We start from the raw sequence: 49346 nt of genomic DNA on the forward strand, positions 1-49346 counted from the left end.
ACCCCAGAAACGATGATTGACCTGGTAGGACGTCAAGCACGGAAGTGCGACCAAAGATCGCTAGGTGACCATCCCGTTCTGGGGCGACCACGTGTCGGGCTGACCGCATCTATTCGGGGCGCTCGGCCGCCCACACCTCGAGTTCGGCGGAACGCGCCGCTGGGGTCATGAGCGTGGTGTTCCGGCCTGACGGGACCCGGCCGAAGACGGCCTCGGCTCGCGCGTGGCGCCTTCGCCGTGCCATGACCGCCACAGGCGGGCGTATGCCCCGTTGGCGCTGAGCAGCTCATCGTGGCTGCCCACCTCCAGCACCTTCCCGCCGTCCATCACGACGATGCGGTCGGCGTCGAGTGCGGTGCTGAGCCGGTGCGCGATGGCGATCACGGTGCGCCCGCGCATCACCAGAGCCAGCGCCCGCTCGGTTTGCCGTGCGGCACTGGGGTCCAGCGCGGCGGTGGCTTCGTCCAGAACGAGGGTGTGCGGGTCGGCCAGCACGAGTCGCGCAAGCGCTATCTGCTGAGCCTGCGGGGCGTCCAGCTTGATGCCGCCGTCACCCACCACCGTGTCCAATCCTTCGGGCAGCGTTTCCCACCAGAGGGCGTTGACGGCAATGAGGGCGGCGGTGATCTCCTTGTCGGACGCGGCCGGCGCGGCGAGGGAGAGGTTCTCGCGAATCGTTCCGACGAAGACGTGATGTTCCTGGGTGACCAGGGCGACCAGCCCGGTCCGCTCAGCAGGATCGAGCGTATGGACCGGCACATCGCCGAGGGTAACCAGACCGAGGCGAGGGGCGTCCAGGCCGGCGATCAGCCGACCGAGGGTCGACTTACCCGCCCCGGAAGGCCCCACGATAGCGACCCGCTCGCCCGGTTCGATCGTCAGGTCGATGCCGTGGAGCACATCGCAGTCGGCGTATCCGAAGCGTACGTCCCTGATCTCCAGGCGGTTGTCGCGCGGCGACACGGTCCCGTGCGGCTGTTCAGCCGACGCGCTCCGGACGCCGATGATGCGCGCGAATGACGCGGCGCCCAGCTGGATCTGATCGACCCACATGAGGATCTTGTCCACGGGATCGACGAGCTGCCACAGATAGAGGGAGACTGCGACGACCGCGCCGAGACTCACCGACCCGCGCGCGTGAAGTCCCCCACCCAGCAGGAGCGCGGCCGCCACCGGCAGGGTGTGGGCGACGTCGACACTGGGAAAGAAGACGGTACGAAGGCGGAGCGTGCGCACCCGGGCGGCGGCGGATGTGCCTATGGCGAGGTCACCGTTCTCGACCTGACGTTCTTGGAGACCGTACGTTTCGATCGTCCGGGCACCTTCGGCCGTCGCGACGACCACCTCCGCGAGTTGCGCGTTGGCCGCGCCCTCGTCGAGGTAGGCATTGCGGCCGCGTCGCACGTACCAGCGGGTGACGAGCCAAATGGCGGGTATCCCGACCAGGCCGCAGAGTCCCAGCAACGGATGCGTGAGGAAGACCACGACCAGTACGAAAACGATGTGAAGCGTCGCTATCAACAGGTCGGGTGCCGCGTTCCGGGCAGCTACTCCGACGGTCGAGATGTCGACCGAACTGCGGGTAGCAAGATCGCCCAGCCCTGACCGTTCCACCACGGTGACCGGCAGGTTGACAAGCCGGGTGAAGTACTCCGCCCGGACCTGTGCGGTGGTGCGCTCGCTGAAGCGGTGGGCGGCCAGCCGTGCGGCTCGTGTGAACAGAATCTGCACAACCACGAAACCGACCACGGTGAACGCCAGCCGGTCGATCGTGGTGAGGCTGGCATCCTCCTGGACCTTGTCGACGATCCGGCCGACAAGTGTCGGGCCGGCCAGTCCGGAGGCAGCGGCCAGGCAATTGAGCAGCAGCACACCAACGAGCGGCCACCTGTGCGTGCGCAGCAGCCGGCCGAACTCCTGCCGGACCTGGTGGCGGCTGGCGATCGGCAGTCGCTGCGTGCCTTCCTCGGCCTTGCTCACCGAACGTCCTCCGCGGCGATATCACGGACATCGTCGTCATCGCCGATTTGGCGAGCGACCAGGTGCCGATAGCCGGATTCACGGCGCATGAGGTCAAGGTGTGAGCCCCGCGCGACGACCTGGCCCGCGCACAGGTACATCACCGTATCGGTCTGGCCGAGCAGGACCGGCGAGGTGGTGACGACGACAGTCGTCAGGCCGGAGCGCGCCGCTCTGAGGCGCTCGGCGATGGTCGCATCGGTGTATGTGTCGACGGCCGAGGTCGGGTCCATCAGGGTCAGCACCTCGGGTGCGTACAGCAGCGCGCGTGCCAGCCGCAACCGCTGTCGCTGGCCGCCGGAAAGTGTGCGCGCCTGAGCGTTGAGTCGGGTGTCGAGACCGTCGGGAAGTCCTTGCAGCAGGTCGTCGGCGGCGGCGGCATGGAGGGCGGCGATGATCGCCTCGTCGCCGTGGGTGCCCGAACCACGGATGATGTCGCGCAGTGTGCCCGCGAACAGATATGACTCGCTCTCGGCGACGAGGATGCGGCGACGAACCTCGGCGAGCGGAATGCCGGCGATCAGCACGCCTCCCCAGGTGGCCCGTGTGTCGCCGAACCGGCCGATCCGATCCGCGATCGCGATCCCGGCCGAGTCGGCCGACACCAGCCCCACGGTGAGGCCGGCGGGCACCTCCACCGCACTGTCCGGATCGATCAACGACGCCGGGAAACGGGGGCTCGCCGAGAGCGGACCGACAACGGACGGCGCCGGTGGAAGGTTGAGCACATTGATCACTCGTTGCGCCGCGACCCGGCCTCGAACCAGGTCGTAGCCACCCTCGATCAGGAACGACACCGGGGTGACGAGCACAGCGGTGTAGCCGTACACGGCGATCATCTCACCCACGGTGATCTGTCCAAGTGCGGCCATGCGGGCGCCGAGCCAGATCACAACGGCGACGAACAGCGCCGGTAAGCCAGTGCCGAGCGATTCGATCCAGCTGGTGACACCGGCCACCCGATAGCCCAAGGTCCGAAGATTCTGCGACTGTTCGCGGTATCGGTCGGCGAAGATCTCCCGGCCGCCGAACCCGGCGAGCACCCGCAGCCCGGCCACCACGTCGCTGGCCCGGGTGGTCAGGCTGCCCTGTGCGGAGCGGTAGTTCACCTCGGCCGTTTCGAGCCGTTTGAACAGCGGCCGCACCGCGACCGTGAGCGCAGGGACACCGATCACGACGACGGTGGCGAGCACCGGGGAAACGCTCCAGAGCAACCCGGTGACCACGATGAGGGCGATGACGGCGCCCACGCCGGGGCCGGTCGTCGTCATGACCAACGAGATGTGCACAACGTCTGCGGCACTGGCGTGGACCACTTCACCACTGGCCACCCGCCGGCCCAGCGCCGCACCCAGCCTGCTCACGTGGCGGACCAGCAACGCATTCGTACGGGACGACGCGTCCATCCGGGCAAAGGTCATCAGGCGGTGCCGGAGAATGCCGAGGGTCGCGATGACGACGCCGGTGGCGATGAACCCACCCGTCCAGACCAGCAGCTTGACCAGTGATCGTTCCTCGATGCCCTCGTCGATCGCCTTCGAGATTACGAACGGCGGGATCGCCAGGCTCGCCATCCAGGCGCTGCCGACAAGGGCACCGATTGCCGTCCGGCCCTTCTGCATCCGGATGAGCCACCACAGATACCGCCCCGGGCTGCGCGAATCCGGCGTGCCGGGATCGGCGTGGGGAAGGCCGTGGGTCACGACCACCGTCGCGTGAGGATCTCGTCAACGAATGCCGGTGCGCGCCGCAGCATGCACGACTCCCTCTACTAGATATTCGTGTGGCGCGATGACCGGGCCGAAGCGATGCAGGACTTCAGATACCCGCGCGTGTACCTCCGCGACGTCGAAGAGCCGTCCGTCTCCCGACCCGATCTCGGCAGCGATGACGGGCTGCCCGTCCTGGCCTTCGCGTACTGAGACTCCGCTGCCGTCGCCGACGGCAAGGGTCCGCAGCATGTTCGCCACGGACGGCAGATGTACCCACGAGTGGTCGACGAAGACCCAGTCGTCGCCGCGCTCGTATCTTCGCAGGTCTACGACGTCACCGAGTGACGTCAGGGGCGTCGGGGCGTCGACGGATTGGCGCACGATCTGTTCGATGCCGTACAAAAAGGCGCGAACGTTGTCGTTCGACAAGATCGCGGTGCTGCACTGCATGTCGAAGATTACGTACTCATCCTTCGTCGCGATCGCCAGATGGAACCGCACGGGCGTCGGCGGCTCGTTGTCGCGGGAACGCAACGCACGCAACGCGCGGGGTTGCACGACCTCGAATCGAGTGGCCGGGCGGTCCACCGTCGGCGCATGCTCGCTGCGGCCGGCCGGGTCGGATCGGTCCAGGAGTTGCAGGTCGTTCACCAGCAGCCAGCGGTCGAAGGCCATTCCACGTTCGCGGCCGACCTTGTCCGCCAGCGAGACATACTTTGCCACGTCGTAGCGGCAGTTCGAGTATGCCATCATCGCCTCCAGCCTCACCCGATAGATGAGATCCTCGAATGTTCCGGACACGGCGTCGACCACGATGTCTGCGTCTGCCACCATCGGACCGATGTAGACGCGCTCCTCCGGCGTCGACCGATTGGCGAAGGCCAGGGACAGGTAGCAGCGCGGCGTTGAATTCAGCCAGGAGAGGAGCGCGCAAATCGCGGCATAATACACCATGGTCGTGGATACCCTGAGGCGCGCCGCGATCGACTCGGCAGCAGTCCTCGCCGCTGTCGAGTACAGCTTGCCGCGAGTCGCATCAGCGGTGCCAACGCCGGCGAAAGTGGCGAACATGCTCTGCGGCGATTTCCGAAGAACGTCTTCAACGTAGGCCAGGGAAGCCGCTTCGGTGCGCTGCCCGTCAGCAGATTGTTCACCGCGAGCGAGCGCTATGGGCCGCAGGGGCGTGGTATCCAGCGACTGGACGCCGGACGGACGGTCGCCGGAGCCGTCGTCATCGGACAGGAGCTCCTGCAGCTCGTCCTTGAGCATTTCCACTGCCCATGCGTCCGCCGCCGCGTGTGAGGCGCAGACCGCAATGTGGCTGACGGTATTCCGCAGGGTGATGATCGATGCCCGTAGGCCAAGATCCGTGCCGATGTCGAAATCGATCGCCGTCAGGCGGTTCATCTCCAGGTGTGCTTCCGTTTCCGACTCCTCGGCACTGCGGCACTCGATCACCTCGAACTCCAGGGTGCCGTCACCGGCGACCGACTGCTGGATATCGCCACTCGGCCCTCGCCGAAAACGGGTCCGCAACGACTCATGCCTGACGAGCAGGTCAAGGAACACCGCCGCGGCCTCGCGCGCCTCCAGGTCCCGGGTAACCGGAAAGACGAATGCGATATTTGAGTTGTAGTCCCCGGAGCGTCTGTTCAGAGTCTTGACGACTTGAAAATGCTGGGCCCAGGTCGCCTCCTCGACGTCGGCCGCCAGGCCCGAGAAACTCAATCGCACCGACGGGAGTCGTCGCATTCTTCTCCTCCGCTGAACATGGAGCCGACGGGGTCACCCCCACATGGCCGGCGGGCATCATCTTCCTCGTGCATGCGGGGACAGTCGTTGATCAGGTGTGCGGTTGCCGCTATGCGAAGTCGTTGCCGCGTGCCGGTCCGAGTGGCGGCCAGGGCCCGGTGTCGTCCGGTGGTCCAGTCCGGCATGAGTGATCGCCTAGCTTCACCCTCCCGGCCTGACTTCGATCATCATCCGGTGCCTGGGCTGCGCGCCGGTGTGACACCAGGCGTGCCGGGTCGCCACGGCCGGACTGCAACCGGCCCTTCCGGCTGATGACCTCTGTAGATGCGTACTGCGACGCTGTTGGCTCGTGCTTGATAATATCTGCTAATACGCCTCCAGCTAATACTTGATTAGCTCTACCGAGGTGCCTCGCGTTCGAGGATAGGGCAGCAATCAAAGTCTGGTCAACAGGTTGCGGTGCCGTCGGGGCCAAGCTACAGTCGATCCCACGTTCACTGAGGCTAATCTATTTGTGTAGCGTCGATGCGACGGATGGACCTGGCGTTCATTCGTTAGGCCAGGGGAGCTTCATGGAAGCATCGCAACGTTTGCTTCAGGGCCAAGCCGACTTGAACTACGTCCTCGTCTGCATGATTTGCCGTTGGCGTTGTTCGCCTGCATTTCTGCTTCAATGCCCAAGGTGTTCGGGGGCATTGGAGCCGACGCTGGCGAACGGCGCGGCGGTCGTCGAAATGGCCGCCGATCCTGCACACGCCTACCGGGATCTTCTTCCTATCAGTTCACCGGAGCTCATAGATGAAGGCCTCATGGTTCGCACCCCGTGCATACCTGCCGGGAAGCTTGGCAAGGCGATCGGCGTGCCAAGAATGTGGCTCAAGAACGAATCGGTCCAGCCCACCGGCACGACGAAGGACCGCATGGCCGCGCTGGTGGTCGCGGTTTTCCGTCAGCTCGGCATCAACGAGTTCGTCGCGTCCAGCACGGGTAACAGCTCCACCGCCCTGGCTCGAGCGGTCGCTCGGGACGAGCGTATGCGCGCGCATTTTTTCTGCGGCCGCGATTTCGTGCCGTTTCACCGGTTCGAACCCAGTGAACGCATTTCGCTGACCGTCGTGGACGGGTCGTATGCGACCGCCGGTGACGTCGCGCGGTCCTTCGCCAAGGAGCAGGGTCTCTGTTGGGAGGGCGGGTTCTTCAACTGGGCTCGCCGCGCCGGCTTGAAGACGGCCTACCTCGAGGCTTTTGATGAGATGACGGAGCCGCCGGACGTCATTGTGCAGGCCATCAGCAGTGGCATGGGCGTGGTCGCGGCGTTCACCGGGGTCAAGGAGTACATACAGCTCGGCCGGCTTGCCGCGATGCCTCGCTTTGTCATGGTCCAGCAGGACACATGTTCGCCAATGGCAACGGCCTGGCGTGACGGCCGGTATGAACTACACGATTCCGATATTGTTGACCGCCCCAGCGGGCTGGCTACCGCGATCCTGCTGGGTGACGGCTCGGAATTTTATCCATACATCGCGAGGATCGCCGCCGAAACGTCCGGAAACATCGTGGCGGTGGCGCAGGAAGATCTCGTCTCGACCCGGAAAATGATTATGGCGTTGGAAGGCATAGACGCGTGCTATTCGGCTGCCGCCGCGGTGGCGGGGGTGGCTGCCGAGGCCCGGGCCGGCCGCATTGATTCGCGCGATGTGGTGCTCGTCAACCTAACCGGGCGATACTGACCGGTTCGCCCCCTGATCGGGGGTTTTGGTCCGCTGGTTCACCTAAACCACGGAGTTGTTGCTGACCGATGAAGAACTTGTTGACGCCAGAGCAGCAGGACCAGCGAACACAGTTCAAGACCTTCGCGGACGATGTCGTCGCCCCACTCGCCGCAACCGTGGACTCGGCGCAATCGATGCCACGGGAGATCATCGCGAAGCTGGGCGCCGCGGGTTACCTCGCTTCGATGGTGCCCCGGGGACCGGGCAAGCCGGTTCTTGGCGCAATGGCGTACGGCTTCCTCAACGAGGAACTCGGCCGAACGTGCCAGTCCGTGCGCAACTTAGTGGCGTGCGCCGACATGGTTGCTCACTCGATCTACCGGTGGGGAAGCGCCGCTCATCGGGATGAGTGGCTCGGCCGTATCGCGTCGGGCGATGCGGTGGCCGCCTTCGGCCTGACCGAGCCACGCGTGGGCAGCGATGCCAAGAGTGTGCAGACCACCGCGAACCGCGTGGGCTCGGAGATCATTCTGCAGGGTCGAAAGAGATGGATCAGCTTCGGACAGAATGCCGATGTCTTCATCGTCTTTGCGAAGTACGAGGGCAGCCACACGGCGTTCTTGGTGGATCGGCACAGCGTAGGGCTCAGTGTGCAGCCGATCAGTGACCTCTTTGGGCTGCGCGGATCGATGCTCGGCGAAGTCGTGCTGGACGGGTGCCGAGTGCCGGTTGATGGTCTGTTGGGCCGGCCGGGGACGGGGCTTTCCTTCGTGGCGTCCTCGGCATTGGATGTCGGCCGGTACAGCACGGCCTGGGGCGCAGTGGGGTTGGCTCAGGCTTGTCTCGACGCGTCGTGCCGCTATGCCGACGAGCGCGTCCAGTTCGACGTTCCGATCAAGGGCCATCAACTGGTTCAGCGCATGTTGGCGAACATGGCCACCGATACCGTGGCGGCACGGATGCTGTGCTACCGGGCCGGCGTCTCCAGGGAGGCCGGCGACCCTGACGCGGTCAACCAGACGCTGATGGCGAAGTACTTCTCCTCGACGGTGGTCGGCCGCATCGCGAACGATGCCGTGCAAATCCATGGCGCGCAGGGAATCAGCTCGCAGGCACCGGTGCAGCGCCATTTGCGCGACGCCAAGGTCTTGGAAATCATCGAGGGGACGACCCAGATCCATCAGTCGATCCTTGGTCAGTACGCCGTTGTGGCGGGCAGGTCATGACGATGGTCAGCGCTTCCCCGTTCGCCGGGTCCGTAGAGTCCGTGGTCGACCTGCTGCGCTGGCGGTCTGAGGCCCAACCGGAAACCGTCGGATACACCTTCCTGCGCAGCGGCGCCGAAGACATCGCCACCTACGCTGAACTTGACCGGCGTGCCCGCAGCGTCGCGGCAGCACTCCAGGACGTATGCGGGCGTGGTGAGCGGGCGATGCTACTCCTGGCGCCAGGACTCGACTATGTCGCGGCGTTCTTCGGCTGCCTCTACGCGGGCGTGGTCGCTGTTCCGGCCTATCCACCGCGGCGCGTCGCACAGGACCGGAATGCGGCTCGACTCGCTGCTGTCGTTGATGACGCGGCGCCGTCGGCCGTCTTGACCACAACTGACCTGGTCGGGCGGATGGACTCGCTGGTAGCGCGGGCAACGCCCCGCCCTGCGCTCATTTCGGTCGACGAGGTCACAGCCGCTGCGGAACACCGATGGAGGCCCGCCGGCGTGGGCGCCGCCGACGTGGCGTTTCTGCAGTACACGTCTGGATCGACGGCCATGCCCAAGGGTGTGCAAGTCACCCACCGGAACCTGCTCAGCAACGGTGCCGACATCGAGCACCTCTTCGGGCTGGACGCGGAGAGCAAGACCGTCAGCTGGCTGCCGCTGTACCACGACATGGGTTTGATCGGCGGGATACTCCAGCCGCTCTACACCGGATATCCGGTGCTGTTCATGGCGCCCGGCGACTTCGCGCGGGATCCGTTCGCCTGGCTCGACGCGATATCCCGCTCCGCCGCCAGCGTCAGCGGCGGCCCGAGCTTCGCCTACGACCTTTGCGTCCGTCGTGTCACGCCGGAACAGGTCGCGCTCCTCGACCTCAGCAGCTGGCGGGTGGCTTTCAACGGCGCGGAACCGGTCAAAGCCGAGGTCCTGGATCGGTTTGTGGACATGTTCGCGCCGGCTGGGTTCCGCCGCAGCGCGTTCTATCCGTGTTACGGGCTGGCGGAGAACACCTTGATCGCCACGGGTGGTGGCGGGCGTAAACCTCCGGTGGTGCGCCGGTCGCTGGTTGCTGACAGCCAGCCGTTGGTCAGTTGCGGGCGACCCAGCCAGCGCCAACGTGTGCTGATCGTCGATCCGGAGACGAGAACACCATGCCCGGACGGTGTGGAGGGTGAGATCTGGATCAGCGGGCCCAGCGTCGCGCAGGGCTACTGGCGCAGGCCCGGCGAGACCGCCGTCACCTTCGCTGGACGGTTGGCCGGGTCGGAAGACGGGCCGTTCCTGCGGACCGGGGACCTGGGTCTGATGGAGGACGGGGAGCTGTTCGTGACCGGTCGCATCAAAGACCTGATCATCATCCGTGGGATCAACCACCATCCGCAGGACGTTGAGCAAACTGTCGCTGGAGCGCACGAAGCACTGCAGCCCAACGGCGGCGCGGCGGTCGTGGTCGAGACGGAATCCGGTCAGCGGCTCGTGATCCTTCATGAGATATCCCCGCGCTGTCCCGACTCCTCGTTGGACGAGGTGGCCGAATCGATTCGCGCAACGGTCGGCCAGGTCCACGAACTCACGGTCCACGCTGTAGTGCTGCTGCGGAGCGGCGCCTTGCCGAGAACATCGAGTGGAAAGCTGCGACGACACGCCGCCCGTCAGGGCTTTCTGACCGGCGAACTCGTCGCGCGCTCCCGGCATACGTTCGACCCAGCGCAGCTGTCCCACCAAGCGCCGGCGCCGGACCGGAGCGCGGCCGTGGACCACCCGGCGCGCCGGCACCTTGTCGAGGAGTTTGTCCGGAGCCATGTCGCCGCCTGTACGGGCTGTCTCCCGGCACAGGTGAGCCTGGACCGGCCCGGCCCCGCAGCGGGTTTGGATTCCGTGGGCCTGGTTCAGCTGCAGCACGCCATCGAACGCCACTTCAACGTCGAGGTGTCAGCGGAACACGTCCACGGCGCCAAGCTCGTCGATCTCGCCCGCACGGTGGCCCAGGCCGCCGCAGCCGCGGACGTCGATGCCCCCGGTGGGGCCCGGGTCGACGCCGAGCAGCCGTTGACCTACGGACAGCGCGCCATGTGGTTCCTCGATCAGCTGATCGACACCGAGGGTGTGTACAACCTTGCGGGAGCGGCCCGGCTGAAAGGCGCGATCGACGTCGCCGCGGTGCGCGAGGCGTTGCGACTGCTCGCGCTGCGGCACGCCGTGCTGAGAACAACCTTTGCGGTGCGCCCGGACGGTCCCGTGCAGATCACGCATCCTGAACCGCCGACGCAGCTGCGTCACCGGGAGCTGAGCGACTGGTCGCCCGAGGCGCTGGACCGGGAGATCGCCGCTGCCGTGCATCAACCGTTGTCGCTGACAGGGGGGCCATTGACATGGTTCCACCTGTGGACCGGTGAGGGTCGGGACCCGCTGATCGTGCTGGTCGCACACCACATCGTCAGCGACTTCTGGTCGCTTGCGTTCATGTTGAAAGAGTTCGCGGAGCTTTACAGCGCGATCGTGGCCGGCGAGCGCGTGACGGCGCCGGCCGGTTCGAGCTACGCCGCATACGTCGCCTGGCAGGCGCGGTACCTCGAGAGCCAGGCTGGGCAGGAGAGCGCCGAATACTGGATGCGGCAGTTGTCGGGGGAGCTTCCCCGGCTGAGCCTGCCCACCGACCGGCCGCGGCCGGCGGTCCCGTCCTACCGAGGCGACAGCCACCGGTTCATGCTCGACCGCGTCCTCGCCGAACGGCTGCAGGCCCTGGCGAGGGAGACCGGTGAGACGTTGTACACGGTCCTGCTGAGTGCGTTTCAGGTCTTCCTGCATCGTTATACCGGGCAGACCGACATCCTCGTCGGGTCGCCGGCATCGGCCCGGAGCCGGGCTGCGTTCGCCGCCACCCTGGGGTACTTCGTCAATCCGGTGGTCCTGCGCGGAGATCTCGTGGGCAACCCGTCGTTTCGTTCGGTGCTCGAACAGTTCTCCCGAAAGGTACCGGAGGCACTCGCCCACCAGGACTATCCATTCGCCCTGCTGGCCGAGCGCTTGCAGCCGGTCCGGGATGCCGGACGCTCACCGGTCTTCCAGACGATGTTCATCTATCAACAGTCTCCACTGAACGACTGTGCCGGTCTCGGCATGTTGGCGGTCGGCCAGCCCTGTCCACCATTCGAGATCGCCGGACTGCGGTTCGAGCCGGTCCCCGTGCCGGTGCGGACGGCGCAGTTCGACCTGACGCTGATCATGGCGGAAATGGACGGCCAACTCGCGGGGGCAATCCAGTACCGCACGGACCTGTTCGACGGCGACACCGTCGAGCGGATGGCTGAGCACTTCACCGCCCTCCTGCGTGCGATCGTCGATGATCCGGACGAGCCGGTCGGCTACCTGCCGATGCTCGACGGCGACGCGCGCCGCAGGGTGCTTGACGAGTGGAACGACACGGCGGCCGGATACCCCGACGACGCGTGTGTCCATGACCGCATCGCGATCACCGCACGGGCGCAGCCGGATGCCGTGGCGGTGGTTTGCGGAGCGAGCCAGATGACCTACCAGGAGCTTGACGAGCGGGCGGACGCGGTGGCGGCGCAACTGGCCGGCCACGGCGTGAGCGCGGAGGCGCGGGTCGGCATCTGCGCCGAGCGTTCCCTCGATCTGATCGTTGGTCTGCTGGGCATTCTCAAGGCCGGTGGTGCGTACGTGCCACTGGATCCGGCGTATCCGAGCGAGCGGCTGGGAGCGGTCCTCGACGACGCCGACGTCTCCATCCTGCTCACCCAGTCGCACCTGACGGCCCGCCTTCCCAGTCTCCGTGCGCCGGTGCTGTATCTCGACACGCCTCCCGGCGGGCACCGCGCGGGCGTGGCACCGCCGGACAGGCCAATGGCGCCGGTGCCGGACAACGCGGCGTACGTGCTCTATACCTCCGGCTCGACCGGCAAACCGAAGGGTGTGGTGGTCAGCCATCGCAACGTCGTGAACTTGTTCGCCGGCATGGACCGGCGGATCGGTTGCGGCCCGCAGGACACGCTGCTGGCGGTTACCAGCGTCGCGTTCGACATCTCGGTACTGGAGATCTTCTGGACGCTGACCCGCGGTGCCCGAGTACTTCTGGCGGACGACCGCATGGTCGCCCGCAGAGGTGGCTCAGCTACCGCCCCGGCGCGCCGGCCCGTCGACTTCAGCCTGTTCTATTTCGCGAGTGCCAGCAGATCCAACGCGGACGACAAGTACCGCCTCGTGCTGGAGGGAGCACGATTCGCCGACCGCCACGACTTCCGCGCGGTCTGGACACCAGAGCGGCATTTCCATGAGTTCGGTGGCCTCTACCCCAATCCCGCAGTACTCAGCGCCGCGATCGCGGCGGTTACCGAGCGAGTACAGATTCGTGCGGGAAGCGTGGTGCTGCCGCTGCATTCACCGCTGCGTGTGGCGGAGGAGTGGTCCGTCGTCGACAACATCTCACGAGGACGCGCGGGAGTGGCGTTCGCCTCCGGCTGGCATGCCGACGACTTCGCCTTCTTCCCGGAGCGCTACGCGGACCGCAAGCGATGGATGAACGACGGTATCGACGCCGTGCGTACGCTGTGGCGGGGCGGATCAATCGACGTCGTCGGAGGCGGCGGCAACACGATCGAAGCGCGGGTCTTCCCTGCGCCGGTCCAACCCGATCTGCCGATCTGGCTCACTGCGGCCGGCAGCCCAGATACCTTCGCCCGGGCCGGCGCCCTGGGGGCCAATGTGCTGACCCACCTGCTGGGTCAGACGGTCGCTCAGGTCGCCGAGAACATCCGGCTGTACCGGGAGGCCCGGCGACGGCACGGGCACGACCCCGAGACCGGTGTTGTGACGCTGATGCTGCACGCCTTCCTCGGCGAGGACCGTGAGGCGGTGCACCGTCTGGTGCGACAGCCATTCGGCGAGTATCTGCTCAGCTCCGTCGGCCTCATCGAGAACCTGGTCAGAAGCCTGAACCTGCCGCTGGACCTGGCCTCGATGAACGAAAGTGACAAGGACGCCCTGCTGGCGTTCGCGGTCGATCGTTACTTCGACAGCAGCGCGATGTTCGGCAGCGTCGACGACGCGCAGGCCATGGTGCGGACGGTGCGGGACCATGGCGTGGACGAGATCGCCTGCCTCATCGATTTCGGGCTACCGGCGGACGTCGTGCTGGCCGGTCTGCCCAAATTGGCGGAGCTACGGCAACGCTGCCTGCCCGATCCGTCGGATCAGGGCGTGGGTCCGCTGCTCGCCGACCAGTTGGCGGCGTTTCCACCCTCGATGCTCCAGTTGACCCCGTCGATGATGCAGATGCTCCGGCTCGATCCAGCTGTCATGGCGGGACTGCGGTCGCTGCGCGTGCTGATGCTGGGTGGTGAGGTACTGCCCACTGCGATGGTGCGGGAGCTTTCCAGGCTGCTGCCGGCCGATCTGGTCAACATGTATGGCCCGACAGAGACCACGATCTGGTCGTCCACCCACTCGATCGGCGAGGCTGACGGCGCGGTTCCGATCGGACGGCCGATCGCTAACACAGAGATGTACGTTCTGAACCCGATGATGGTGCCTGTCCCGCCGGGTGTTGTGGGTGAGCTGTTCATCGGAGGGCTCGGAGTGAGCCGCGGTTACTGGCGAGAACCCGGACTCACCGCCGCCCGGTTCGTTCCAGATCCCTTCTCCGGCCGCTGCGGGGCTCGCCTCTACCGCACTGGAGACATGGTCCGCCAGCACAAGGACGGCACCTTCCAGTTCCTGGGTCGGATGGACCGACAGGTCAAACTGCACGGCTTCCGTATCGAGCCGGCGGAGGTGGAGATGGCACTCGGACGCCTGGACAACGTCCGCGAAGCGGTCGCTGTCGTACGGAGCGACGGCACGGGCGACCCCCGGCTCGTGGGTTACGTCGTGCCCGATCACCAGCCGGGGCCGACGGCCGCCCAACTGCGCAGCGCGCTTGCGCAACAGCTCCCGCACTACCTGATTCCGTCCTCGTTCGTGACGCTGACCGAGGTTCCGCTGACCGTGAACGGCAAGGTGGATGTGAATGCGCTTCCCGCGCCTGACGCGGGCGGCGTGGCGACCGGGGTGCCGCCCGCCACCGAACTCGAGCGCCAGATCGCGGCCGTGTGGAGCGACGTCCTGCAGCTCGACACCGTTGGTATTCACGACAACTTCTTCGATCTCGGCGGCCACTCTCTGCTGATGGCGCAGGTCCATGCCCGGCTACGGCTCGTGGTGGGCGCCGACCTACCGATGATCCGATTGCTGGAGTATCCGACCATCAGCGCACTGGCGGCGTTCCTGAGCCGCGAGCAGGCCCTTCCCCCTTCATTCCGGCCGAGTGAGGAACGTGCGCGTCTGCAGCGCACCAGTCGTCGTCGCGGTCAGCCCGCGCCTGAAGGAGAAGCGGGCACATGAGCGGATTGCAGCACGCAGAACATGACATTGCCATTGTCGGTGCCGCAGGACGCTTTCCGGGCGCATCCGACCTCGAACAGTTCTGGGCCAACATCAGCCAGGGCGTCGAGTCGATCCGGCACTTCAGCGACGACGAGCTGCGCGGCTTCGGAGTACCAGAGGAGTCGCTACGGGATCCGAGTTTCGTCAGGGCCGCCGCCATCATCGACGGCGCGGACCGCTTCGATCACGAGTTCTGGGGCTACTCCCCGCGCGAGGCGCAGCTCATGGATCCGCAGCAACGGGTGTTTCTTGAGGTGGGGTGGCATGCGCTGGAGCACGCGGGCTACAACCCGCACGGGTACGACGGCCTGATCGGCGTCTACGCCGGTATGGGGATGAGTACCTACCTGCTCTTCAACCTGATCGGAAATCCTGCGCTGACCGGCGCCGACACGACGGTGGCGATGCTCGGCAACGACAAGGATTTCCTCAGCACCCGTGCCTCCTACCATCTCAATCTCCGGGGGCCGAGCGTCACGGTACAAAGCGGCTGTTCGACGTCGCTGGTGGCCACACATCTCGCCTGCGACGCACTGCTCAGCTTCCAGTGCGACATGGCCCTCGCGGGTGGCTCGACCATCGCCGTACCGCAGCGGACGGGTTACCACTTCGTGCCGGGCGGCACCGCGTCACCTGACGGACGCTGCCGTGCGTTCGACGCCGACGCCGCGGGCACGCTGTTCGGCAGTGGTGTCGGGATCGTCGTGCTCAAACGAATGGCGGATGCGTTGGCCGCCGGTGACACCATCTACGCCGTCATCAAGGGCTCGGCGGTCAACAACGACGGATCGCACAAGGTTGGCTTCACGGCGCCCAGCGTGGAGGGCCAGGCCGAGGTGATCGTGCGCGCACAGCATGTGGCGGACGTCGATCCCGTCACCATCGGCTATGTCGAGGCGCACGGGACGGCCACCAAGCTCGGTGATCCGATGGAGGTGACCGCATTGACCCGGGCCTTTCGGGCCTCCACCCGGGAACGCAACTTCTGTGCATTGGGTTCCGTGAAGACCAATGTCGGCCACCTGGACACGGCGGCCGGCGTGACCGGACTGATCAAGACGATGCTCGCCCTGCAGCACGGGAAGCTGCCACCGTCGCTCCACTTCACACGGCCCAACCCCGGGATCGACTTCGCCGACAGCCCGTTCTACGTCAACACCGAACTCACCGACTGGCCCGCGAAGCTGTATCCCCGCCGCGCCGGTGTCAGCGCGTTCGGCTTCGGTGGGACCAACGTTCACATGGTCCTCGAACAGGCGCCGCCGGCTGCACCCGACGTGGCTGACGAGCGACCGCAACTGCTGGTGCTCTCGGCCAGGACCGAGGCGGCGCTGGACGCCGCCAGCGACCGATTGGTCGATCACCTGCGCGACCACCCGGAACAACCCCTGAGTGACGTCGCGTTCACGCTGCAGCGTGGCCGGGTGCGGTTCGGATACCGGCGCAGCGTGGTCGTACGTGACCGCCAGGAAGCCGTAGCGGCGCTCACCTCCCGGCCGCGCCCGCCGATACGGACCCGCGCCGACGGCAGGCAGAATTCCGAGGTCGCATTCATGTTCGCCGGACTGGGGGACCAGTACGCGGGAATGGCCGAGGGGCTGTACCAGACCGCCGGCGTTTTCCGGGCCGCGTTGGACAGATGTGCCGAGGGGTTGCGCCCGCACCTCGGCCTGGATCTGCGTGAGGTGCTCTATCCTGCGGGACGGCCGGCTTCCGGCGAGGGCGCATCCTTCGACTTGCGGGCCATGCTGAAGGGGGCGCCGGGGGATACGGCGATCCAGCGGACCACGGTGGCCCATCCGGCGTTGTTCGCGGTGGAATACGCTCTCGCCCAACAATGGCTGGCCTGGGGTGTCCGGCCGGTCGCCCTGATCGGACACAGCCTGGGCGAGTACGTGGCGGCCACCATCGCCGGCGTCTTCCAACTGGAGGACGCGCTGATGCTGGTCGCCAAGCGCGCAGAGCTCATCGACGCCTTGCCCAGCGGGGCGATGCTGGCCGTTCCGATGGGGGTGGAGCGGGCAAGGGAGTTTCTCCTCGGCTCGCTGTCCATCGCACTCGTCAACGGACCCGCACTGACCGTTGTCGCGGGCGCCGCCGACGACATCCATGCCCTGGAAGGCCACCTCCGTGCGCTGGGCGTCAGTAGCCGTCGACTCCGAGCCGACCGCGCGTTCCACACATCGGCGATGGCGCCGGTGGTGGCGCCGCTTACCGACCTGGTCTCCCAGGCGCGGCTGACGCCGCCCGAGGTGCCCTTCGTGTCCAATGTGAGCGGGACGTGGATCACGGCGGCGGAGGCGACCGATCCCGGCTATTGGGGCCGGCACACGATGCACACCGTTGAGTTCGCGGGCGGTATGCGGGAGTTGTGCCGTGGCCGTGACCTGGCTCTGGTCGAGATCGGACCCGGGCAATCGCTGAGCGCCCTCGCCGGGGATGGCGTGGCGGCGCAGCCGGACGCCCACCACGCGGTCATCGTGCCGTCGCTGCGCCCATGGTACGACCGGCGGCAGCCCGACGACGTCTTCCTGGTCGACGCGCTCGGGCAACTCTGGCTCGCGGGTGCCCCGATTGACTGGGAAAAGGTCCATGCTCCGCGCAAACCGCGGCGGGTGGCGCTGCCAACCTATCCGTTCGCCCGGCATCGGTCCTGGCTCGATCCACCCTCGCAACCCGGCACCGGCACCGGCGTGCGGCAGGCGTCCGGCCCGCGGCCGGCGCTGGATGACTGGTTTCTCGTGCCGACGTGGCGATCCACGTCCCCGCCCGCCCACCGTGCGTGTGGTGAGTGGTCAGGCGACGTCGATTGGCTCGTCCTGAGCGACGGCTCAGCTCTCGCCCGAGCACTGGTGCGGCGCCTCGATGCGGAGGGCCGTAGCGTCACCGTGGTCGAGCCAGGAGCGGGATTCGTCGCCCTGGACCACGATCGGTACCGGCTCGATCCCGCAACGGCCGCGCACTACGTCACTCTCTGCGGCCACCTGGAGCGCGACGGGCGCGCGCCGACGCGCGTCGTGCATCTGTGGAGCCTCGATCAGCAGGACGCCGGGACACCCGACGTCGACGATGACTTGCGGCGTGGCTTCTACAGCTTGAGCTACCTGGCTCGGGCATTGGCGCGGATGTCCACCGTGGAGCTGCTGAGCCTCTGGTTGGTCTCCGACCGGGTCCTGTCGGTCGAGGGCGCGGACGTGGTGCGTCCCGCGAAAACGACGATGCTCGGACCGGCCAAATGTATCCCGCAGGAGTACGAGCGGCTCTCGGTGCGTTTCGTGGACGTCTCCGGAGCGGGGGAACCGGCGGCCCGTACAGCTGAGCGGTTGCTCGACATCATGGCTGACGAGCCGAACGAGCGGATCATCGCGTGCCGGGGCCGGCGTCAGTGGGTGGAGGACTTCAGTCCGACAACCCCCTCGCCGAGCCGGCCGTCGCTTCGACCGAGGGGCGTCTATCTCATCACCGGTGGTCTGGGGCAGATAGGTCTGGACCTGGCGGCGCATCTGGCCGAGCGGGTCGAGGCGAGACTCGCGCTGATCACCCGCGGCCCGTTCCCACCGGCACCGCAGTGGGAGCGGTGGCTGGCCGGCCACGATGAGGACGACGCCACGAGCCGACGGATCCGCCGCCTGCAGCAGATCGTCCGGACCGGCTCCGAGGTGATCGTCCTCTCGGCCGATGTGGCGGACGTGGAGCAACTCCGCGGAGCGGTCGCTGAGACCCTCGACCGATTCGGGGTCGTACACGGCGTTGTGCATGCGGCCGGTGTTGGCGGTGTGCGGGCCTTCGGATTGATCGATGAGCTGACGCCGGGCACGGCGGTGGCGCAGTTTCGTCCGAAGGTGCAGGGCTGCCTCCGACTCGATGACGTGCTCGGGGACATGCCGCTGGACTTCCGGCTGCTGCTCTCGTCCAACGCGGCGCTGTTCGGTGGCATCGGGGCGGCGACCTACACCGCGTGCAACCTCTTCGTTGACGCCTTCGCCGATCAGCGCGCCGCCGCGGACGGCCATCGGTGGCTCAGCGTGAACCTTGAGGAATGGCTCGCTGCGGACGCCGCCCACCAGTACCAGGTGAGTTTCACCCGGTACGGCATCACGCCGGCCGAAGGCGTACGGGCGGTCGAACGGCTGCTCGACGAGGGCAGGAGCGGTCGCGTCGTGCTGATTACCGGCGATCTGGTCGAACGTCTTGACCGCTGGATCGTCAACCCGGCGGCCGCACGTCGGGCACGTGTGGGCACGATCGGCCGTCAACCGCGGCCCGCCTTGTCGACGTCGTACGCGGCGCCCGAGGGTGATCGCGAACAGGCCATCGCGGAGATCTGGCAAGAGGTCCTGGGAATCGAGCAGGTGGGCCGGGAGGACAACTTCTACGAGTTGGGCGGCCACTCGCTGCTGGCTACCCAGATCGTGGCCCGCGTGCGGACAGCGCTCGCCGTCGACGTCTCCATGCTGAGTCTCCTCGCGGCGCCGACGGTGGTCGGTTTCGCGGGCCAACTGACCGATGGGGGTGGATCAGCCGGCCGGTCCCATGAGGTCCCACTGGTTCCCGTACCCAGGCAGGGCGAGTCGCAGCCGTCCTACGCGCAGGAGCGATTCTGGTTCCTGGACCAGTTGGCCCCTGGAAATCCCTTCTACAACATCCCCGACGTCGTGCGGATCGAAGGACCGCTGGACGTCGACCTCCTGAGCCGCAGCATCAACGGCATCATCGCGCGTCACGAGTCGCTGCGGACCACATTGATTACGGTCAACGGCGAGCCGGCTCAGCACGTCGCCGAGAGCTTGAAGATCACCATCGGGCGGCAGGACCTGACCTCGTTGCCGGACGGGGCCCGCCACGAGCGTCTGACCGAATTGGCGCTGAGCGAGGCACGGGCCCCGTTCGACCTTGCCGCCGGCCCACTGATCAGGGCCACCGTCGTCGGGCTGGCCGACGACGAGCATGCGCTGCTGCTGACGATGCATCACAGCGTCTCCGACGCCTGGTCGATGGGTGTCTTCATCCGTGAGCTGGCCGAGTTCTACGCCGCGCAGCGTGAACGACGGGAGGTGGTGCTGGACCCGTTGCCGCTCCAGTACGCCGACTTCGCGACCTGGCAGCGGCAGAACCTCCACGGCGAGACGCTCGAGCGTCTCCTGACGTACTGGCGTGGCGAGCTCGCGGGTGCACCACCGCTCCTGGCACTGCCAACCGATCACCCGCGGCCGCCGGTGCAGACATTCCGTGGAGCTACGCACCCGATCGAACTGCCGCCGGATTTGGTGCGAACCCTCCATCGGATCGGCAGCGGGCGGAACTGCACGTTGTTCATGACGTTGCTCGCAGCCTTCACCTGCCTTCTCCACCACCAATCAGGCGAGCGCGATCTGGTCGTCGGGTCGCCAATCGCCGGACGCACGCAACGCCAACTCGAAGACATCATCGGCGCCTTCGTGAACATGCTTCCGCTGCGGACGCGAATTGATCCGCAGGCGAGCTTCCTCGAACTCCTGGCACAGGTACGTGCGGTGACCCTCGGTGCCTACGCCCATCAGGAACTGCCGTTCGAGGTCCTGGTGGAGAACCTCCAGCCAGTTCGCAGCCTGAGCCATGGCCCGGTGTTTCAGGTGGTCTTCGTGCTCCAGAACGCCCCGCTGCCCGAGCTCGTCCTGTCCGACCTGCGCCTGAGCCCGATGCCGATGGAAGCCACAACGGCCAAGTTCGATCTCATGTTCACCCTGAGGGAGACCGGCGAGGGCGTGACCGGGATCATCGAGTACTCAACCGATCTCTTCACGCGCCAGACCATCAACCGGCTCGGCCGCCAATTCCACACGTTGCTGCGGAGGATCGCCGACCGACCTCAGGACTCGGTCGCCGCGCTGGGCGCGATGCCGGTGGAGGAACAGGCCACCGTTCTGGGCACCTGGTCCAACGGCGAAGCCCGGAAGTGGGGGGACACCTCCATACCGCACCTGGTCGCGCAACGGGCGGCCGCCACACCGGACAAGGACGCCGTCGTCGGGGCGTACGCATCGACTCGGGGCTTCACCTTCGGCGAGCTCGAACGCCTGTCGAACCAGGTGGCCTGGTATCTGACGAAGCGGGGGATCGGGCGGGGGTGCCAAGTCGGGGTGCACCTCGAGCGCTCACCCGAGACGATCGTCGCCCTCGTCGGAATCGTCAAGGCGGGTTGTGCCTACGTACCCCTCGACCCGACCTATCCCCGGGCCTGGCTGCAGCACATGGCGACCGACGCGCGGTTGGACCTGCTGGTGACGCGGCGCGACAGTGCGATCCCGGTGGCCGCGGGCGGCGCCGCGATGATCACCCTGGAAGAACTCTGGGACGCCTGTGCCGACCAGCCCGCCTGGGCTCCACCCTGCCTGGTCGACGACTCCGATCCTGCGTACGTCATCTACACCTCCGGCTCCACCGGTACGCCGAAGGGTGTCGTCGGCCTGCACGGGGGGATGCGCAACCGGTTGGCGTGGATGTGGGAGCGCTATCCGTTCGCACCCGACGAGGTGCATTGCCAAAAGACTTCCCTCAATTTCCTGGACTCTTTCTGGGAGATCTTCGGGCCGATGTGCCAGGGCATCACGACGGTCGTCTTTCCACAGCGGGCCGTCGCAGACCCTGAGGAGTTCGTCCGGTTGCTCGGCGAACATGGCGTCACGCGGGTCGTTGTGGTGCCGTCTCTGCTCCAGGCGGTGCTGGAGTTCAATCCCGGCCTGGCCGACCTGCTCCCGTCGCTGCGGCTGTGGGTGACGAGCGGCGAGGCGTTGACGCCGCAGCTGGCACGGGCCTTCTTCGCCGCCTTGCCGGGCAGGTGCCTGCTCAACCTCTACGGGTCGTCGGAGGTTGCCGCGGATGTCACCTGGCACGAGGTCACGGCAGACGATGCGGCCGCCGATCACGTGCCGATCGGCCGCCCCATCGCGAACGTCAGCGTCTATCTGCTGGATGCGGGGCTGCGACCGGTCGCGCCGGGTGCCGACGGCGAGATCTACGTCGGTGGCGTCGCGCCGGGGCACGGCTACCTGCGTCGACCCGGGCTCACCGCCAGCAGGTTCGTTCCCGATCCGTTCGCCTCGACGCCGGGCGGCCGCCTCTACCGTACGGGTGACCGCGGTCGGTTCGCGGCCGACGGTGTCATCGAATACCTCGGCCGGCGCGATGAGCAGGTGAAGGTCCGGGGATTCCGGATCGAGTTGGCGGAGGTGGAAAGCACACTCCGGCGGCATCGGGACGTCGCTGGCGCTGTCGTGGTACAGCACCGGCAGGCACTGGTGGCGTACGTCGTGCCGGAACCCGGTCGCGATCCCCAGCCGGACGCACTTCGCAGCGACCTTCTCGGTCGGCTGCCGGCCTACATGGTGCCGGCGAGCCTCGTCCTCCTGCCGGCCTTGCCGCTGACCCCGAGCGGCAAGCTCGACCGTTCGGCGTTGCCGCCCCCGGAGGTGGTGCGGCGGGCGGACCTGGTGGCGCCGCGGACACCGGTTGAATCGGCCATCGCCGGGCTGTGGCGAACCGTCCTCGACACGACCCAGGACATCGGGGTGCACGACCCCTTCTTCTCGATGGGCGGCCACTCGCTGCTTGCCACCCGGCTGGTGATGCGAGTACGGGAGGCGTTCGATGTGGATCTCCCCCTGAGCGCGTTCTTCGAGGCGCCGACCATCGCAGGCATGGCGGCCCACCTGGTGGGTCGCCCTGAGCGCAAGGCCGGGGTGGAGAAGCGGGCCGAGTTGCTGCTCATGCTTGCCGATCTCTCCGATGAGGACGTCGAGCGGATGCTCGGCGGCGAGACCGGCGCGGGCGGTGCTGGGTCATGACAGTTCCACATCAGCAGCGTTTCGAGCTGACTGACCGGCGCCGCGCACTACTGACGAAGCTGCTGGCCGAAGAGGCGGCGACCGCACCCGGTACGGTCGCCCCCGTCCCCGCGCGACCAGCCGGCTCACCGGCGGTGCTCTCCTTCGCGCAGGAGCGCATGTGGTTCTTCGAACAGCTCGCTCCGGACACGGCGGTCTACAACCTACCCGCGGTGCTCAGGCTGGCCGGCGACCTCGACCACGAGGTCCTCGAACGGTGCTTCGCCGCCGTCGTGGCGCGCCACACCGTCATGCGTACCACGTACGACGTGGTGGACGGCCAGCCGACGCCGAGCGTCGGATCCGGTGGGGGCCGGACGCTGACCCTGCATGACCTGACGTCACTCCCCGCGGAGCGCCGCGAGGGTGAGGCGGCAACGCTGATGCAGCGCGAGATCGAGCGACCGTTCGACCTGCGACAGGGCCCATTGGTCAGGCTCACGCTCATCCGGGTTGAGGACCGCGATCACCTGCTGGTGTTGAACATGCACCATATCGTCGGCGATGCCTGGTCGTGGGACACGCTCCTGTCCGAGGTGACCGAGGCGTACCGGACGATGTCCGCCGGACTGCCGTACTCACCCCCGCCCCCGGTGCTGCAATACAGCGACGTCGCCGCGTGGCAGCGCAAGCGGTACGCCGAGGGGGACCTGGAGGAGCAACTACGCTACTGGCGATCGGCGTTGGACGGCGCCGGCGCCGCGACGGAACTTCCGATAGGCCGAACCCGGCCGGCGGCGCCGCGGTTCCGGGGCTCGGTCGTGAACTTCGATGTGCCGGCGAGGCTGGTTGCCAGGTTGCGCCGGCTGGGCGGCGGCGAAGAGGCGACGCTGTTCATGATCGCCCTCACCGTCTTCGGTGTTCTCCTGCACCGGTACACGGGTCACCAGGACATCGTGATCGGCACGCCGGTGGCCGGTCGCCGATCGACACAGCTGGAGTCGATCGTAGGTTTGTTCGTCAACACGTTGCTGCTGCGGACCCGGATCCACGCAGCGCTCAGCTTCCGAGACATCTTGCGTGATGTCCGGCGGGTCGCGATCGACGCCTACGACCACCAGGACGTGCCGTTCGAGAAGCTTGTCGAGGAGCTGCAACCGGCGCGCAGCGCCGGCATGGCGCCGTTCTTTCAGATCATGTTCGCCTACCGCACCGCCGTCGCCGAACGGCAGTGGGAATCCTTGCGCATGCGGCAGGTCAAGGTGCACAACGGAACCGCCAAGCGTGATCTCACCATGCAGCTGGTCGAGTCCGGTGACCACCTGGAGGGACACGTCGAGTTCGACACCGACCTCTTCACCGAGGGCGCCATACGGCGGTTCGTCGGCCACTACCTGAGGCTCCTGGCCGAGGTGGTCGATGAGCCGGACAGGCCCGTCGCCCACCTTGCGCTGCTGACTGCGGACGAGGAGCGGCAGCTCCGATCCTGGAGCGTGGGGCCGAGTCCGGAGGCAGCCGAGCCGGGCGGCGTCCACCAGCTCTTCGAAGCCCAGGCCAGGCGGAACCCGGAGGCCGTCGCGGTGGCGGGGCGGTCCGGACGGCTGACGTACGCGCAAGTCGACCGCAGAGCCCGTGAACTCGCCGGCAGGTTGACGGACATGGGCGTCGGGCCGGAGGTCGCCGTCGGTCTGCGGCTGGACCGGTTGCCGGAAACCGTGGTGGCGTTGCTGGCGGTCCTCATGGCCGGCGGAGTCTACGTGCCGGTTGATCCGACGGATCCCGACGAGCGGGTCCAGGCCATCTTCCGCGACGCCCGCGTGCGCGTCGTCATCACCACACCCGAGGGCCACCACGACGCCGGCACGTACCAGCTCGTGCGTGTGCACCCGGAGGCACCGGATGTTTGCCGTCCGGCGACTGCGGCAACCGTCGCCATCGAACCGGCACAGGCGGCGTACATCCTGTACACCTCCGGTTCGACCGGTACGCCGAAGGGCGTCGTCGTCGAACATTCGCAGCTGACGAGCTACGTTCGCGCCATCGTGGAGCGGTTGGCGCTCGACGAGCCGATGAGCTACGCCATGGTCCAGCCGCTGACAGTGGACTCGTGTCTCACAATGCTCTATCCGCCGCTGATCACCGGCGGATCGGTGCACGTCATCGGGCGTGAGACGGCGATCGACGCCGCCGCGCTGGCCGACTATGTGCAGGTCAATCGGATCGACTGCCTGAAGATCGCGCCGTCCCATCTCCGGGCCCTGCAGCAGTCGCCCCGATTCGCCGATCTACTCCCCGCACGCCGATTGATCATCGGCGGCGAGGCGTCCGACTGGAGCTGGGTACGGCGGCTGCAGACCCTCAGCGGCGACTGCCGGCTGTACAACCACTACGGCCCCACGGAAGCCACCGTCGGCGTGACGACGTTTCCGGTATTCGAACACCTGGCCTCCGACTACAGCGTCACGCCCCTGGGAAACCCATTGCCGGGCAGCGAGGCCTACGTGCTCGACCCGCAACTGCATCTCGTACCGGTCGGAGTGCCCGGTGAACTGCACCTGGCGGGCACGAACATAGCGCGCGGGTATCACGGCCGGGCCGGCCTCACAGCCCGCCAGTTCGTGCCCAATCCGTTCGGGCCTGCCGGAGATCGGCTCTACCGTACGGGCGACATCGTGCGCCGGCTCGAGGGCGGTGAGATCGAGTATCTGGGCCGCCGGGACGAGCAGGTCAAGATCCGCGGGTTCCGGGTCGAGTTGGGCGACGTGGCGACCCGGCTCGCCACGCATCCCGATGTGGCCGACGCCGTTGTCGCGGCTCGTGAGGATGAGCGTGGTACGAGGTCGTTGGTCGCGTACCTCGTGCCCGTCGACCCCGCCACGCTCGACGTCGCAGCCGTACGGGTCGCGATGCAGCAGGCATTGCCGCACCACATGGTTCCGTCGGCGTACGTGGTGCTCAGCGCCTTGCCACTCTCCGCGCATGGCAAGGTGGACCGGCAGGCGTTGCCGGCGCCTGGAGTGAACCGGCCGGCCCGCGGTCCGCGCCGGGACTTGGCCACCGACGCCGAACACATCGTTTCGGGAATATGGCTGCGGTTGCTCGGAGCCGAGGGCATCGGGGTGACCGAAAACTTTTTCGAGGCGGGTGGCCATTCGCTACTGCTCGTGCGGGTGCACCAGGAACTCCAGGAGGCATTCGGCCGGCAGTTCCCGCTGGCCGAACTCTTCAACTTCACCACGATCGAGACACAGGCCGCTTTCCTCGCCGACGCGACCGCTGGATCGGATGCGTCGCGACGCGGGCAGGAGCGCGGCCGCCGGCAGGCCGAGGTCATGCGACAGCGACAGCGAGCACTGAGAGCGGGGCGAGACGAGGATGGCTGAGGCACCAGTGCCCGCAGCCCGGGCGTACGAGGACAGCCTCGACATCGCGATCGTGGGAATCGCTGCTCGATTCCCGGGGGCCGCCGACGTCAACCAGTTCTGGCACAACCTGCGCAACGGCGTCTGCTCAGTCACGCGGCTGGACGACGAGCGACTCATGGCTGCCGGCGTCAGCTCGGAACTCTTGCGGGATCCCGCGCTGGTCAAGGCCGCCTTCCTGCTGGAGGACAGCGATCTGTTCGACGCGGGCTTCTTCGGCTACGCCCCGCGTGAGGCGGAACTCATGGACCCGCAGCACCGCATCCTCCTTGAGTGCGCGTGGGAGGCACTCGAAAGCGCCGGCTGCGATCCGGCCCAATACCAGGGCCTGGCCGGGGTGTACGCGGGTGGCGGCATGAGTACCTACCTGTTGAACAACATCGCTGGACACCGTGACCTGGTTGCCGCGGTCGGGAGTAACCAGGTCAAAATCGGCAATAGCAACGACTTCCTCGCCACCCGGCTGTCGTACAAGCTGGGGCTTGAAGGCCCGAGCATCAACGTGCAATCCGCCTGTTCGTCGTCACTGGTCGCCGTGGCGCTGGCGTGCCAGGGGCTACTGGGCTATCAGTGTGACATCGCCCTGGCCGGTGGAGTCGCGGTGGATGTCCTGAAGGAGCGCGGCTATCTCTACCAGGAGGATGGCCCCTTCGCCCCGGACGGATACTGCCGGACGTTCGACGCGCGGGCGCGGGGCACCGTCGGTGGCGACGGCGTTGGTCTGGTGGTCCTGAAGCGGCTGCACGATGCGATGCTCGACGGTGATCACATCCATGCGGTCATCAAGGGCTCAGCGGTCACCAACGACGGTGCGCTGCGTGCCGGGTTCACCGCTCCCCGGGCCGACGGCCAGGCGATGGCGATTACGACAGCGCTCGCCAACGCTGATGTGGACCCGGTCACCGTGCAGTACGTCGAGGCGCACGGCACCGCGACGATTTTGGGTGACCCCATCGAGTTCGCGGCGCTGACCACGGCATACAGGGCAGACGGCGGGCAGAGACGGTACTGCGCACTCGGCTCCGTCAAGCCGAACATCGGGCACCTCGACGCCGCCGCCGGGATCGCCGGATTGATCAAGACGGTTCTGTCGGTGGAGCATGGACAGATCCCGCCGATGCTGCACTATGAACGGCCCAACCCGCGCATTCACCTGGACGACAGCCCGTTCTACATCAACACGGAGCTGATGCCCTGGCCGGCCACGCCAGGGCCGCGCCGGGCGGGCGTGAGCTCGTTCGGTCTTGGTGGCACCAACGCGCACGTCGTGTTGGAGCAGGCCCCCGAACGACCGACATCCGCACGGGACGATCGGGAACAGCTCCTGGTGGTCTCCGCACGCAGCGAGCCGGCACTGGATTGCGCCAGCGACCGGCTGAGCGATTATCTACGCCGCCACCCCGACGTGCCCCTGGCCGACATCGCGTTCACCCTGCAGACCGGGCGGCGACCGTTTCCATACCGGCGTGTCCTGGTCTGCGCGACGGCCTCGGATGGACGGGCAGCGCTGGACGCCCGTGTCGACGGCCGTTTGCTCTCCGCCGTCACCACCGGGACGGCGCGTCGTCAGGTCGCCTTCCTCTTCACCGGATTCGGCGACCAGTACCCACAGATGGGCCGGGAGCTGTACGAGCAGGAACCGGTGTTCCGCGACGCCATCGACGGGTGCGCCGCGATCGTGGCGGATCGGCTCGACCGGGACCTCCGTGACGTCATGTTCGACGACGCCACCCCACCATCGCGGCCGGCGGGCGCACCCGACTTCAGGACGCTGCTACAGCAGCCGCAGGTACCGGATCATCACCTCTACCGCCCGCTGTACGGGTACCCGGCGTTGTTCGCCGTCGAATACGCCCTCGTGCAGTTGTGGGGGGCGTGGGGAGTGCGACCCGCCGCCATGATCGGTCACAGCCTCGGTGAGTACGTGGCCGCCTGCGTGGCCGGGGTGTTCTCGCTCGAAGACGGTCTGCGCCTGGTCGTCGAGCGCGCCGAGCGGATCGAGCGGCTTCCCGAAGGCGTCATGCTCGCCGTTCCGCTTGGCGAGCAGGAGGCCCGGGCGCTGGTGAACGATGAGGTGCAGCTCGCCGCGGTGAACGGTCCGCGCATGTGCGTGCTGTCCGGTGTCGCCTCCGGCATCGCGGCGATCGAGGCGGACCTCAAGGCTGCCGGCATTGCCTGCCGCCGCCTGCTCACGCGGTACGCCTTCCACTCCCATCTCGCCGAGCCGGCGGTCGATCCGTACCGCCAGGCATTGCGCGGGGTGCGGCTCAGCGCACCGTCAACGCGTTTCATCTCCAACATGACCGGTACCTGGATCACCGACGAGCAAGCCACCGACCCGGAGTACTGGGCCCAGCACATGCTCGGGACCGTCCGCTTCGCCGATGGCGCCGGCGAGTTGTGGAGGCTGCCCGACCCCGTGCTGGTCGAGGTGGGACCCGGTCGGACGCTGATGGGTTCGGCTTTGCAGCATCCGGGCGCCAGGGAGGCCGCCGATCGGCTCGCCGTGTCGTCGATGCACGGCGGACTCACCGGGGAGTCCGACCGCGGCCACCTTCTGCGTACGGTGGGGCAGCTGTGGCTTGCCGGGGTGCCCATCGCATGGGAGCAGACCCACCGCGCGGGGCGCCGGCGCATACCGCTGCCGACCTATCCGTTTGAGCGGCGGCGGTTCTGGTTGGACCGGACTTCCGGTACACCCGGCGGTGGCGGAACGGCGGCTGGCCGGCGAGCCGATCTGACGACGTGGTTCGCGACCGAGTCCTGGCAACGGCTTCCGGATCGTCCACGGGACACAGAGGGCGAACTGGCCGGGAAACGCTGGCTGGCCTTCATTGGCGGTGGCTTTGGCTCGCGTCTGGTCGACACGTTGCGGGACCTCGGCGCCGAGGTTGTGACCGTGACCGCGGGTACGGCCTGGGAGCGGAAGAGTTCCAGTTCGTACCTGGTGGATCCGGCCGATGCGAGCCACTACGAACGTCTCGCCGCCCATCTGCGGGAGACGGGTTTCAGCCCGGAGCGTGTCCTGCACTGCTGGACGGCCGATGGGGTGCCGCCGGCCGTGGACCGTGCGCAAGTCGATCGGTTGCTGGGTCGTGGTTTCCAGAGCCTCGTGCGGTGGGCGCAGGCATACGGGCCCGAGCTGATGACCGGCCGGCAACGGTGGGACGTGGTGTCAACCGGGGTCTATGCCGTGTTGGGGGACGAGGAGGTGTGCGCAGTCAACGCCACGCTTCAAGGGGTGTGCAAGGTGATCGCGCAGGAGTACCCGGGCTCGACCTGTCATCTGTTCGACCTTGCGTCGGCACCCGAAGCCCGCGTCGATCAGCTCCTGGACCATCTCGCCGGCCCACCGGCCTCCGGGGTCACGGCGATTCGCGGCCGCCACGCCTGGCGGCCGGTGTACGTGCCGGCCTCCTACGACGGCAACGGCCCGTCGCTGCTGCGTCCCAGAGGGGTCTACCTCATCACCGGCGGCCTGGGAAAGATCGGCCTCGTCCTCGCCCGGGCGTTGGCTGAGTCGGTTCAAGGGCGACTCGTCCTGGTCGGGCGGACCGGGCTGCCGCCGCGCGAGGAGTGGAGAAGGCTCGACCTCTCGCCCGATGACACACGCCGCATCCAAGCGGTCCGCGAACTCGAAGCGCTCGGTGCCGAGGTGCTGATCCTCCGGGCGGACGTCGCTGACGAGACCCGGATGCGGGAGATGGTGACAACCGTTCAGCAACAGATGGGTCCCATCAACGGCGTACTCCATTGCGCCGGGTCGACCGGGGCGCGGGCCCACCGCGTCATCGCGGACCTGACGCCGGAGGCGTGCGACTGGCATTTCGGACCGAAGGTGCACGGCACTCTCGCGCTGGACCGGGCCCTCTCCGGCCAGCCCCTCGACTTCGCGTTCCTGTTCTCCTCCGTGGCGTCGCTGTTGGGAGGTCTCGGCTTCGCCGCCTATGCGGCGGCGAACGCGTTCATGGACGCCCTCGCGAGGCGACCCGAGGGCCGCAATGTCTCCTGGACCAGCCTGAACTGGGAGGCGTGGAGGTTCCCCGATGCCGACGAACCCGCAGGGGGTGTCGGCGGGGCGATCCAGGAGATGGCCGTGGACCAACGCGAGGGGCGCCGGGTCTTCGAACGGCTCCTGACCGCCGTGCCGCCCCGCCAGGTGATCGTCTCCACTACTGACCTCGACGAACGGGCCCGTCTGTGGACCGAGCCCGTGCTCCGATCGGCGGCCAGGCCAGGCGGGCATGCCCGCCCCAATCTCCGCAATGCCTATGTGGAGCCGACATCCGAGATGGAACGACGCATCGCCGGAGTCTGGCAGGACCTGCTCGGGGTGGACATGGTGGGCGTCCACGACAGCTTCTTCGAACTCGGTGGCAGTTCGCTCCTGGGACTTCAGGTCGTCCACAGACTCCGCGACGAGCTGGGCGTCGCGGTGCCGCTGACAATCGTCTACGAAGGACCTTCGGTGCGGACCCTTGCCCGTCTCCTCGAAGAACTGGGAGGTAGACCGTGATCCCGAACCACGGCATCACCGGCACGGACGTGGCGATCATCGGCATGGCCGGTCGATTCCCCGGCGCGCGCAGCGTCGAGGAGTTCTGGGCGAACCTGCGCGACGGCATCGTGTCCATCGACGTCCTCAGCGAAGAGGAGCTGATCTCGGCAGGCGTGTCGCCCGAGGAGTTCGGCCAGGCCGACTACGTCCGTGTCGGCGCGCGGGTGCGTGACGTCGACAAGTTCGACGCCGGCTTCTTCGGCTACACACCGCGCGAGGCCGAGATCATGGACCCTCAGCAACGCATCTTCCTCGAGACCGCCTGGGAGGCACTGGAACAGGCGGGATACGACCCGAGCCGTTACGACGGACGCATCGGCGTCTTCGGCGGAACGGGGAGCAACGGCTACCTGCATCACGTCTATTCCAACCCGGAGGTGGTCGACGCGGTTGGCCAGACGCAGATTCTGCTCGGCAACGAAATTGGGTTCCTGGCCTCGCGGGTGTCGTACAAGATGGACCTTCGCGGCCCCAGCATCTCGTTGCGTACGGCCTGCTCCACGTCGCTGGCGGCCGTGCACCTCGGTTGCCAGAGCCTGCTGGATGGCGACAGCGACATGGTGCTCGCCGGTGGATCCTTCGTCAATCTGGCACAGGACCGCGGCTATCTGTACCAGGATGGCGGTTTCATGTCGCCCGACGGACGCTGCCGTCCGTTCGACGCCGACGCCGGCGGGACCGTCTTTGGCAGCGGCGTCGGCCTGGTGGTGCTCAAGCGGTTCACCGACGCCATGAACGACGGCGACACCATCTACGCGGTCGTCAAAGGCTCGGCGGTGAACAACGACGGCGCCGTGAAGGTCGGCTTCACGGCGCCGGGTGTGCGGGGCCAGGCCGAGGTCATCACCCGTGCGCTCGAGCGGGCCGGCGTTGCCGCGCAGTCGATCGGGTACGTCGAGACCCACGGCACGGGAACGGTGCTCGGGGATCCGATCGAGCTGCGCGCGCTCACCATGGCCTACCGGCGGCACACAGACCTCGTGGGCTACTGCGCGATCGGCTCGCTGAAGGCGAACGTCGGTCATCTCGACGCCGCGGCGGGGATCGCGAGCCTCATCAAGGTCGTTCTTGCGCTTCACCACGAGGCGATTCCACCTACCGCGAACTTCAACCGGGCGAACCCGGCTGTCGAGCTCGACGGTTCGCCGTTCCGGGTGCAACGGGAACTGTCCCGCTGGCCCCGTGCCGACGTCCCGCGCAAGGCTGCCGTGAGCGCCTTCGGCTTCGGCGGGGCGAACGCGCACGTGGTCCTCGAGGAAGGTCCGGTATCCGCGGCCGAGGCATCGAGGCGACCGTCTCAACTCCTCGTACTGTCCGCCCGCAGCTGGGAGGCGCTCGAAACCCTCACCGACAACCTGGCCGATCGGTTGCGCCGGTATGCTCAGCCGCTGGAGGACGTCGCCTTCACCCTCGCCCAGGGACGGCACTGTTTCGCCTTCCGGCGCATCGTGGTAGCCGACGATGTGCAGTCGGCTGCGGCGCTGCTGGAGAGCCGTGAACCGGCCCGCGTGGCCAGCCGATCGACGACACGCGAACGCCCGGACGTTGCCTTCCTCTTCAGCGGTCAGGGCGCCCAGTTCCCGGGTATGGCGGTCGACATCTACCGAAACGAACCAGTGTTCCGTTCCGCCGTCGACGCCTGCGTCGAGACACTACGGTCACATGTCGGTCTGGATCTGCGGCCCACAATGTTCGCAGCCCCCGACGATGTCGCTGCGGCGGATCGGCTTCGCCGCACAGAATTCGCCCAGCCGGCGCTGTTCACGGTCGAGTACGCGCTTGCCGAGTTGTGGCGCTCGTGGGGTGTCGTGCCCAGCGCGCTGCTCGGCCACAGCCTCGGCGAGTACGTCGCGGCATGCCTGGCCGGAGTCTTCTCGTTGGCCGACGCGCTGGCTCTGGTCGCCTTGCGGGGCCGGCTCATGCAGGCGCAGCCCGGCGGTGCGATGCTCAGCGTCCTTGCCGACCGGACCGAATTGGCGTCCTGCCTTCCGGACGACCTGTCGCTCGCGGCACACAACGGCGACACGGCTTGCGTGATCGCCGGTTCACACGCGGCGGTGGCGGCGTTCGCGGACACCGCTACCGCTTGCGGCTGGGTGACTCAGCCGGTCGCCACGTCCCATGGATTCCATTCGGCGCTCATGCGGCCCATGGTGCCCGAGTTCATCGCGGCGGTGGCCGGGGTCCAGCGATCCGCCCCGACGGTGCCGTTCGTGTCCAACGTCAGCGGCACGTGGATCTCCAGCGAGGAGGCGCAGGACCCGATGTACTGGGGCCGACATGTGTGTGCGCCGGTCGAGTTTGTCGCTGGGGTCCGCACGCTCGGCGAGGATGGCGATCGGTTGCTGGTGGAGGTGGGTCCCGGGCAGACGCTGAGCGGCTTGGCGCGGCGGATCCTGAAGGATGGCAGCACCCGTCTGATCACGTCGTCGCTGCCGCACCGAAACGATCGACGTGGTGCCCTGCAGAGGATGCAGCGGACGCTGGGCGAGATGTGGCTCGCGGGCATACAGCCGGACTGGACGGGTTACTACCGGCACGAACGACGCCGCCGAGTGTCGCTTCCGCCGTACCCGTTCGAACGTGACAGGTTCTGGCTGCGACCCGGCGACGGTGCGACGGCCCGGGCGTCTCAGACGACGTCCAGCAGGCAGGTCGACATCGCGGACTGGTTCTATGTCCCGTCTTGGCAGGAGTCGTCGGTGAGCCGGTCGGTGCCGTCGACGGTCGACGGAAGCTGGATCGTGTTCCTGGACCGGCTGGGTCTCGGCGAGGCGCTGGCCGCCCGACTCTGTGATTCGGGCGCCTCGGTCACCACTGTGGCCGCCGCCGAAGCTTGGCGGCAGCTGGACGCCACCAGCTTCGCCGTCGATCCGTCGAGCGGCGCTGACTACCAGAGACTCCTCACCGCGTTGAGCGAGGGAGGCCGGGCGTCCCCGGAGCACATCGTCCATTGCTTCAACGTCACGGAGGTCCCGTCCGGCGAAGCGCCGCCGGCGGCGCAGCCCGACGCGGCCGAGCTCGCGTTCGAGAGCCTCTTTCACCTGGCCCGCGCCATCGGCGAGCATCAGGATGGCGTGACGCGTCGAATGTGGGTGCTCAGCAATGGCCTCTTCAGCGTGACGGATCAGGAACGGCTACAGCCGGAGAAGGCCACTCTGCTCGGGCCCAGCCGGGTGATCCCCCGCGAGTATCCGGGTCTGAGTTGCACGAACGTGGACGTCGTGCTCGACGATCTGGCGGACGGTCGGCTGGTGGACAATCTGCTGACCGAGGTGACGGGGGAGCCGTCCGCGATTCCGGTGGCCTACCGGGGACGGCGCCGGTGGCGGCAGGAGTTCGCCCGACGATCGCTGGCACCGGCCGCCGATGGTGCCACGGCCCTGCGCGAGGGGGGCGTGTACCTCATCACTGGAGGTCTTGGCGGGCTGGGCCTGGCGATCGCCGAGCGCCTCGCACGCATGCGGTGCAGGATCATCCTGACGTCCCGTACCGCGCTGCCGCCGGCCGCCGAATGGCATGGTTGGCTGGGACGCGACCCGGTGACCGACCGTGTCGCCTCGGCGGTGCGCACCCTTTGCCGGCTCGAAAGCATGGGCGCCGAACTGCTCGTGGTCCAGGCCGACGTATGCGACGCCGAGGCGATGGGTCGAGCCGTCGGCGAAGGCACACGGCGCTGGGGGGTCATCAACGGCGTCTTCCATGCTGCCGGAGTCGCCGGAGGCGGCTTGATGCAGGTCAGGGACACGGCGGCGGCCCGGGCCGTGTTGCGCCCCAAGGTCGAGGGCACCATGGTCCTGGAGCGGGTGCTCGCGACACATCATCTCGACTTCCTACTCCTGTTCGGATCGAACGCCGCGAACCTCGGTGACTTCGGGCAGGTGGACTACGTGGCCGCAAACGCCTTCCTTGACGCGTTCGCCCATGTTCGAGCGGGCCGGCAACCGGTGATGGCGATCGACTGGGGTCCATGGCGTGAGGTCGGCATGGCGGTCTCCACGGAGGTACCGCGCGGTCTGGAGGAAGTACGCCGCCGGGACCTGGCGGTGCGCGGCATGTCGCCCACGGAGGGACTGGAGGCGTTGGACCGCCTCCTTGCCGCCCCGCTGACGCCGCAGGTCGTCGTCTCGCCGGTGGACCTCTCGGCGGTGTTCGCCTCCGCGTTTCGGCTGACCGCCGACGGCGACGCGCTGTCCGGCCTCAAGCCGGCTGGACTGGCCCGCCCTCGGCCCTCGATGGGGAGTTCGTACGTGCCGCCCGCGACGGAGGTCCAGCGGCGCATGTGCGCGGTGTGGCAGGAGTCGCTCGGCTTCGAACAGGTGGGAATTGAGGACAGCTTCTTCGATCTGGGTGGCAACTCGCTGATCGCGATCCAGGTCATCGCGGCGATCAACCGTGAACTCGGATCGCGGCTGACGGTGGCGCGTCTCTACGAAGGACTCACCGTCAACCATCTTGCTCATCTCGTGGGCGGAGATGACGAGCACGGCGGAGTCGGTCTGCGCGCCACGATGGACGACCGCAGAGAGCGCATGCAACGGCGCCGCCAGCATCAGCAACAGCGCATGGCCCTGCGCGGCAGATAGGCCCCTGCGGTCGCCGCCTGTCCGGGATGTCAGCGACGAGTCATATCGGAGTTGGTTGTCAGTGGAAATCCGTACCGTAGGCGTCGTCGGCGCCGGCACCATCGGCCGGGGTGTAGCACAGGACTTCGCGCAGCACGGCTTTCGAGTCATCCTCGTCGACTCGGCCGAGGAGCAGCTGGTGAAAGCGCGCGAGAACATCCGGCACCTGAGTCGTTTCAAGCACATGTTCCGTGGCGGAAATGAATCATCCGACTCCTCCACGCTGCTCGACAGCATCGAATCCGGTACGGACCTGGCGCTCCTGGCCGAGGCCGACTTCGTGGTGGAGAACGTCACGGAGAACTGGGAGGTGAAGCGGAGCGTGCACGAGGCGATCGACCAGATCTGCCTGCCACACGTGATCTTCGCGGTCAACACCTCCGCCATTCCGATCACCCGGGTCGCCTCGGCGTCGAATCGACCCGCAAGGGTGCTCGGCCTCCACTTCATGAATCCGGTGCCGCTGATACGCACAGTGGAGGTGGTGCGCGGGCACCACACCTCCGACGAGTCGCTGGAGGTGGCGATGAACGTCCTGGACCGCCTGGGCAAGGAAGGGATCGTCGTGGGCGACTTTCCCGGTTTCGTCACCAACCGGGTACTCATGCTCACGATCAACGAGGCGGCTTTCTGCCTCCAGGACCAGGTCGCATCCGCTCAGGAGGTCGACCGGATATTCAAGGGTTGCTTCGGACACAGAATGGGCCCGCTGGAAACTGCAGACCTCATCGGTCTCGATACGATCCTCAACTCGATCAAGGTTCTGTACGAGAGTTATCGCGACAGCAAGTTCCGGCCCGCCCCGCTGTTGCAGAGGATGGTCGACGCCGGCCTGTTGGGTCGGAAGTCGGGCGAGGGCTTCTACGATTATTCGACGACTCACGGAACATTTGCGCAATGATCGCGGTCAAGAACAGTGCGGATTCGCGAGCAGGCGTGACGTGCCCGGTCCGGGTCGGGGTACAGATTCAGCCACAGCATTGTAGCTATGCCGACATCCGGCGTGCCGTCGCTCACTACGAGGAGCTGGGCGTCGACATCCTCTTCAACTGGGACCACTTCTTTCCGATGTACGGCCCGCGCGAGGGCGAGCACTACGAATGTTGGTCGATGCTCGGCGCGTGGGCCGAGGCGACCACGCATGTCGAGTTCGGGCCGCTGGTCACATGTAACTCGTATCGGAATCCCGATTTGCTGGCCGACATGGCCCGCACGATCGACCACATCAGCGATGGTCGTCTGATCCTCGGAATCGGGTCGGGCTGGCACGAGCGCGATTTCCTGGAGTATGGCTATGAATTCGGCACGGCCGCGAGCCGGCTGGACGACCTCGGTGAGTCGCTGCCCCGCATCCAGCGGAGGCTGGCCGTCCTGAATCCCCTGCCGAAACGCAGGATCCCTATCCTGATCGGTGGCAACGGGGTTCGCCGGACGTTGCGGCTCGCGGCTGTCTACGCGGATATCTGGCATGGGTTCGGCACGCCCGAGGAGCTGGCGGTGAAGCATCGGCTCCTGGATGACTGGTGTGTCGAGGTGGGGCGGGACCCGTCCGAGATCGAGCGGTCGGCGCGGGTGTTCCGCAAGACGCCCGACGAGGTCGGCCGGGATCTGGTGAAGGCGGGCACCACGCTGATACAGCTGGTCGTGCAGGGGCCCGCATTCGACGATCATCACGTGCGCGACTGGCTTGCGTTCCGCGACGACATGAATGGAGCGTCGCGCGGGCCGGGTGTGGCCGGGGCCGAGGACGGCCCCGCACCTTGTGTGTCCACTCTCATCTCGTCCCGGAAGGAATAACCATGGAGGCTGACGCCAACGCGAGGATCAGGCGGTTCGTGCAGCCGCATTTCGGCGGGTACGAGATCGCAGATGAAGATGATCTGTTCGCGCTCGGTTTCGTCAACTCGCTGTTCGCGATGCAACTCGTGCTTTTCGTCGAGAAGGAATTCGGGCTGACGCTCGGTTCGGACGATCTGGACTTCAAGAACTTCCGGTCCGTCGCGGCGATGTCGCGCCTGGTGGTGCGGAAAGAGCGTGGTCGTGCACCGGACGTGCCGATCACGCCACAGGTCTGACGAGGAGGTGGCCCAGTGTTCCATGCACGGTTGCGCCTTCCGTTGCCGGTGCCGGCCGGCTACGCGCCGGAGATCGAGCGCATGCTCTTCTTCGTATCCTCAACAATCACCGGCTTCAACCTGGTGGTGTGCGATGGGCAGGTTGTGGAGATCTCCCTGACGTCGGACCAGCCGATCGAGGAGGATCGCCTCCTCGGCCGGGTCGTGCGTCTGCTCGGCGACGAGATCTACGCGAGCAACGTGGCGCCGCGAAAAGTCGTCTGGGAGTCACCCGCGCATCGCGACGTTCCGGGGGATTCGTTCGAGCAGTTGGTTTCGATGGGCGCCGCCGTGCGGCTCGGCGTGGGGCAGGTCGGGGTCGGCGAACCGATGCTGTCGCTGATGGGATACCTGGACAGCCTCCTCCGGGATCTCGTTGTCCGAGAGTTCGGAGCCGTGGAGTATAGATATCCCACGCTCATCTCGACAGACGTGGTCTCCAGGTGCGGCTATTTCGAGTCATTCCCGCACTTCCTCATGTTCGTGACCCGGCTTCACGAGGACACCGACGTGTATCGAACCGTCGCGAGCCGATTCAGGGACGGGCGCAGCGCGGACAGGTCCATCTTGGCGGACTGTGACAACGTCGACTACTGTCTTCCGCCGACGATGTGCTTCCATACTTTCAATCAGCTCCAGGGACAGCGGCTCGCACCGGACGAGAGTCGAGTCGTCACAGCCCGCGGCAAGTCTTTCCGGCATGAGTCCAGATATGCGAACACGCTCGAGCGACTGTGGGACTTCACCATTCGTGAGATCGTGTTCATCGGATCCCGCGACGATGTCTTGCAGTCGCGTCAGCGAATCATGGACCTCGTGTTCGCGGAGGTGTCCGAATTGGGGTTGATGGGCGTCTGCGAAGTGGCGAACGACCCCTTTTTCCGCAACGGGGTCACATCGGGCAGGATTCTTTCACAGCGCCTCCTGGAACTCAAATACGAACTCCGCATGAATGTGAGCGCGGACAGGACGGTCGCGGTCGGTTCTTTCAACTTCCACAACACGTTCTTCAGCGACACCTTCGACATCCGGCACGGTGATGGCAGCGCGGCCAGCACGGGGTGCGTCGGGTTCGGTATCGAGCGCATGGCATACGCGTTCATTTGCCAGTACGGGACGGATCCAGCACGGTGGCCGGCGCGGGTGCGTTCCGCTGTCACGGCGGGCAACGGCGCAGCCGTCCGGTGAATATCGGAAAGCGAGATCGGAGGATCGGCGCGTGAGCGACAGCGATGATGCGACCGCATACGCGGTGGTGCGCAACGACGAGGAGCAGTACTCGATCTGGCCGGTGGGCAGGCCGCTGCCGAGTGGCTGGACGGACGTCGGCGTGCACGGCAGTGAGGCGGAGTGTCTGGCTCATGTCGAACTTGTCTGGACGGACATGCGTCCGCTGAGCCTTCGAGCCAGGCAAGCAGACCGTTGACGGCTTGGCGTGACGACGCTACGAGGCGAGAAGGGGTGCCGCAACGATGACAGTCGGTGGACAGCCGGCGGCTGGGACAAGCAATTGGTTCAGACGTTACCCGTCCGCCGGCAAGCCTCGGTTACGGTTCGTGTGCCTGCCCAACGCGGGCTCAGGAGCCACCGTCTACCGCGGATGGGCTGGTCAACTGCCGTCAGGCACGGAATTGCTGGCGGTGAAGTACCCCGGACGGCAGGACCGCCTCGCCGAGCCGCCTATCGACGACATGGAGCGGCTGGTCGAACAACTGGCGGAGGCGCTCGCGCCGCAGATCCCGGGTCCGTTTGCCATCTTCGGCCACAGTGTGGGCGCGTCCATCGGACACGAGCTGGCGCTCCTGCTGGAGAACCGGTATGACCGGACAGCGTCCACGCTGTTCGTCTCGGCGGGACGGGCGCCGGGGCGCGGTCGCCCGCCGCAGCCGGCGGTCGTGACGGAAGAGGCGCTGCTTGTTGAGATCGAACGACTCGGTGGGGCGGACCGGGCGATGCTCGCCGATCCCGAGATGCGGGCGCTCGTGCTGCCGATGCTCTTCGCCGACTACCGCCTTCGCGCGAACTACACCCCAACCCTGGCGGCGGTCAGCTGCCCGCTCGTGGCATACGTGGGTGACACGGATCCCGATTGCACCGAGGCCGAGACCCGAATGTGGGCGGCGGCGACCCGGGACGTCTTCGACCACCGGGTCTTCCCGGGGGACCACTTCTATCTCGTGCCGCAGGAAGCGGCGCTCCTTGCCGACATCAGCTGCCGCCTCGCCGCGCTGAACTGGTGACCGCCCCGACCTTCAAGGATGATCAGCCGAAGTGAGATGAACATGATGATCCGGAACACCGGCGTGAGCGTCCCACCGGCGCCGATTGCGCCACTGCAACCAGACCAGGGTCCGCGGCAGTCGGACGGCGCCGACGACGGCGACATCGCGATCATCGGGCTTGTGGGCCGTTTCCCGGGTGCCTCGAATATCGAGCAGTACTGGAAGAACCTGCGCAACGGCGTGGAGACGGTGGCGCGGTTCGACGAGGCGACGCTGGCGGCCGCTGGTGTCCCGCCGCAGGAGTACCGCCGGCGGAACTATGTGCGGGCGGGCGCGCGTTCGGAGGGCATCGACCTGTTCGACGCCGACTTCTTCGGCTACTCGCGTCGTGAAGCCGAGATCATGGATCCGCAGCATCGATGGTTCTTGGAGAGCTGCTGGGAGGCATTGGAGCACTCTGGCTACGACCCCGCCAACCTGGACAGCGTCGGCGTCTTCGGAGCGGCGACCACCAGCGCCTACCTGGCCAATGTGTTCAGTAACCTCGACAATGGGGCCTCGATCCGCAACGCGCACGTGGGTATCGGAAACGAGTTGGGATACCTCACCACCCGGGTCTCGTACAAGCTGGATCTGACGGGCCCGAGTTACCCGGTGCAGACCGCCTGCTCCAGTTCGCTGGTTGCTGTGCACCTCGCCTGCCAGAGCCTGTTGAACTTCGAGTGCGATATCGCGCTCGGTGGCGGTGTCGCCTTCAAGGTTCCGCCCGGTGTGGGCTATGCGTACCAGAGCGAGGGGATCCTGTCTCCGGACGGCCGCTGCCGGCCCTTCGACATCCAGGCGCAGGGAACGATCTTCAACAACGGTATCGGCGTGGTGGTGCTCAAGAGATTGGCGGACGCGCTGGCCGATCGCGACACCGTCTACGCCGTGATCCGCGGCTCGGCCGTGAACAACGACGGCGCGGCGAAGGCCAGCTTCTCGGCTCCCGGCATCGCGGGTCAGACATCCGTGATCCTCGACGCCCTGGTGAGTGCCGGCGTCGAGGCGTCAACCATCAGCTACGTCGAGGCGCATGGCAGTGGAACCCGGATCGGTGACGCGATCGAGGTGAAGGCCCTGACCGAGGCATATCGGCAGACGACCGAGCGTCGTCAGTTCTGCGGGATCGGCTCCGTGAAGTCCAACATCGGGCACCTCGATGTGGCGGCCGGAATCGCCGGACTCATCAAGACGGTCCTGGCCCTGAAGCACGAAGAGCTTCCGCCGACCCTGCACTACACAGGGCCCAACGCCGACATCGACTTCGCGGGCAGCCCGTTCCGCGTGCAGGCGGAAGCCGCCACCTGGATGCGAACGGCTGTACCGCGCAGAGCCGGCGTCAGCGCCTTCGGCTTCGGCGGAACCAACGCCCATGTGATCCTCCAGGAGGCGCCGGATACAGCGGTCTGTCCCACCGGCCGTGCGTCACAGCTGCTGGTGCTCTCCGCCCGGTCACCCGGAGCGCTCGAGCACATGACGGACCGGCTCGCCGAGCGGCTTCGCGATGAGCCGCTCCCGCTCGCCGATGTGGCATACACATTGGCTCTGGGACGGCGAGACTTCCCGCATCGGCGGGTCCTCGTGACGGACGACAGCCAGTCCGCGGTCCATACCCTGCAGGCCCGCGATCCCGTGTTCCTGCTGTCGAGGGAGCAGCAGCCGAAGGCGTCTGTGGCCTTCTTGTGCGGGCTCGCCGACCAGCAGGACCCGGGCGTGGCCGACGAGCTGTTCCACAGCGAGTCGGTCTTCCGGAACCATGTGGAAGCGTGTCTTCGTGGTGTTCCGGAAACAGACGCGGCTGAGGCACGCCAGTTGATCAGCGGCGAAGGCGTGGCCGGCGCCGGGGAGCAACGCTCGGCAGCCGCCGACATCGCGCTGTTCGCCGTGCAGTACGCCATGGCGCAGCTCTGGCGATCATGGGGCGTCGAGCCGGCGGCGGTGCTCAGTTATGGCATTGGTGATCTGGTCGCCGGCAGCGTGGTCGGGGCGTTCGAGCCTGCCGTCGCGGCAGGGTTGGTCGGGCTGCGGGCGACGTTGCTGCGGCAGGCACCAGCGTCTGTCGCGCTCTCCGTCGACGCGGGCGTGGATGTCGTGGCCCCGTTGCTCGCCGATGGAGCGCGGGTGCTCGCTCGGCACGGCGCGGACGAGTGTGTCGTCGGCGGGACGGCCGAGACCATCGCGGCGGTCGTTCGTCGGCTCAATACGGCGCGTCTTCGTCACCGTCGCGTGAAGAATCCCGGTCTACCGCCAGTGGGAGTGGCCGATGAGGCGGTGCAAAGGTTCGCTTCGGCGGCCGCCGGGCATGCCGTGGGAACGTCCGATATTCCATGGGTGTCAGGTGTCACGGGAATGCGGGTCGTCGAAGGTCAAGCCGGCCGTGGCGACTTCTGGCAGGCCCACCTGACCGGCACCGCCGATTTCGGCGCCGGAGTCGTGACCCTCATGGGCAACGACGACCCGTTGCTTCTTCAGATCGGTCCAGGCCGATCGCTCATGACCATCGCCCGGCGTGCCGCACGCTCCGCGGTTCGGCACATCGCGAGTCTCCCGGGCCGGCACGACGGGATCGGTGCGACCGAGTCGACCCAGCGAGCGCTCGGTCAGCTCTGGAGCGGCGGGCAAACGGTGGACTGGACGGCGTACTACGCCGGTGAGCAGCGCCATCGTGTGGGCCTGCCGACCTATCCGTTCGAGCGGCAACGGTACTGGCTGGAGCCCGGAACCCCGCAACCGGCGCGTGAAGTGGCGACGGCCGGACCGCATCCGCTGCTGGACCGGGTGCTCGTGCGGACCATGGATCAGGCCGTGTACGCCACAGAATTCGCCCTGGACCGGCACTGGGTCCTCGCCGAGCATCGGATGCTCGGCGAGGCGATCGTGCCCGGCACTACCTACCTCGAAATCGCACGCTCTGCCGCGGCGGACTATCTGGGTCGGCCGGTGACGCTGATCCGGGACGTGGAATTCCTGGTCCCTCTGCTGGTCCGCGATGGTGAAGTGCGTGAGGCGCACACCATCATCCGCCGGCTGGACGTTGACACGCTCGGGTTCTCCGTGGTCAGCAAGAATTCCGACGAAGGACCGGACGACTGGACCCTGCATGCCCGTGGCTGTGTCGGATGGGGTGCGGTGCGGCCGGCACCAGCCCAACGGGTCCAGGCGGTGCTGGCCGAGTGCGACCTTGCCCGTGTCGATGTTGGTCGTATGCAGGCGGAGCATCCGGTCATGAACTTCGGCGGCCGGTGGAAGCGGAGCCTCACCTGGGCGAATGTGGGCGATCGCCAGGCAGTCGGCCAGCTCGCACTGCCGGAGGAGTACCGCGCCGAGTGCGCTGAGCTCGTCCTGCACCCGGCGCTGCTCGATCTGGCGACGGGCTTCACCCGCTGGGCGCTCCTGAGCCCCGATGCGGACCCGGACGAAATCCGGTCTGATCAGGACCTCTTTCTGCCCCTGGGATACGAGCGGATGGAGCTTCATCGCGCGTTGCCGCCGGATGCGTGGAGCTACGTACGACCGTGCCCGGGGACGGAGCGCAATGGCGAGATACGTCGATTCGACATTGTCGTATTCGACACGTCCGACACCGCCGTGCTGGACATCAAGGGCTTCACCGTCAAACGGGTGCGCAGCCCCAAGCAGACGGTGAATGAGCTTCGCGGCGAGTCGGCACACCACTCGGTGCGCTGGGTGCGAGCCGATGACACGCCACCGGTCGGCCGTCTGGGACGTGTTCTGCTGATCACTCTGCCCGACGTACTACCGGCGGGGACAGTGACGTGCATGAGGGATCTCGCCGAGACGTTCACGCAGGCGGCCCCGGTCGGGTCGGCCGCCGAGTACGAGGACATGTTGGCGGCCGGCGAACCCACAGACATCATCTTCGCCACGCCGGGCGCACCCTTCCGTCCGGCTCCGGATGTGGCCGAGCAACTGGCGCCGATCGATGCCGGCGTCGTCAGCCTCTTCCATCTCGCGAAAGCGCTTGCTGTGCGGGGGAGCCGGCCGATTCGACTCACCGTTGTCTCCAGTTCCGTCCACCAGGTGCGGGCTGACGAGCAACCGACGTCGCCGGCGGCCGCGGCCGCGGCCGGCCTGGCGAAGGTGATCGGCCACGAGCACGACAACGTGAGGTGCGGGTGGGTGGACGTCGATGCCGCGACGCCTCCTGAGGCGTGGCTCGGTGAACTGTCCTGGGGCGCGGATCAGCCGACGATGGCGGCCTATCGTGACGGGCGGCGCTACCTGGCCGAGCTTGTCGAGCAGGACCTCGCCGGGGATGGACACCTGCCGGTTGGCTCGGACGGAGCTTGGTTGATCACCGGTGGTCTCGGTGGTCTGGGCTTGGAGATGGCCCGATATCTCGCGCGTTCCGTGCCCGGGGTGCGCCTGGCCCTACTGAGCAGGAGCGGCTTGCCGGACCGGGCCACATGGGACGATCCGGAGGCCGCCCACACCGACCGGCAGCGCCGCCAGATGGCGGTCATCCGGGAGTTGGAGGCCGTCGGCGCGGTCGTGCGGACCTACGCCGCCCACGTCGACCGTGTGGATGACATGCGGGTCGCACTCGCGGCGGTGCTCGGGGAGTTCGGTCGTATCGGTGCGGTCGTCCACGCCGCCGGCATCGCTGGCGACGGTTTCGTGCTCCGTAAGGATGCGGAGGTCTTCCGCCGTACGCTGGCGCCCAAGGTAGACGGCTCGGTCATTCTCGATGTCCTGACTCGCGACCATCCGCCGGAGATCATGGTTCTGTTCAGCTCCACGACGGCGCTGTTTGGGGCGGCAGGACAGTCCGACTACACCGCCGCCAACATGTTCCAGGACGCGTTCGCCGAGTTCCGCAACGCCCAGGGACGCCGGACGGTCACCATCAACTGGACGGACTGGATCGGAACCGGCATGGCGGACGCCTTCGGCGTGGAGCGGGATCGGGGCTTCTTCCGGTCCATCACCATCGCTGATGCGGTCGCCAGCCTTGACCGCATCCTGCGCGCGGCGCCGGCGCGGGTGATTGTTGGCGAGATCAACTATGGTGCGCTCGCCGCGGTTGAGACGCAGGCGCTGCGCACCCTGCTGCGGCGCGCACCAGTCCGGATGCCGTCCCGAGTGGGGCGCCGGATCGGCGCGATGCGTCAAGGACCGTCCACGGCGGCCGCGGTGAGCCGCGACGACGATCCGCCGATCATCCTCCAGGGCCGGGAGAGCGGCACGTACACCAGCACCGAGGATCAGATTGCGCGGGCCTGGGGCGCTGAACTCGGCCGTTCCGAGATGGACGTGACCGCGAATGTCTTCGATCTCGGCGGGGATTCGCTGCTCGCACTGCGAATAGTGCACCGTCTCGAACGGTCCGTCGGGAAAGTCACGCTGGCGGAGTTCTTCGCCAATCCCACGGTGGCTGACCTCGCCCGATTCCTCGATGGCCGGGGAACCACGTGATGCCTTCCGGGTAAGCACGATTCACGAGAACCGACAGGGGGAGCACCGGTGATCCACAACGAAGACGCTGCCAGCCACGATCTACCCGGCGGTGTGGAGACCGCCGGGCCGGGCAAGAGCGCGATCGAGGAGACCGTTCTCGCCGCGTTGGCCAGCGTGCTGGAAGCAGACGCCGTCGGCCTGAACGAGAACCTTTTCGATCTCGGCGCCAATTCGGCGCAGGTCGCCGCGATCGTGCGAAATCTGCGGGAGTCGGTTCACCCCGACCTTCCGCTGCGTCTCCTCTTCATGGCGCCGACTGTCGCCGGCATGGCACATGAGATCGAACTCTTCCTTTGGAGCCAGCGCACGCTCGTCGCGGACATGGCGGAGGGTGAACGGGAAGACGGAGAGATATGACCGTCGTACGACTGCTGCTGCAGTTGCGCTCGCTCGGGGTGGAAATACGGGTGGAGCAGGGAAAGCTGCGGTACTCGGGCCCGCCCGGCGTCCTGGTCGGTGAACTGCTGGACCGCGTCCGAGAGAACCGGGCGGCAATCATCGCGTTCCTGCTGGAGAGCGACGGTGTCGAGCACACCACGCGACACATACCGGTACGTGACGGCACGCTGCTGGCGCTTGATCTGTTTCGACCTCGACGTGAGGGCGTGACAGTGACTGGGGCACTCCCGGTCCTCTGGTGTCTGGAGCGGTACGGCCGGCCGGGTCGGCCCGACCAGGAGTCGCGTCTGGACACCCATCCCTGGCTCCGCCGAGTGATTGCGGCCGGCTATGTGATCGCATCCGTGGATGCCCGCGGGACCGGTGACTCGACCGGTGAGCGTGCGTTGGAGTTCGGTCCCGCCGAGCTTCTGGACACCTATGACGTCACGGAGTGGTTGGCGGAGCAGAGCTTCTGCGACGGCAACGTCGGCATGTTCGGTGACTCGTACTCGGCCGTCGTGCAACTGCTCGCCGCCAGCGTCGCGCCGCCACATCTGAAAGCCATATTCCCACAGATGGCCATGCACGACGCGTACGCCTTTCTCTATCCCGGAGGCGTCTTCCGGCATGACTTCGCGCGGCGCTGGAACGAGATGGTCGATGAGTTGCAGAACCGGGCGAGGTCGGAGGACGCACGGCCGGCTCGGGGGATCCTGTCGCAGAGCAGCGCGCTGCCGTTCCGCGACTCGGTGGATGAGGACAGCGGAGTCCGGCTCTTCGAGGAACTCAGTCCGGCCCGCTTCGCCGAGCGGATAAGCCGGTCCGGGATTGCGATCTGTCACCTCTCCGGTTGGTACGACATGTGGGTACGTGACGCGTTGACCTGGTTCACCAATCTGTCGAATCCGCAGCGCATCATCGTCGGGGCCTGGTGTCACAACGATCGCAGCGGGATCGATCTTGCGGACGAACACATTCGTTGGTTCGACCACTGGCTGCGGGGAGTGGACCACGGTCTGATGGATGGTCCTGCGATCCGCTATGCCACCATTGGGCGGCCGCGCGGCGACTGGCGGACGGCGACGCATTGGCCGCTTCCGGATGTCGTGCCGTACGTCCTCTACCTCCACGCGGCTCCGGCCGGGATGCGGGGCGGTGCGCTCAGTTCGTCACCTGCTGTCGACGCGGCGCCGAGTGACCGGTACGCGGTGGACTACTCCACGACGTCTGGCCGTCGCAGCCGATGGGCAAACGGCTATCTGACCTACGGATTCGGTGACGAACGGTTCGGCTACGACATCCCACTGGACCGTCCCGGCCTGCTGTACACCACGCCGCCCTTGCCGGTGGACATGACCGTGACGGGGCATCCCGTCGTGACGCTGGTCGTAAGCTCCACCCATGACGATGGTGACTTCTTCGTCTACCTTGAAGAAGTCGACGCTCTCGGTCAGCCGCACTATGTGACGGAAGGCGTCCTGCGGGCTTCACATCGGGCTGAGGAGCCTTCGCCGCACGCGTTCATGGGCCTGCCGTATCATCCCGGCACCCAGGCAAGCGTGGCGCCGTTGAACGGTCGACCGGCGGTCCTTCGCTTCGACCTGCATCCGACCTCCAAGCTCTTCCCCAAAGGCAGCCGAATCCGCCTCGTGGTCACGTGCTGCGATCGCGACAACGCTGAGACGCCGATGGTGACCCCGGCACCGGTGATTGACCTCTACTGCCGGGAGCCGTTCCTCTCCATGATCAGTCTGCCGGTCGAGCGTCGGGCGTTCCGGGCCGGGGGCGGGTGAGGTCGCCTACGTGATCATGGAGTGCCCTCACGGTACTCCCCGGCCTGCGCTCGCGAAGGCTGGCGCGCGGTGAGGCATGGAGCATCGGGTGGCCCGAACAGGGCCGGGAACGGGCGTGGGGGGCGCTTCCGCGCCCCCCACCGGAGTTGTTTGATCTATTCGTGGATGTCTGTGTGGCATGGCGGCTCTTCGAACTTGAGCGGGGTTCGTGGTTGAGCTGACCCGAGTGTGTTGGGCTCGCAGCTCATCGGTGATCATCTGAGTGTCGAGTTCGGATGGTCACAAGTGAAGAGCTGCGAGCATGGTCAACGATACGACCCGGCTGCTGGGGCTGGACGGCCTGGTGGTGGAGCGGGTCGAGTTGGACGCCGAGGGCGTGCCGGTGGTGAGTCTGCTCACCGGCGATGGGCAGGCGCGATGTTGCCCGCAGTGCGGGCAACGGGCAGTCCGGGTGAAGCAGTGGGCCACGACCCGGCCGCGGGACCTGCCGGTGGGTGGCCGGCCGGTACGGCTGCGCTGGCGCAAAAGATGCTGGTACTGCCCGACGATCGCCTGCCCGCGCAGGTCGTTCACCGAACAGGTCGCTCAGGTACCTGCTCGGTCCCGCCTGACCACCCGGTTGCGGCAGGCGGCCGGGGCCGCGGTCGCCGACGCCGGCTGCACGATCGTGCAGGCCGCCCGCGACCACGGCATCTCATGGCCGGTCGTCGCCGACGCGTTCACCGCCCACGCGGCCAGGGTGCTGCCAGCCGAGCCGGAACCGGTCACAGTGTTGGGCATCGACGAGATCCGACGGGGCAAGCCGCGCTGGACCTGGGACGAGCAGGCCGGTTCGTGGACCACCACCGCCGACCGGTGGCACGTCGGCTTCGTGGATCTGTCCGGCGGGCAAGGCCTGCTCGCCCAGGTCGAAGGCCGCACCACCGCCACGGTCACCGGCTGGCTGACCGATCGCCCACCCGCCTGGCGCGACCAGGTCCGAGCCGTCGCGATCGACATGTGCACCGTCTTCAAGGCCGCCATCCGCCAGGTGCTGCCACACTCGCTGCTGGTGGTCGACCACTTCCACATCGTGCAACTGGCCAACCGGGCCGTCACCGAGGTCCGCCGCCGCATGACCCTGACCCGGCGCGGACGCCGCGGACGCGGCACCGATCCCGAATGGCGGATGCGCAACCGGCTGACCCGCTCGGCCGCCCGCATGCCCGGCAAGCACGTCGACCGCCTGGTCGACACCCTCGAAACCCTGCCCACCACGATCGGCGCCCCGATCCTTGCCGCGTGGAACGCGAAAGAGGACCTGCTCGACCTCCTCGCGACCGCCCGCACCCAACCCGACCGGGAACACATCCACCGGCTCCTGCACCGCTTCTACACCCGCTGCGCCGCTACCGACCTGCCCGAACTCCACCGGCTCGCCACCACCATCGAGACCTGGTGGCCACACATCCACACGTTCCTGACCACCGGCATCACCAACGCCGGCTCCGAAGGCACCAACCGCGTGATCAAGACCCTCGCCCGCGACGCCTACGGCTTCCGCAACCCGAGAACCAACGGCTACGCACCCGCACCGCCACCACCGCGGACACCTCGACCCCGCTTAACTTCGAAGAGCCCTCATGCCGCGCTCCGCGCGTCCGCGCCGTTGCAGTTGAACGGTCGGGGCCGGGCCAAACCGTTTCGGGAGCCCGCTCGTTGTGAGCGGGCTCCCCGGAGCCTGGCACGCCGGCAGCCCCAAGGAATGCGCGCCACCCAGCCGGAAGCCGTCATAGACCCGAGACCGGACCGTGGTCGTAGATCAACACAATCCTGTGACCGTCGGAGCATGGCCGTTCAAGCGCCGACGACCGCGCAGCGGACCACCGCTTCGTTGACCACCGCTTCGTTGACCACCGCCCTGCTGCTTCTGACCGGACTGACCTCCTGCACACCCGAGATCAAAGCCATCACCGGCCTAACTGTGGACTCTGACGGCCGGCCGCTCGCGGCTCTGGCTTGGTGCGCGGACCAGCCGCCGGACGTTGTACGTCTCCGTGCCGAGAAAGACCTGGCCT

Annotated in this window: 20 protein-coding genes; 17 read left to right on the forward strand and 3 right to left on the reverse strand. The window is 67.2% G+C overall.

The genetic code is table 11. The features are described from left to right. Positions 1-165: 165 nt before the first annotated feature. Genes AAH979_RS37180 through AAH979_RS37190 form a run of 3 tightly spaced genes read right to left on the reverse strand, consistent with a single transcriptional unit; the run spans position 166 to position 5483 of the window. Positions 166-1980 carry an ABC transporter ATP-binding protein gene (locus tag AAH979_RS37180; protein WP_346262823.1) on the reverse strand — a complete coding sequence of 605 codons (1815 nt, stop codon included), beginning with the start codon at positions 1978-1980 and terminating at the stop codon, positions 166-168. Then, positions 1977-3728, reverse strand: a complete 1752-nt coding sequence (locus AAH979_RS37185) for an ABC transporter ATP-binding protein (protein WP_346262824.1) — start codon at positions 3726-3728, stop codon at positions 1977-1979. The genes AAH979_RS37180 and AAH979_RS37185 overlap by 4 nt, the downstream gene beginning before the upstream one ends. Positions 3729-3746: 18 nt before the next feature. Beyond that, positions 3747-5483 carry a condensation domain-containing protein gene (locus AAH979_RS37190; protein ID WP_346262825.1) on the reverse strand — a complete coding sequence of 579 codons (1737 nt, stop codon included), beginning with the start codon at positions 5481-5483 and terminating at the stop codon, positions 3747-3749. A 695-nt stretch (positions 5484-6178) separates the two neighbouring features. Here AAH979_RS37190 and AAH979_RS37195 point away from each other — a divergent pair. The 17 genes from AAH979_RS37195 to AAH979_RS37275 all read left to right on the forward strand — a co-directional run. Next, entirely contained in the window at positions 6179-7213 is a 1035-nt protein-coding gene (locus AAH979_RS37195) for a pyridoxal-phosphate dependent enzyme (RefSeq protein WP_346262826.1), read from the forward strand. 68 nt (positions 7214-7281) lie between these two features. Then, positions 7282-8421 carry an acyl-CoA dehydrogenase family protein gene (locus AAH979_RS37200; protein ID WP_346262827.1) on the forward strand — a complete coding sequence of 380 codons (1140 nt, stop codon included), beginning with the start codon at positions 7282-7284 and terminating at the stop codon, positions 8419-8421. 41 nt (positions 8422-8462) lie between these two features. Continuing rightward, entirely contained in the window at positions 8463-14810 is a 6348-nt protein-coding gene (locus AAH979_RS37205; RefSeq protein ID WP_346262828.1) for a MupA/Atu3671 family FMN-dependent luciferase-like monooxygenase, read from the forward strand. Next, a complete protein-coding gene (locus AAH979_RS37210) occupies positions 14807-22675 on the forward strand; it encodes an amino acid adenylation domain-containing protein (protein WP_346262829.1) in 7869 nt (2622 codons plus the stop codon). The genes AAH979_RS37205 and AAH979_RS37210 overlap by 4 nt, the downstream gene beginning before the upstream one ends. A gap of 134 nt (positions 22676-22809) precedes the next feature. Continuing rightward, on the forward strand, positions 22810-26037 hold the full coding sequence (locus AAH979_RS37215; RefSeq protein WP_346262830.1) for an amino acid adenylation domain-containing protein: 3228 nt from the start codon (positions 22810-22812) through the stop codon (positions 26035-26037). Next, entirely contained in the window at positions 26030-30592 is a 4563-nt protein-coding gene (locus tag AAH979_RS37220) for an SDR family NAD(P)-dependent oxidoreductase (protein WP_346262831.1), read from the forward strand. Before AAH979_RS37215 ends, AAH979_RS37220 begins: the two co-directional genes overlap by 8 nt. Then, positions 30589-35220, forward strand: a complete 4632-nt coding sequence (locus AAH979_RS37225; protein WP_346262832.1) for an SDR family NAD(P)-dependent oxidoreductase — start codon at positions 30589-30591, stop codon at positions 35218-35220. The genes AAH979_RS37220 and AAH979_RS37225 overlap by 4 nt, the downstream gene beginning before the upstream one ends. Positions 35221-35281: 61 nt before the next feature. Continuing rightward, the gene (locus AAH979_RS37230; RefSeq protein WP_346262833.1) at positions 35282-36160 is read left to right on the forward strand and encodes a 3-hydroxyacyl-CoA dehydrogenase family protein; all 879 of its coding nucleotides are present in this window, start codon (positions 35282-35284) and stop codon (positions 36158-36160) included. After that, entirely contained in the window at positions 36157-37056 is a 900-nt protein-coding gene (locus tag AAH979_RS37235) for an LLM class F420-dependent oxidoreductase (protein ID WP_346262834.1), read from the forward strand. Before AAH979_RS37230 ends, AAH979_RS37235 begins: the two co-directional genes overlap by 4 nt. A 2-nt stretch (positions 37057-37058) precedes the next feature. Then, a complete protein-coding gene (locus AAH979_RS37240; RefSeq protein ID WP_346262835.1) occupies positions 37059-37334 on the forward strand; it encodes an acyl carrier protein in 276 nt (91 codons plus the stop codon). A 15-nt stretch (positions 37335-37349) separates the two neighbouring features. Continuing rightward, a complete protein-coding gene (locus AAH979_RS37245; protein WP_346262836.1) occupies positions 37350-38561 on the forward strand; it encodes a hypothetical protein in 1212 nt (403 codons plus the stop codon). A gap of 31 nt (positions 38562-38592) precedes the next feature. Next, positions 38593-38799: an MbtH family NRPS accessory protein gene (locus tag AAH979_RS37250; protein WP_346262837.1), complete on the forward strand. Its 207-nt coding sequence runs from the start codon at positions 38593-38595 to the stop codon at positions 38797-38799. Between the two features lie 130 nt (positions 38800-38929). After that, the gene (locus tag AAH979_RS37255; protein ID WP_346262838.1) at positions 38930-39613 is read left to right on the forward strand and encodes an alpha/beta fold hydrolase; all 684 of its coding nucleotides are present in this window, start codon (positions 38930-38932) and stop codon (positions 39611-39613) included. A 36-nt stretch (positions 39614-39649) separates the two neighbouring features. Beyond that, positions 39650-45073 carry a beta-ketoacyl synthase N-terminal-like domain-containing protein gene (locus AAH979_RS37260; RefSeq protein ID WP_346262839.1) on the forward strand — a complete coding sequence of 1808 codons (5424 nt, stop codon included), beginning with the start codon at positions 39650-39652 and terminating at the stop codon, positions 45071-45073. 48 nt (positions 45074-45121) lie between these two features. Next, positions 45122-45472 carry an acyl carrier protein gene (locus tag AAH979_RS37265; RefSeq protein WP_346262840.1) on the forward strand — a complete coding sequence of 117 codons (351 nt, stop codon included), beginning with the start codon at positions 45122-45124 and terminating at the stop codon, positions 45470-45472. After that, on the forward strand, positions 45469-47289 hold the full coding sequence (locus AAH979_RS37270; RefSeq protein ID WP_346262841.1) for a CocE/NonD family hydrolase: 1821 nt from the start codon (positions 45469-45471) through the stop codon (positions 47287-47289). Before AAH979_RS37265 ends, AAH979_RS37270 begins: the two co-directional genes overlap by 4 nt. A gap of 301 nt (positions 47290-47590) precedes the next feature. Next, on the forward strand, positions 47591-49346 hold a 1756-nt coding region (locus AAH979_RS37275; protein WP_346262842.1), incomplete at its 3' end, for an ISL3 family transposase.

The organism is Plantactinospora sp. ZYX-F-223 (genome assembly GCF_039649625.1).
In the GTDB taxonomy this organism is placed as follows: domain Bacteria; phylum Actinomycetota; class Actinomycetes; order Mycobacteriales; family Micromonosporaceae; genus Plantactinospora.

What these genes read in the sequence shown, in the direction of transcription:
- AAH979_RS37270 (WP_346262841.1), top strand. Translation starts at nt 45,469, where the DNA reads ATGACCGTCGTACGACTGCTGCTGCAGTTGCGCTCGCTCGGGGTGGAA.
- AAH979_RS37240 (WP_346262835.1), top strand. Translation starts at nt 37,059, where the DNA reads ATGGAGGCTGACGCCAACGCGAGGATCAGGCGGTTCGTGCAGCCGCAT.
- AAH979_RS37220 (WP_346262831.1), top strand. Translation starts at nt 26,030, where the DNA reads ATGGCTGAGGCACCAGTGCCCGCAGCCCGGGCGTACGAGGACAGCCTC.
- AAH979_RS37235 (WP_346262834.1), top strand. Translation starts at nt 36,157, where the DNA reads ATGATCGCGGTCAAGAACAGTGCGGATTCGCGAGCAGGCGTGACGTGC.
- AAH979_RS37260 (WP_346262839.1), top strand. Translation starts at nt 39,650, where the DNA reads ATGAACATGATGATCCGGAACACCGGCGTGAGCGTCCCACCGGCGCCG.
- AAH979_RS37200 (WP_346262827.1), top strand. Translation starts at nt 7,282, where the DNA reads ATGAAGAACTTGTTGACGCCAGAGCAGCAGGACCAGCGAACACAGTTC.
- AAH979_RS37210 (WP_346262829.1), top strand. Translation starts at nt 14,807, where the DNA reads ATGAGCGGATTGCAGCACGCAGAACATGACATTGCCATTGTCGGTGCC.
- AAH979_RS37190 (WP_346262825.1), bottom strand. Translation starts at nt 5,483, where the DNA reads ATGCGACGACTCCCGTCGGTGCGATTGAGTTTCTCGGGCCTGGCGGCC.